The sequence below is a fragment of the Pseudomonas sp. ES3-33 genome (assembly GCF_000952175.1).
GTDB classification, from domain to species: Bacteria; Pseudomonadota; Gammaproteobacteria; order Pseudomonadales; family Pseudomonadaceae; genus Aquipseudomonas; species Aquipseudomonas gregormendelii.
The window spans coordinates 1-57671 of the sequence record NZ_JZRI01000066.1 but is presented as its reverse complement, the minus strand read 5'-3'; the positions used below and the strand labels follow the sequence as shown (position 1 = coordinate 57671).

49 protein-coding genes and 3 pseudogenes are annotated in these 57671 nt (G+C 56.3%); 16 read left to right on the top strand and 36 right to left on the bottom strand.

What is annotated here, in order from left to right:
* Nucleotides 1-253: 253 nt before the first annotated feature.
* Entirely contained in the window at nt 254-1147 is an 894-nt protein-coding gene (locus UB23_RS12105) for a LysR family transcriptional regulator (protein ID WP_045059545.1), read from the bottom strand.
* Between the two features lie 94 nt (nt 1148-1241).
* On the opposite strand from UB23_RS12105, the gene UB23_RS12100 reads away from it, so the two are divergent.
* Nucleotides 1242-2408: an MFS transporter gene (locus UB23_RS12100; RefSeq protein WP_045059544.1), complete on the top strand. Its 1167-nt coding sequence runs from the start codon at nt 1242-1244 to the stop codon at nt 2406-2408.
* 75 nt (nt 2409-2483) lie between these two features.
* Here UB23_RS12100 and UB23_RS30730 read toward each other — a convergent pair.
* Both UB23_RS30730 and UB23_RS12095 read right to left on the bottom strand, forming a co-directional pair.
* Nucleotides 2484-2603, bottom strand: a pseudogene (locus tag UB23_RS30730) (DUF2388 domain-containing protein); the annotation flags it as partial.
* Nucleotides 2604-2749: 146 nt separating this feature from the next.
* Entirely contained in the window at nt 2750-3970 is a 1221-nt protein-coding gene (locus UB23_RS12095; RefSeq protein ID WP_045059543.1) for an HD-GYP domain-containing protein, read from the bottom strand.
* Nucleotides 3971-4062: 92 nt separating this feature from the next.
* On the opposite strand from UB23_RS12095, the gene UB23_RS12090 reads away from it, so the two are divergent.
* Nucleotides 4063-4416 (top strand): hypothetical protein, encoded by a 354-nt coding sequence (locus UB23_RS12090; RefSeq protein ID WP_152644266.1) that lies wholly within the window; start codon nt 4063-4065, stop codon nt 4414-4416.
* Between the two features lie 220 nt (nt 4417-4636).
* On the opposite strand, the gene UB23_RS12085 is transcribed toward UB23_RS12090, so the two are convergent.
* From UB23_RS12085 to UB23_RS30250, 3 genes and pseudogenes are all read right to left on the bottom strand, one after another.
* Nucleotides 4637-6193 (bottom strand): methyl-accepting chemotaxis protein, encoded by a 1557-nt coding sequence (locus UB23_RS12085; protein ID WP_045059541.1) that lies wholly within the window; start codon nt 6191-6193, stop codon nt 4637-4639.
* 310 nt (nt 6194-6503) lie between these two features.
* Nucleotides 6504-6782 (bottom strand): hypothetical protein, encoded by a 279-nt coding sequence (locus tag UB23_RS12080; protein ID WP_045059540.1) that lies wholly within the window; start codon nt 6780-6782, stop codon nt 6504-6506.
* A 177-nt stretch (nt 6783-6959) separates the two neighbouring features.
* Nucleotides 6960-7049 (bottom strand): annotated as a pseudogene (locus UB23_RS30250) (transcriptional regulator); the annotation flags it as partial.
* Nucleotides 7050-8755: 1706 nt separating this feature from the next.
* On the opposite strand from UB23_RS30250, the gene UB23_RS12075 reads away from it, so the two are divergent.
* Entirely contained in the window at nt 8756-10375 is a 1620-nt protein-coding gene (locus tag UB23_RS12075) for a methyl-accepting chemotaxis protein (protein ID WP_045059539.1), read from the top strand.
* An 898-nt stretch (nt 10376-11273) separates the two neighbouring features.
* Here the strand turns inward: UB23_RS12075 and UB23_RS12070 are convergent.
* Nucleotides 11274-11552, bottom strand: a complete 279-nt coding sequence (locus UB23_RS12070) for a hypothetical protein (protein ID WP_045059538.1) — start codon at nt 11550-11552, stop codon at nt 11274-11276.
* On the opposite strand from UB23_RS12070, the gene UB23_RS12065 reads away from it, so the two are divergent.
* Entirely contained in the window at nt 11461-11868 is a 408-nt protein-coding gene (locus tag UB23_RS12065) for a transposase (RefSeq protein WP_330218104.1), read from the top strand. The two genes, UB23_RS12070 and UB23_RS12065, sit on opposite strands and share 92 nt — an antisense overlap.
* A gap of 229 nt (nt 11869-12097) precedes the next feature.
* Here the strand turns inward: UB23_RS12065 and UB23_RS12060 are convergent, their stop codons facing one another.
* Nucleotides 12098-12859 (bottom strand): IclR family transcriptional regulator, encoded by a 762-nt coding sequence (locus UB23_RS12060; RefSeq protein ID WP_045059537.1) that lies wholly within the window; start codon nt 12857-12859, stop codon nt 12098-12100.
* A gap of 167 nt (nt 12860-13026) precedes the next feature.
* Here UB23_RS12060 and UB23_RS12055 point away from each other — a divergent pair, with 167 nt between their 5' ends.
* Nucleotides 13027-13413, top strand: a complete 387-nt coding sequence (locus tag UB23_RS12055) for a nuclear transport factor 2 family protein (RefSeq protein WP_045059536.1) — start codon at nt 13027-13029, stop codon at nt 13411-13413.
* Between the two features lie 139 nt (nt 13414-13552).
* Here UB23_RS12055 and UB23_RS12050 read toward each other — a convergent pair whose 3' ends face one another.
* Nucleotides 13553-14107, bottom strand: coding sequence for a VOC family protein (locus UB23_RS12050; RefSeq protein WP_045059535.1), 555 nt, complete (start codon nt 14105-14107; stop codon nt 13553-13555).
* A gap of 85 nt (nt 14108-14192) precedes the next feature.
* Between UB23_RS12050 and mhpA the strand changes: the two genes are divergently transcribed.
* From mhpA to UB23_RS12025, 5 genes and pseudogenes are all read left to right on the top strand, one after another.
* Complete coding sequence (gene mhpA / locus UB23_RS12045; RefSeq protein ID WP_045059534.1) at nt 14193-15671, top strand: bifunctional 3-(3-hydroxy-phenyl)propionate/3-hydroxycinnamic acid hydroxylase MhpA; 1479 nt, start codon at nt 14193-14195, stop codon at nt 15669-15671.
* Nucleotides 15672-15715: 44 nt separating this feature from the next.
* Nucleotides 15716-16717, top strand: coding sequence for a fumarylacetoacetate hydrolase family protein (locus UB23_RS12040; RefSeq protein WP_045059533.1), 1002 nt, complete (start codon nt 15716-15718; stop codon nt 16715-16717).
* Between the two features lie 197 nt (nt 16718-16914).
* The gene (locus tag UB23_RS12035) at nt 16915-18288 is read left to right on the top strand and encodes an MFS transporter (RefSeq protein WP_045059532.1); all 1374 of its coding nucleotides are present in this window, start codon (nt 16915-16917) and stop codon (nt 18286-18288) included.
* Nucleotides 18289-18463: 175 nt separating this feature from the next.
* Nucleotides 18464-19681, top strand: a complete 1218-nt coding sequence (locus tag UB23_RS12030) for an OprD family porin (RefSeq protein ID WP_442963626.1) — start codon at nt 18464-18466, stop codon at nt 19679-19681.
* Nucleotides 19682-19748: 67 nt separating this feature from the next.
* Nucleotides 19749-20108, top strand: a pseudogene (locus UB23_RS12025) (ExbD/TolR family protein).
* Nucleotides 20109-20464: 356 nt separating this feature from the next.
* Here UB23_RS12025 and UB23_RS12020 read toward each other — a convergent pair.
* The 15 genes from UB23_RS12020 to UB23_RS11950 all read right to left on the bottom strand — a co-directional run bounded on the left by UB23_RS12020 (nt 20465) and on the right by UB23_RS11950 (nt 38646).
* Nucleotides 20465-22147: an EAL domain-containing protein gene (locus tag UB23_RS12020; protein ID WP_052672986.1), complete on the bottom strand. Its 1683-nt coding sequence runs from the start codon at nt 22145-22147 to the stop codon at nt 20465-20467.
* A gap of 353 nt (nt 22148-22500) precedes the next feature.
* Nucleotides 22501-23409 (bottom strand): LysR family transcriptional regulator, encoded by a 909-nt coding sequence (locus tag UB23_RS12015; RefSeq protein ID WP_082069170.1) that lies wholly within the window; start codon nt 23407-23409, stop codon nt 22501-22503.
* 50 nt (nt 23410-23459) lie between these two features.
* Nucleotides 23460-23966, bottom strand: a complete 507-nt coding sequence (locus UB23_RS12010; protein WP_045059529.1) for a RidA family protein — start codon at nt 23964-23966, stop codon at nt 23460-23462.
* Nucleotides 23967-23992: 26 nt separating this feature from the next.
* Nucleotides 23993-24385, bottom strand: coding sequence for a c-type cytochrome (locus UB23_RS12005; protein ID WP_045059528.1), 393 nt, complete (start codon nt 24383-24385; stop codon nt 23993-23995).
* A gap of 10 nt (nt 24386-24395) precedes the next feature.
* Nucleotides 24396-26000, bottom strand: coding sequence for a flavin monoamine oxidase family protein (locus UB23_RS12000; RefSeq protein WP_045059527.1), 1605 nt, complete (start codon nt 25998-26000; stop codon nt 24396-24398).
* Nucleotides 25997-27340 carry an amidohydrolase gene (locus UB23_RS11995; RefSeq protein ID WP_052672985.1) on the bottom strand — a complete coding sequence of 448 codons (1344 nt, stop codon included), beginning with the start codon at nt 27338-27340 and terminating at the stop codon, nt 25997-25999. Before UB23_RS11995 ends, UB23_RS12000 begins: the two co-directional genes overlap by 4 nt.
* Before the next feature lie 113 nt (nt 27341-27453).
* Nucleotides 27454-28728 (bottom strand): MFS transporter, encoded by a 1275-nt coding sequence (locus tag UB23_RS11990; protein ID WP_045059526.1) that lies wholly within the window; start codon nt 28726-28728, stop codon nt 27454-27456.
* A gap of 104 nt (nt 28729-28832) precedes the next feature.
* A complete protein-coding gene (locus tag UB23_RS11985; RefSeq protein ID WP_052672984.1) occupies nt 28833-30176 on the bottom strand; it encodes an OprD family outer membrane porin in 1344 nt (447 codons plus the stop codon).
* A 65-nt stretch (nt 30177-30241) separates the two neighbouring features.
* A complete protein-coding gene (locus UB23_RS11980; RefSeq protein WP_045059525.1) occupies nt 30242-31534 on the bottom strand; it encodes an ArgE/DapE family deacylase in 1293 nt (430 codons plus the stop codon).
* Nucleotides 31535-31705: 171 nt separating this feature from the next.
* A complete protein-coding gene (locus UB23_RS11975; protein WP_045059524.1) occupies nt 31706-33199 on the bottom strand; it encodes an aldehyde dehydrogenase in 1494 nt (497 codons plus the stop codon).
* A gap of 30 nt (nt 33200-33229) precedes the next feature.
* Complete coding sequence (locus tag UB23_RS11970) at nt 33230-34876, bottom strand: thiamine pyrophosphate-dependent enzyme (RefSeq protein WP_045059523.1); 1647 nt, start codon at nt 34874-34876, stop codon at nt 33230-33232.
* A 253-nt stretch (nt 34877-35129) separates the two neighbouring features.
* Nucleotides 35130-35414: a hypothetical protein gene (locus tag UB23_RS11965; RefSeq protein ID WP_045059522.1), complete on the bottom strand. Its 285-nt coding sequence runs from the start codon at nt 35412-35414 to the stop codon at nt 35130-35132.
* Nucleotides 35415-35746: 332 nt separating this feature from the next.
* Entirely contained in the window at nt 35747-37066 is a 1320-nt protein-coding gene (locus UB23_RS11960; protein WP_201777871.1) for an ABC1 kinase family protein, read from the bottom strand.
* The gene (locus UB23_RS11955) at nt 37063-37527 is read right to left on the bottom strand and encodes a DUF3429 domain-containing protein (protein ID WP_045059521.1); all 465 of its coding nucleotides are present in this window, start codon (nt 37525-37527) and stop codon (nt 37063-37065) included. The genes UB23_RS11960 and UB23_RS11955 overlap by 4 nt, the downstream gene beginning before the upstream one ends.
* Nucleotides 37528-37731: 204 nt before the next feature.
* Nucleotides 37732-38646, bottom strand: a complete 915-nt coding sequence (locus tag UB23_RS11950) for a LysR family transcriptional regulator (RefSeq protein WP_045059520.1) — start codon at nt 38644-38646, stop codon at nt 37732-37734.
* 140 nt (nt 38647-38786) lie between these two features.
* On the opposite strand from UB23_RS11950, the gene UB23_RS11945 reads away from it, so the two are divergent.
* A complete protein-coding gene (locus UB23_RS11945) occupies nt 38787-39182 on the top strand; it encodes a RidA family protein (protein ID WP_045059519.1) in 396 nt (131 codons plus the stop codon).
* Nucleotides 39183-39261: 79 nt separating this feature from the next.
* Here the strand turns inward: UB23_RS11945 and UB23_RS11940 are convergent, their stop codons facing one another.
* From UB23_RS11940 to UB23_RS11915, 6 genes are all read right to left on the bottom strand, one after another.
* Nucleotides 39262-40197, bottom strand: a complete 936-nt coding sequence (locus UB23_RS11940) for a diguanylate cyclase (RefSeq protein ID WP_045059518.1) — start codon at nt 40195-40197, stop codon at nt 39262-39264.
* A gap of 11 nt (nt 40198-40208) precedes the next feature.
* Nucleotides 40209-44759, bottom strand: a complete 4551-nt coding sequence (locus tag UB23_RS11935; RefSeq protein ID WP_045059517.1) for a CHASE domain-containing protein — start codon at nt 44757-44759, stop codon at nt 40209-40211.
* 93 nt (nt 44760-44852) lie between these two features.
* Nucleotides 44853-45977: a response regulator gene (locus UB23_RS11930; protein ID WP_045059516.1), complete on the bottom strand. Its 1125-nt coding sequence runs from the start codon at nt 45975-45977 to the stop codon at nt 44853-44855.
* Between the two features lie 310 nt (nt 45978-46287).
* Nucleotides 46288-46602, bottom strand: a complete 315-nt coding sequence (locus UB23_RS29270) for a hypothetical protein (protein ID WP_152644263.1) — start codon at nt 46600-46602, stop codon at nt 46288-46290.
* Nucleotides 46603-46615: 13 nt separating this feature from the next.
* Nucleotides 46616-46852 carry a hypothetical protein gene (locus UB23_RS11920; RefSeq protein ID WP_177328550.1) on the bottom strand — a complete coding sequence of 79 codons (237 nt, stop codon included), beginning with the start codon at nt 46850-46852 and terminating at the stop codon, nt 46616-46618.
* A 52-nt stretch (nt 46853-46904) separates the two neighbouring features.
* Nucleotides 46905-47246, bottom strand: coding sequence for a DUF3703 domain-containing protein (locus tag UB23_RS11915; protein ID WP_045059514.1), 342 nt, complete (start codon nt 47244-47246; stop codon nt 46905-46907).
* Nucleotides 47247-47349: 103 nt separating this feature from the next.
* Between UB23_RS11915 and UB23_RS28485 the strand changes: the two genes are divergently transcribed.
* Both UB23_RS28485 and UB23_RS11910 read left to right on the top strand, forming a co-directional pair.
* Nucleotides 47350-47577, top strand: coding sequence for a MerR family DNA-binding transcriptional regulator (locus UB23_RS28485; protein ID WP_330218103.1), 228 nt, complete (start codon nt 47350-47352; stop codon nt 47575-47577).
* 8 nt (nt 47578-47585) lie between these two features.
* A complete protein-coding gene (locus UB23_RS11910; protein ID WP_045059604.1) occupies nt 47586-48479 on the top strand; it encodes a LysR family transcriptional regulator in 894 nt (297 codons plus the stop codon).
* On the opposite strand, the gene UB23_RS11905 is transcribed toward UB23_RS11910, so the two are convergent.
* The 4 genes from UB23_RS11905 to UB23_RS11890 all read right to left on the bottom strand — a co-directional run bounded on the left by UB23_RS11905 (nt 48469) and on the right by UB23_RS11890 (nt 51325).
* Complete coding sequence (locus tag UB23_RS11905; RefSeq protein ID WP_045059603.1) at nt 48469-48870, bottom strand: RidA family protein; 402 nt, start codon at nt 48868-48870, stop codon at nt 48469-48471. The two genes, UB23_RS11910 and UB23_RS11905, sit on opposite strands and share 11 nt — an antisense overlap.
* A 150-nt stretch (nt 48871-49020) precedes the next feature.
* A complete protein-coding gene (locus UB23_RS11900) occupies nt 49021-49851 on the bottom strand; it encodes an alpha/beta fold hydrolase (protein ID WP_045059513.1) in 831 nt (276 codons plus the stop codon).
* 289 nt (nt 49852-50140) lie between these two features.
* On the bottom strand, nt 50141-50563 hold the full coding sequence (locus UB23_RS11895) for a VOC family protein (RefSeq protein ID WP_045059512.1): 423 nt from the start codon (nt 50561-50563) through the stop codon (nt 50141-50143).
* Nucleotides 50564-50581: 18 nt separating this feature from the next.
* The gene (locus tag UB23_RS11890) at nt 50582-51325 is read right to left on the bottom strand and encodes an SDR family NAD(P)-dependent oxidoreductase (RefSeq protein WP_045059511.1); all 744 of its coding nucleotides are present in this window, start codon (nt 51323-51325) and stop codon (nt 50582-50584) included.
* Nucleotides 51326-51463: 138 nt separating this feature from the next.
* Here UB23_RS11890 and UB23_RS11885 point away from each other — a divergent pair, with 138 nt between their 5' ends.
* From UB23_RS11885 to UB23_RS11875, 3 genes are all read left to right on the top strand, one after another.
* A complete protein-coding gene (locus UB23_RS11885) occupies nt 51464-52351 on the top strand; it encodes an AraC family transcriptional regulator (protein WP_045059510.1) in 888 nt (295 codons plus the stop codon).
* Nucleotides 52352-52692: 341 nt separating this feature from the next.
* Nucleotides 52693-54948 carry a TonB-dependent siderophore receptor gene (locus tag UB23_RS11880; protein ID WP_045059509.1) on the top strand — a complete coding sequence of 752 codons (2256 nt, stop codon included), beginning with the start codon at nt 52693-52695 and terminating at the stop codon, nt 54946-54948.
* A gap of 385 nt (nt 54949-55333) precedes the next feature.
* Nucleotides 55334-56506 carry a DUF1624 domain-containing protein gene (locus UB23_RS11875; RefSeq protein ID WP_045059508.1) on the top strand — a complete coding sequence of 391 codons (1173 nt, stop codon included), beginning with the start codon at nt 55334-55336 and terminating at the stop codon, nt 56504-56506.
* A gap of 76 nt (nt 56507-56582) precedes the next feature.
* Here the strand turns inward: UB23_RS11875 and map are convergent, their stop codons facing one another.
* Together map and UB23_RS11865 are read right to left on the bottom strand one after the other, a co-directional pair.
* Nucleotides 56583-57374 carry a type I methionyl aminopeptidase gene (gene map / locus UB23_RS11870; protein ID WP_045059507.1) on the bottom strand — a complete coding sequence of 264 codons (792 nt, stop codon included), beginning with the start codon at nt 57372-57374 and terminating at the stop codon, nt 56583-56585.
* The gene (locus UB23_RS11865; protein WP_045059602.1) at nt 57371-57637 is read right to left on the bottom strand and encodes a ParD-like family protein; all 267 of its coding nucleotides are present in this window, start codon (nt 57635-57637) and stop codon (nt 57371-57373) included. The genes map and UB23_RS11865 overlap by 4 nt, the downstream gene beginning before the upstream one ends.
* Nucleotides 57638-57671: the final 34 nt, after the last annotated feature.

Sequence of the window (57671 nt, the reverse complement as noted above, 5' to 3'; positions counted from 1 at the left end):
GTGGTCTTGAACAGGGAGAGCCATGCCAGGACGCTACAATACTTGAGCTGCGTGAGACCCGACGTAGATATATCGCTGATATCTGGGCTGGCGAGCGATCGGACAAATGCGTCCAACCCAGCCCCTGTAGGAGCTGTCGAGTGCAACGAGGCTGCGATCTTTCGATCCGACATCAAATTACCGCGGCTCAATCTGTTCCAACATCCGATTCGCCGTAATCCAAGTACCCGGAAATATCAGCTTACCCCTCCGCTTACATCCGGTGATGTTCCAGCAAGAAGTCCACGAACAACCGCACCCGCGCCGGCATTGCCGAGCCACCTACGAACACCGCATGAATCGGTTCCTGGTCGCCGGGGTTCCAGGCTTCCAGCAGCGGTATCAGATCACCGTGCTGCAGATCCTCGCTTACGCTGAACTCGCCGATACGCGCAATGCCGGCACCTACTCGCGCGAGTTGTGCCAACGCTTCACCACTGCTGCATTCGATGTTGCCGCTGACTTTTAGGGAAAACTCTTTCCCATCGCGGATGAACGGCCAGTTGGGTTCGGCACGCCGGAAGTTGAAGCGCAGGCAGTTGTGCTGTAGCAGGTCTTCCGGTTCCTGGGGGATGCCATGGCGCTGCAGATACTCGGGCGATGCCACCACTACCTGGCCGGTGTCGCCGATCCTGCGCGCGGTCAGCGGGCTGTCGGGCAGATGGCCAAAGCGCACCGCGACGTCGGCCTGCCCGCCGAGAATGTCGACCACTTCGTCGCCGAGGGTGAGGTCGACGACGATGTTCGGGTAACGGGCACTGAATGCTGCCACCAAGGGAACGATGGCCAGCCTCCCATGGCCAAGGGCGGCACTGACCCGCAATCGCCCCCTGGGTACGCCCTGATCGGCGATGGCTTCTTCGACCTCGGCCATGTCGGCCAGGATACGTCGGGCGCCGCGCAGGAAAGCCTCGCCCTCGGCGGTGAAGGTGATCGCTCGGGTGGTGCGCAACAGCAGGCGGGTGCCAAGACGTTGCTCGGTACGCGCGATGATCCGACTGACTGCCGAAGGTGTGAGCCCCAAGGCCCGCGCGGCGGCCGATAGGCTGCCTTCCTGCGCCACGGTGGCGAACACGTCCATTTCTCCTGACCTGCCGCTGAAGTCCATTTGTGCTCCTTAAGCAAAGGTTATTGCCAGAAATGACGTCTAGCGCCTTAAAAGCTTGGATCGTAGCATTGGCGGCATAGATAAGGAGCCTTCCATGCGTATCAATCCACCACTTGTCGCACTCGCCATTGGTGCCTTTGGCATTGGCGTTACCGAGTTCGCCCCCATGGGCATGTTGCCGGGCATCGCTGCGGATCTCGGCGTTTCCATTCCCGCCGCAGGTCTGTTGGTCAGTGCTTACGCCTTGGGTGTATTGCTCGGAGCGCCGCTGATGACCCTGACCACCGGCAGAATTCCCCGGCGCTATCTGCTGATCGGACTCATGGCGATTTTCACCCTGGGCAATCTGATGTCAGCCCTGGCCACCGATTACTACAGCCTCATGGTCGCCAGAGTGGTGACCTCACTGAACCACGGTGCGTTCTTTGGCGTTGGTGCCATTGTCGCCGCCAGCGTAGTCGCCCCGGAGAAACGTGCCGGGGCGGTTGCGGCAATGTTCATGGGCCTGACCTTGGCGACCATCGGCGGTGTGCCGCTGGCCGCCTGGTTTGGCGAACTGTTCGGCTGGCGCACCGCATTCTGGGGTATTACCGGTCTCGGCGTGGCGGCCATGGCCGCCTTGTGGTTCGCCTTGCCCAACCTGCAGGCGCCGCGAGGCGTCAGTGTATTGGCCGAGATTCGGGTACTGGGCCGTGGCCCGGTGCTGGGGGCGTTGGCCCTGACCGTAGTCGGCTCGAGTGCAATGTTTACCGTCTTCACCTACATCGCGCCGATCCTCAGCAGCGAGACCCATGCGTCCACCGCCTACATCACCGCCATGCTGGTGCTATTCGGTGTAGGGTTGACGCTGGGCAACATGTGGGGCGGCAAGGCCGCTGACCGCTCGATAGATCGCACCCTGATCGTTTCGCTGAGCGTGCTGATTCTCGTCTTGCTGGCGTTCACCGTACTGATGCGTTGGCCGCTGCCGACCGCCGTTGCCATCCTGATATGGGGTATCGCCAGCTTCGCCCTGGTGCCGCCGCTGCAGATGCGCGTCATGGAGGCTGCCAAGGACGCGCCCAACCTGGCCTCGGCGATGAACATCGGTGCCTTCAATTTCGGCAACGCGATCGGTGCGGCGCTCGGGGGCGCGGTGATCAATGCCGGGCTGGGTTATCCGGCGATTTCCCTGGCCGGAGCGGCAATGGCGGGTCTGGGGCTGCTGATGGTGTTGGCGTTTGCTTGGCGTTCCAAATCGATTGCAGCTGCGGTGGTGTGACGATGATGTGAGGGGGCTGTTCGTCACCCTTGATGAATGACGACTAGCGGCCAAAAGCGGTCGCTCAATGTGCCGTCACTTAAGCGCAGTCACGGCCTCGGCGATCGGCGCATCACTGGCGTGAGCCATGTTTGCACCACCGCGCAAACGCACCAGCGCCTGCTCAAAATACGTTCCACGGACATTGCCATCGGACCCTACGAACGCCTATGCGTCAGGCTTTGCTGCGCTGAGGGCGTTTGGGTTCCTTGTTAGCTACGTAGAGACTCCGGTGGTCGTGAAAAAACGCGTGGAAGATGCACCCAAGCGGTCGCTAACCCTGGAGCAGATAAACGCCCACTTTAGCGCCTGCCTGCCCATAACTCATCGAGGCAGGTAAATCCCCAGGCTTCGGCCGACTCTCGTGCGACGATCTTGTCCACGCCCACTAACTTGGCCAGGTTGACCACCCTAGGCAAAATGGAGGTGCGCCCCTTGGCCAAAAAAAACACCTTCACTTTGGGCGTCAACAACGACTTTTCATGTTGTTCGATCACCACCGCCAGCCCCCCGCTTTGCAGTCGCACCAGAGACCCCACCGGATAAATTCCGACGGTCCTGACAAACGCGTCGAATACTTTTTTATCGAAATGACCGTGCCACTGGGCCATTTTCTGGATCGACTCCGCCGGCCCCCAGCCCTTTTTGTAAGCTCGGTCCGAAGTAATCGCATCGTAGACATCGCAGACTGCCGCCATGCGGGCAAACAGGCTGATCTGTTCACCATTGAGACCAAAGGGGTAACCGCTGCCGTCGACTTTTTCGTGGTGATGCAGGCACACATCCACCGCGAGGGCGCTGACATGCCGGCAGGATACCAGGATCGCCGCACCGGCCTGCGGGTGATGGCAGACCGTTGCGTATTCGCTATCGGTGAGTTTCCCCGGCTTGTTGAGAATAGTGTCGGAGATGGTCACCTTGCCGATGTCATGCAGCAGCCCGGCGATACCGGCTTCGTGCACCTGCGCCTCGTCCAGCCCCAGCTGACGCGCCAGAGCAATCATCAGCGCACACACGGCCACCGAATGCATGTAGGTATATTCGTCGGCATTCTTCAGGCGTGCCAGGCTGATCAAGGCATTGGGATGGCGCAGGATCGAATTGGAGATATCGTCAACCAGAGTGACGATCTGCTCCAGTTCGATCACCGCCCCCATGCGTGCATGATTGAACATCTGCTCCACCGCCGACTTGGAGCGAGCACAGATCCTGAATGCCGCAGCGACCTCCTCTTTCATGCTGGCATGAGCTAACGACTGCTTTTCGCCAATAGCCAGCAGACGAACTTCGACTGTCCGTTCGACCTCTTCGACCGACAGGCTCGCACGCCCCTCAAGTACATCGAGCCCCTTGTCCGTGTCGATCCAGACCTGGGTGATGGACGAGTGCAGGATCTGCTCCAGATCGTGTTCCTTAGTCAGGGTGAATCGATTTCTCCAGAAGGGGTAGTCCATCCAGGAGCCACATAATTCGCTGATATGCATGCCCAGGCAGAGCTCGGTGGTGCTTATACATTTCAGCATGTTGGGAACCTATATTCAGTTGGTATTTCAATGCTCTGCGTTGCTGTCGCTCATCACTGAGCGTACAACCATCCACCGCGTGGGTTGGCGAAGTGATTGGGCAGACGCTTTTAACCAAACGAGGAAATGTCTTATTACCGGCCTTTTCACTGCACTCCACTCAAGAGCTGATGATGGATGTGCTGACCTGGATGAAGTTTGGACTCACCGCGCAAAATCGTGCTGTGATGTTGGACGCTGATCACTCAACCCACCCGCTGAACGCCTGCGTCCAAGCACCTATGGGGCGCTTGGCTACTGGAATTTATGCAAAAAATCTCTGCGCACGCTCATCCATCGGTAAGTTTAAGTACCTCAACAGCGCCTTGTGCGACCGCTTGGACATGAGCGCTGATGCAATCCAGCCCATGCTCACTCAGTTGGTTGATGAGGGCTCGCCAGCATGAGCTCGACCAATTCACCACCTATCAGGTTGTCCGGCGCAAAAAAAGGAAATCGAGGCAAGGCCCACAAAGCAGCTGTCGCCTTGGGGATGAAAGTCGCCTTTGAGGCTGAGTAGGTAGCATCTGTTAAATATTCTGCGACGATCAGGTATCCACCCTGGTGTCCACATTTTCAATCTATCACTATGTCGGCTTTCAGACTGGGGAGCGCTTTAGGCCAGCCCTATAGTCGAAAGCGCTTAACCAAACCGTCAAGTTCATGACCTAAGCGTGCCAACTCTATACTTGAGGCAGCTGTCTCATCACTAGCGCCAGCAGTTTGTTCAGAGATATCACGCACGTTGAGCACGCTCCGGTTGATCTCTTCAGCCACTGCGCTCTGCTGTTCAGCGGCTGAGGCTATCTGCTGATTCATCAACTGGATCGTAGACACCGTGCGGGTGATATTTGCCAAAGAGGTTCCGGCACGACGAGTTAATTCAACACTGCTGTCAGTCAATATACGACTGCTCTCCATAACGGCGGATACCTCTCGAGTGCCGCTTTGCAAGCTGGAGATTAGCTTTTCAATTTCTTCGGTGGATTGCTGGGTACGCTTCGCCAGGCTACGAACTTCATCGGCAACTACCGCAAAACCTCTTCCAGCTTCACCAGCTCGCGCGGCCTCAATGGCGGCATTGAGAGCGAGTAGGTTGGTTTGTTGTGCTACCGCCTTAATAACATCGAGCACACCGCCGATTTTGTTGCTTTCCTCTCTGAGATTACTCATAGCTACGGTGGAGTTACCGACTTCGAAAGCCAGGCGTTCGATTTGAGCCACGGCCTCGCCAACAACTTTGTCACCTTCGCGAGCCTGCTGATCTGCGGCGGCCGCGGCATCAGAGGCTTCTTCAGCATTACGCGCTACCTCTTGCACGGTGGAGGTCATTTCGTTCATGGCAGTAGCAACTTGATCGGTTTCGACTCTCTGGCTGTTCACACCAGCACTGGTCTGCTCGGTGACGGCTGACAACTCTTCGGCAGCGCTAGAAATCTGGATGACGCTAGCGCCGATACCGCCAATCAGTTCGCGCAGGCCGATGGTCATCTGTTGTAGGCTTCTCTGCAATTGCCCTACCTCATCGCGGCGATTGACCTCCTGATGCTGACTCAAATCGCCGGAGGCAATACGATCGACGTTCTTGAGGATATGCTGCAACGGTGTAACGATTTGCCGGGTAATGATCCAGGCCGCGACGGCACCGAGCAGCAATGCCAGCGCAGCGATGATAGCAAGCAAGTTTTTAGCAAAAGACGAATCGGCATCGCGCTTGGCGGATTGCGACGCTACCAACTGCTGGGTGTTACTGAGCAGGATATCTCCTTGCACACCCATTCGGGCGAACACCGGAGTCAGATCGGCTCCCGCCTGGCTTAAGTCGCTCAGGGCATCGCGGTACACCTTGACCGCAGCTATCTGCTGGTCAATCAGCGCCTTATCGCTGGACACAGTCAATTGGACACGAGCAGTATTCAAATACCCAGCCAGTTCGTCGAGGGTCTGGAGGATCATCCGGGCACCGTCCCCCTTAGGGTTGAGCTCCATCTGCAAGCGATGAATTCGCAGGTCCTTGGTCATCTCGCTGACACGAGCGATGTCCTGTACTTTGACGCTGCGCTCAGCAAGAATATTGATTGCTGTCCAGCCGGTTAGTGCAAGGAGAAAAGTCAGCCCTAATACCAAGCCGAATCCAAGACCGAGTTTGGCGCTGACACGGATATTGCTGATCCAACCAAACATTTTATACTCCAAAGCTGCAGACTGCGTTTAACCAGAGGATAGACCACAGATGCCTATCGGCGTCTCTTCGATATGCATTAGCTAGTTTTTCCACACTTCGTCGGAATGTAAGGTAGGGTTGAGAGGAAACTGCCTTGTTCACAGGTCATCTCCCGCCCGCTTGATTACAAGCCGCTCGCTTGAAGTTGTGCTCAGAACACAGCGCACGCTGCAGAGCGGTGCGATGGAATGCGTCCTGGACGTGAAAGCGGATTAACGTTCGGCGTCAAAGTCCACAAAAAACGGGCACCTTCAAGGTGCCCGTTTTGATTTACGCCGACGCCTGCGCCTGCGCCCGTAACCGTTTACCGATCACTTCCAGCAGGTCACAACCATCACGCAGCGGAATGGCCAGCAGTTTGGAAAAGTCCGCCAGCACGACAGTGTCGCAACCAATCTCGGCGCGGAAGGCGATGTTTTCCAGCACCTGCGTGACCGTGCGGATTCGGTAATCGGCCATGGCCAGGAGGGCGTCGAGTGGGGCTTGAGTGTCGATGAGCAGTGCGGCCGGAATCTCGTCGAGTCCGGAAAGGGGGGTGTATCTGTCCATAGGTAAAACTCCGATCAAGCAAAGGTTGACCCGATCGATCAGGTCGCCAAACCTGAGTCGCCATTGTGGGCGACGGTGCGGACTATAAGCTTCATCGGAACAGCGGGCAAGGTCAGGTCCAATCAAGGGCCCCTCAACCAGGCCCTTTTACGCAAAACCACCGCCTGCGCCTCATTAAACGTTTCGGTCAGCGAGGTATTCCGGATGGTCAGTAGACGAGCCAATGGCGAAAAGCGAGGGCGAACCCAGAGCCTGATGAATGTCCAGGGAGACTGAACCATGGTTTAGGTGTTGGAGCACCAGACTTCTGAACACCTGGCCGCTCAAGCAATGGATAAGGTCTGAAGCACTTAAAGCAAATCGACGGAGAATGGGCACACAGTGTGTTCATCAGGATTGGTAACCCACACTGCGTAACGTTGGTATCGGATCGACAAGCGCTGCCCGGTTTCGACTCGCTGAATCGGGAACCCTGAATAATGCATTGAGAAAAATTGCTTTCGCGGCGGGCGAATTTGGCATCGGAGAACCATGCCACGTATCAAATGGGACGCGTTTGAGGGAGCGAGATCGAGCATTTCCGGATAGGGCCGGCCGTCTTTTTTGTGACGATTGGAGCGCTTCGCTACAGGCAGCAATCGGCCGAGGCTGTGTAGACTGGAAATCGCGTTTCTACGCGAAATCCACATCTGCAGACGTGCCGATGAATTTCAGATTTAACGTAGCCGCGGACACTTCAATTTTGGCGAAGCGTTTTTTCACACTCTGAGTCAGAAGCAAATCGGAATGTTGCGACGACCAACTAATTTCGTTTGTTTTGGATTGTCGGAATGACTTGTATTCAACTAACCATAAACTAATCCATTTACATGTATTTCTCTGTAAAAAATAAAAATGCAACAGCGGCTCATCAGAATTCTTAGGTTAGTAGCCTTCTACGTTCTTCCATACCAACAACATATTTCTTCGAAAAAGCTGCCTCTGGATCCACATAACCTCGACAAGACAAGGAAGCTGATTGCTTAAATCTGACTGGGAACTGATTCTAGCGTTATTGAGCGGCTATTTCATGCAGTCGAGACTGGTTTATATTCCAAATTAATCTAATGGCGCCCAGACCGGCGCATGAATTGCTTGGATTGCACTCAGGTATCGCCTCAAACCTCACCCATAGATTAATTAAGGTTTTCACTGATAAAGTGCTCATGCTTCGCTTGCACTGGCCGATAACGAATTGGAAGGTAATTCTGTCATCGGCGAGAATGAGAAATTTTAGGGTATCGGTGCGCAGTACACTCAGCGGTACCCTAATGGCCCTGTGATTGGTTGCACTGGGCGGTGTAAGCCCTGGTAAAGGGGGTAAATCCAAGAGACCTCCAGGGAGTTGGAAAACGACCAATTGGAAAGCATTCTCGTTGCATACGTGATTAATGCGGCTACGATTGGAAAAGCGGCGACTGATATATCAGGCCGACTCGCAAGCAATCCAGCACACTCAAAGCCAAAGCCCACGCATCCTTTGTAGTGAGCGGGATAGCGGCTTGATTGTTCACGGTCATTTCAAGTAATGGTGCAAATTATTTGCAGCGCTTGATCAACTCACAGCACTCGACAACCATTATGCACAGAGGGATGCACAGGATTATGCAAATTCAGACATCAAGCCTATAAGCGGGCTTCTCTCAGATGCGGTAGATAGGCTTGTCCAAAAAAAATCGGCGAGGGTGGTAATGCGGGCAAGCTATTCTAGAACACCAATCAAAGCTGCCTGATGTCTGTAATTATTATCATAATTGGCAGCCACACTGGGGACTTTTGTACTCGCTTTGCTGTTTATCAAAAATATCGTCACCCCGTTGACCGACATATATCGGGTTAATGAAGCCATCGTTAAGGGTGATCTGCGCAGCACCATAACCTTCGAGTCGATGGCCTGTTAAAAAATCAACCACGTTCTAACACTGGAATTTCGTATGCTCTTTAGAAACCTCAATGTGGCTCAACGCGCGGCCCTATTTTTCACGTTAATTATCGCTTTGGTCTTTGCGCTTGGCACATTCGCAGTGATGCAGATGCGGGAGCTGAGGGACGCCGAGAAAGACGTCGAACTCAACTGGATGGCTAGCATCCAACAAGCGGCACTGATGAACGCTACAGTCCTTCGCTTGAGGCTAGAAACACAGCGAGGCCTTGCTGAACCCCAATCCATTCAAAAGACGATTGATAGCTTCCCTGCGTACCGCAAGGCGCTCACCGATGTGGTGGCTAATTACGCCTCCCTCGTATCGAACGAGAAGGAGGCCACGTTATTCACATTGGTGAAAACCAGCGTCGATGAGTACTCCAAACAGTTGGAGCGTCTCGAACCGCTGATGAGGCAGGGTGACATAGCTGCTGCGTCTAGCCTAGTGACTACCAGCATCCGCCCTCTGACAAATAAGATGGAGGGGCAGATCAAAGACTTGATCAATTTTAACAACGAAGGCGCAGCGCAGGCTGGGCAAAACGCAACCGATCTCTATAACAATGGATTTTGGCTGGTTGTCGGCCTAATTTCTGGCGTTGTCGTCCTGACGGTTGGGCTGGCATCGCTGCTGACGAAAAGTATTACGTCTCCTATCAACGATGCCTTGTCGGTTGCGGAGCGTATCGCAGCCAGTGACCTCTCCAAGGAAATATTGGTCAGTGGGACTGATGAAGCTGGGCGACTGTTGAAAGCACTCGCACAAATGCAGGCAAACCTGCGCACTACGATTATGCAAATATCCGATTCGTCTACCCAACTGGCGTCTACGTCAGAAGAGATGACAGCGGTCACCGAGGAGTCTAGTCGGGGTCTTGTCGCACAAAATGACGAGGTCAATCAAGCTGCCACCGCGGTCACTGAAATGAGCGCGGCCGTTGATGAGGTCGCTCGTAACGCGCAGTCAGCTTCTGAAGAATCAACGCGTACCCAGGGCTATGCCGAGATAGGTTTGGCGCGAGTGGCTCAGACATTGAAGTCAATTCAAAAGCTGAGCGGTAACGTTGAAAACACGAGCGAACAGATTCAAGGGTTGTCGGATCGTGCCCAAAGCATCACTAAAGTTGTCGATGTGATTCGGGCGATTGCAGAGCAAACCAACCTGTTGGCTTTAAACGCTGCTATCGAGGCCGCACGCGCAGGCGAGCAAGGCCGTGGGTTTGCGGTAGTTGCTGACGAAGTAAGAGCTTTGGCCCATCGCACTCAGGTCTCGACTCAAGAAATCGAGCAGATGATCGCTGCCATCCAGAACGATTCTGATCTGGCCGTGAAGGCGATGAATACGAGCAGAGACCTTGCGACCGAATCACTTGGTGTCGCCCAGGAGGCCAGTACCTCGCTGGATCAAATATCAACGGCCATTGTTCAGATCAATGAGCGAAATCTCATGATCGCTACTGCATCTGAAGAGCAGTCGCATGTTGCGCGGGAGGTTGACCGTAATCTGGTCAGTATTCGCGAGCTGGCAACACAGAGTGCTGCCGGAGCAAGCCAGACAGCTAGTGCGTGCGGTGAAATGTCAAAACTGGCAGTTAATTTGAATCAGTTGGTTAACCGATTCGTGGTGTGAAAAAAGGCTTTTTTGAGCTTGTGACGAGCTTCTGATCGGCAGGGTGGGTCAGTTTTCAATCAGCGCCGACACCTCGTATTCAAAAATGCTCCAGTTGTCGCATCGCAAGGATAGCCAGAAAAAATGTGATGCGCTGAGCGTAATTGTGCTTACGGCACACCGCGCCTCGATAAATGACTTGCCCAAACGCATGCTGATTTCGGCGCGCCTTTCTCAAAGATGTGCTGATGCAGCGCTTACCAACAAGTCCAGTAAGATCGAGGGTTAGATGCGCTGGATAGCCTCAAGAAGCCGCGAGTGCTTCCGTAGAGAGATCTGTAACTCATTTCGATTGCGGCTGGTTTACGTACTTTTTCCGCGGCAATGCTGTACTTGAGAAACGCAGAAAAGACAAAGTATCGACTGACCGCTATGGGTCGAGGCTGTGTAAAAACGTTTTTGAGCGCGTCAGGTGCTCAAACCGGACTGGACATCGCGTTTCTAGGCGAAATCCACATCTGCAGACGTGCCGATAAATTTCAGATACAACGTAGACGCGGACACTTCAATTTTGGCGAAGCGTTTTTTCAAACTCTGGGTCGATCCCAGCCTGTTCCGACAGACGAAAATCAGCCGTTAGCTACCCGGTGAAAAGCCAGTTCTTGCGCCCGAGAGCCCACGGTTGGATCCGGTCTTCGAGCTAAACGCCCCCTCCCCTCTCGCAAGTTTCCAGAAGGGCTGTTTTGCTCACAGGTTATCTCCCGCCCGCTTGATTACAGGCCGCGCGCTTGAAGTTGTCCTGAGAAAACAGCGCCCGCTGCAGAGCGGTGCGATGGAATGCGTCCTGGACGTGAAAGCGGATTAACGTTCGGCGTCAAAGCCCACAAAAAAACGGGTACCTTCAAGGTGCCCGTTTGATTTACGCCGACGCCGACGCCTGCGCCCGTAACCGTTTACCAACCACTTCCAGCAGGTCACAACCATCACGCAGCGGAATGGCCAGCAGTTTGGAAAAGTCCGCCAGCACGACAGTGTCGCAACCAATTTCGGCGCGGAAGGCGATGTTTTCCAGCACCTGCGTGACCGTGCGGATGCGGTAATCGGCCATGGCCAGGAGGACGTCGAGTGGGGCTTGTGTGTCGATGAGCAGTGCGGCCGGAATCTCGTCGAGTCCGGAAAGGGGGGTGTATCTGTCCATAGGTAGAACTCCGATCAAGCAAAGTTTGACCCGATTCAAACGGGAACGGCGGGTTCGACGCTGGGAGCATGACGCCATACTGGAGAATATGCAGAACAGACTGAGCAACGCGCCGGACATGATGCGAGTCCGCAAGCGGACGGTCGAGCATCCCTTCGGTACACTCAAACAATGGATGGGCGCGACGCACTTCCTGATACGAAAGCTAAACGGAGTAAGTGCGGAGATGAGTTTGAACGTCCTCGCCTACAACTTGAAGCGGGTCATGAAAATTCTCGGCACCAGCGGTTTGTTAATGATGGCGATGTCGGCCTGAAGAGATCTGTAGTTTGGCCACCCGGCAAAGTAGAAGCGGCGCTGGTGGCTCCCAGACCCTCGTGATGATCCGCAGGCCTTGTTGTGAGCAATTACTCAGCTAACAACCGTCAGCGCTGCGCGCCAACAGCGCATCCGCGCGTTTTCACACACTCTGGGTCAAAAGCAGTCATCCGTGGGAACCCATCGAGTCAGCCATCTTGTGACCTGTGTAAATAGGCCCCCAAAGATCAATTTGCAGGTGACACTCGGGTCATTATTTCCTGGGCAGTCCGCTGCAAGAGCTGAATCAATTTCGTCTGGTTAACCAGATTCATACGATCAACCGAGCTAACTAAACTTAGCGCTCCCTGAACCGGCCCCTGAAGTGGCTGGAGCGCCACCGATACGGCTGCCACATCTTCATCCACTTCCCCGACGGAGAGATAGAAGCCAGCTTTGCGAATATCGCTGTAATACTTTCTAAAAGTCGCCCATCCCGTCGGCAAATCAGCCTCTGATATCTCCTTCTGGTTGGAATCAAAGACTTTGTGCAACTGTGATGTGGTGAAGCTTGCCAGAATGATCTTCGGCGCCGCGCCTTTAAACAGTGGTCGGATCCGTCCCCGGCCATAACTAAGATTAGTCGGCGTGGAGCTCAGTTCATGGTGTGTGTCAAGGATCTGGCTACCAAAAAGTCCCGAGACGATACAGTTGAAGCCGGTCTGCGCCACCAACTCCTGCATAAGCGGCAAGGCATGCTGCAACACAGGATCGGCCTTACGTATGTAATGGTCCAGGACCATGACTCTCGGCCCCAGGGTGTACATCGAGTCGGCAGAGCGTTGCAGCAGGCCTGCTTCGGTGAGCATTCTCACGTAGCGGTAGCCGGTTGGTAATGACACCTGCAATGCGTCTGAGATGGCGTCAGCAGACCAACTCAGCTGATTGTCAGTGAACAGATCCAGTACGCTAAGCATGCGGGAAAGGCTTGAATCGGATTTTTCTATCATGGGGATTCTGCAGGATCCTAAAGCGCTAATAACAAAATAACGATGTGCGGCTAGGCAATAACAAGGACGCATCCTAAACGCAAGATTCGTACCGAGAATTATCGCAATATGATAATTTATACCATTATCTATGGTTCAGTATAATCTCTCTCTAAGGAATTTCTGTCGTGTTGAACGCCCACGTACACCTCGCCTCCTGCCTAGAGCGACGCCGATGCGAAGCTCTTTTAAAATCAGATCAAGCCGAGTTAGATTTGCTGCTATCACCCAAGCTGGTCTATATGCACTCCACCGGTGTCAGAGATAACAAGAACAGTTTTTTGACCAAGCTAGCGGATGGGAGCCTGAAATATCTGTCTCTCGAATTTTCCCAGATCGGTGCCCAAGCATCCGATGACAGTCTGATAGTGACAGGGCTGATGACCGCAAAGGTGCTCAAGGCAGGTCAGGAGAAGGCGGTGAGTAGCCTGTTTATGACTGTATGGGCGAACGAAGAGCTGGCCGGTGGACGGCGCTGGAGGCTATTCGCCCACCAAGGCTGTCCCAAGGTTTAAAAGCCGACCACCAATAGCGGTCCGCGACAACCTATCGGCTCTAGGCGCGCTAAATTCCGTCTCTTTTCGGCGAGAAACTTCATTCCGCTACGAGTGCGGGGCGCATAGCTAAGCCCCGCGACCTTATGCCCTGGTGTGATCAATCCACACCCATGAGCCTGGCCATTTCTGTCCGCCATTCACTACGGGGACGGAAGCCTGGAAGCTTTCGTGCATGGACTTCAGCCCAGGCCAGTAACTCGTCTGGCGGTAACTCAATCGGCATTGGCACTCGCATCGGCTGGCTAACGTACCAAGGTGTATCGACATAGATTTCGATACGGTTGCCCTCCGGGTCGCGGAAATACAGTGATAGCGCATTGCCGTGAGTAACTGGCGCCAACTCCGTGACCGGAGCCTCCTTGAGCCGCTGGTGAAACGCCTGAAGCGTTTCTATCGAGTCTGCCGTCATCGAGATTTGATTGACGACATTGAAGTCGAGATGCTCCGGGCGTCCCGAGACCAAAACTATCTGATGGTGCACATCCGGATCGCGACTGGTGAATACCAAGTCGATGCGCCCGTTCGGCCCCTCCAAGCTCCCCCTATCCGTAATGGTGAAACCCAGAACCTCAGAGTAGAAGGCTCCTAGCGCCTCGACATCCCGGGCGAAGATGCCCATGTGGCTGAACTTCAATCCAGTATTTTTGCTCATTGTGATTTCCTCTCAATTTTTTCTTTGACACCGCCACCTATAAATACCATTATTCTCATATTGTGACAAACAAGGCGGAATAAAAATGAAAGACGTCGTTATCATCGGCTGCGGGCCCACCGGCGCCCTCCTCGCCAATCTTCTGGGGGAATTGGGCGTAAGCACGCTGGTGCTTGAGCGAGCAGCTGGAGTGCTGGAGATACCCCGTGCAGTTCATATCGACGGGGAAACCATGCGCATCATCCAAGCGGCTGGTATGGCTAATGAAGTGCTGGCATTAAGCCGCCCTGGGCATGGCATGCACTGGGTGGATGCCGAGGGAGAAACCCTGGTGGTACGGGAGGGCCAACAGGGTCTGGGTGACCAGGGATGGCATAACGACTACTACTTCCATCAACCCGACCTTGAAAAGGCAGTTCGTGCCGGCCTCTCCCGTTTCCCCCATGTAGAGTTGCGTGAAGGCGTACAGGTGACGGATTTTCGTCAAGATGATGTAGGGGTCACTCTGAGTGTACTGAATGGCCAAACAGGTCAGAGTGAGCAAATTGAAGCTCGCTATGTAGTGGGTTGTGACGGAGCCCGCTCGATCGTTCGCCAGTGGATAGGCGAAAGCCACGAGGATCTCGGCCTGCACCAAGCGTGGTTAGTCGTCGATGTGCAGTTGTATCGACCACTGGACCTCCCTGAGCACACCGTGCAGCACTGCAACCCGTCCCGCCCAGCCACTTCGAACTACATCACGCCACTTCGCAGGCGCTGGGAAATCATGCTGCTGGACAGCGACGACCAGACCGAAATCACTCACCCGGAGAAAGTCTGGGAACTATTGGCGCCTTGGGTAAGGCCTTCTCAAGGCAAGCTGGAGCGTGCGGCCACCTATATGTTCCACTCCTTGATCAGTCAGGAATGGCAAAAGGGTCGCCTGTTTATCGCCGGAGACGCGGCCCACCAGACGCCGCCGTTCCTCGGCCAAGGACTGTGCGCCGCTGCGCGTGACGCAGCCAATCTGTCATGGAAACTTGCGCAGGCCATAGCCCATCCTGATAGCGCTGGGATCCTGAACACCTACGAGCCTGAGCGTAAACCACACGCCCGTGAATTCGTCGACCTTGCCGTACAGCTAGGCGGGATCATTCAGGAGACGTGCCCCCAGGCGGCATCCGTGCGCAATACCGAGCTTAAGAGTAAGGGCCTTTGTTTTCCTTTCCCCCGCCCAACTTTAGGCCCCGGCGTGCATATGGGAACAGAAGGAATCGTCGGCAAGATCGGCTTCCAATCCGTGCTGCCCGACGGCCACTGGCTGGATGACCTGGTCGGTCCACACTTCTGCTTAGTGATCGAAGCAACTCAAGCCCATCAGCTGACAGCGGAGACCGGAGGACTGCTGGAAGTCCTCGGCGTCAAGGTTATTCGCGATGGAGGTCTGAGATCTCAGCAATGGTTAAAGGACAACAATCTCGCAGCGGTGCTGCTGCGCCCTGACAGGTATGTCTTCGACGGCCTAGCCAACCTCGCCGATTTACCTCTCACGCTGGAGCATCTGGCCGCTTGGATTAAACCCTGAGGCTCGAAGCAGCTCTCTCCGCAACCCTTAGTAAGGAAAATAATATGAAGTTTGCATCACTAAAAAATGGCCGTCGCGACGGTGCACTAGTTCTAGTTTCGAGTGACCTCAAAAAGGCCGTTCCAGCAGAGGGAATTGCAGCGACGTTGCTCGAAGCACTTGAAGAGTGGCCAAAAGTACAACCACAGCTGAAAGCACTCTCCGATAAGCTCAACGCCGGCCAGGCGCTCGGCGCTTTTGATTTTGAGCAATGCCAGCTGGAGTCGCCTCTGCCACGTACTTTCCAGTGGTGCGATGGCTCTGCATATCTCAATCATGCAGAGTTGGTACGTAAAGCGCGCAACGCGGAGATGCCAGAACAGCTCTATCACGACCCCATGCTTTATCAGGGCGCATCGGATTCCTTTATCGGACCTCGCGACCCAATCCTGGTAGCCAAATCTGAATGGGGAATTGACCTGGAGGGTGAGGTCGCCATCGTGACCGACGACGTACCCATGGGCGTTTCCGTCGAGGAAGCAAGCAAGCACATCAAGCTGGTCATGATTCTGAATGACGTAAGCCTGCGCAATATCATGCCAGCCGAGTTGGCAAAGGGCTTTGGCTTCCTCGTCTCGAAGCCTTCTACCGCATTTTCTCCGGTTGCCATAACCCCTGAAGAGCTGGGTGGAGCCTGGGATGGCGGCAAGGTGCTTCTTCCCTTGATCTGCCACGTCAATGACAGCCTCCTGGGCAAGCCAGATGCAGGTGTTGACTGCTACTTTGACTTCCCTCGCCTGATCGCCCATGCCGCACAAACTCGCGAACTGCGAGCCGGAACCATTATCGGCTCCGGCACAGTATCGAACCGTGACACTTCGGTGGGCACAGCCTGCATTCAGGAAAAGAGGATGCTGGAGAAACTAGCGACCGGTGAGATGCATACCCCTCATCTCCAGTTTGGTGACCGCGTGCGAGTAGAAATGCTGGATGCTGATGGCCAATCCGTGTTCGGTGCGATAGAGCAGACCGTGGTTCAGTACCAAGGGCCAGTTAAGAACCCATAACCCCCCTGCTATGCCAGGCAGCAAGCCGCGACTGGGCATGCCCAGCAGCGGCTTTTTAACGTTTAGATACGCCCTAATAAAAACAATTATCGCTCAGGAGTCGCAGACATGACGCTATGCAGCGTTTCTCAAGTCACGCCCTTAGACCATTCAAATATTTGCCGAACTAACGTTTTTAAAACGGTGGAGGGCAAAGTATGAACTCTACAAGCGCGCCAATTCAAAAAATTGATATTGGCATGTTTCTCGATAGCAGCCCCTTATTGGGCATGCAGAAATTAGTCATTTTCATGGCCGCAATGGCGATAATTCTTGATGGTTTCGACTCACAGCTGATCGGGTTCGCTATCCCCCAATTGATGGAAGAATGGGGTGTTTCCCGCGCCGCGTTTAGCTCGGTATTAGCAGCTGGCCTTATTGGTATGGCTATAGGCATGGCTTGCGGTGGTTGTCTGGCAGACCGCATTGGACGAAGTAGAGTGCTAGCGACCAGCTGTTTGCTATTTGGAACGGCTACTATCCTAATCGGCTTTGCCTCGAACGTTGAGGGCGTCACGATTTTGCGTTTTATAGCAGGTTTGGGCATTGGCGCAGCATTGCCTTGCGCTGCCACTCTCACCGCCGAATACACCCCTGCTCGTCAGCGCACAATGGCTATAACCCTGACCATCGTATGCTTCCCTCTCGGCGGGATGATCGCCGGACTTTTTGCTGCTTGGGTTCTATCTCGCCATGGTTGGCAGTGGTTGTTTTGGGTTGGCGGTTCAATGCCCATATTGTTAAGTTTGCTGCTCTTCGTGTTTCTGCCCGAGTCCCCTCGCTATTTGGCGCGCCACCAACGACGCTGGCCCGAACTTATCCATATTCTAAAACGCATGGGGCACACGATCTCAGAGAGTTCTGAGTTCGCCGACAGTGCAGAACGTCCATCACCTAAGAGGTTAGGCTTTAAAGCTCTGTTTCAGGCGGCTTTCGCGCGGGACACTATCGCCATATGTCTGGCATTTTTCAGCGTCGTGCTATCACTGTATAGCGCTTTCAACTGGCTACCGGCCGTACTATCGGCCGAGGGCCTGTCAATGGCGTTGGCCAGTCAGGCCCTGGCCGCCCATAACTTGGGGGGGGTGCTAGGTTCGCTATTTTGCGCCTATGCCATCACCAGATTTGGGTCACGCGTTCCTTTGTTGATCTGTGGGTCCCTAGCCGCCCTGAGCGCTTTTGCGATGTTGGGCCTCGATATCAGTCATAACGCGGGTTTAGTCATTGCCGGCTTTGGCGTCCACGGTTTCTTTGTTAACGCCGTACAGACCTCGCTCTATGGCTTGTGCGCCCATGTCTATCCGACAGAGGTTCGTGCAACTGGCATGGCTACAGCCCTGGCATTCGGCAGGATTGGGGGCATTTTGAGTGCCTTCATTGGAGCGGCTGTAATTACTTTTGGCGGCCTCTCAGGCTTCCTGGTAATGCTCGGCGCCGGCATGGCCGCCGCCGTCATCGCGTTGTTGCTAGTACGCAGTCACCTACCTGGCAAGAAAAGCTCCGCTCGCTTGGCTACTGCCAATGCGCACTAGAGAATAGAGGTGGCGCCGTTTTTAAATTAATACCCGAAGGGCGACCATTAAAGGTTCGCTCTGAAGAATCGAGGTGAGCCGGAAACTGGCTCACCACCTTCCTGAATGAAAAACAGCCTGCTTCAAGGGAATAAAAATAATGAATCCCGCGTACATTCACGCCCGTAAAAAACTGATGTTGGTCATGATCATAATTAGCGCACCCGCGCTCTCTCCCCCCGCTAAGGCTGACTTTATCGATGACAGTAAGGCCCGAATTGAAATGCGTAACTTCTACCTCAACCGCGATTTCCGTCAGGACAATGCCCCGCAATCCATCGCCGCTGAATGGGCCCAGAGCTTCACGGCGCGAATCGAGTCTGGCTACACCAATGGCAGGTTCGGCTTTGGCCTTGATGCCCTCGGGAAATTGGGGGTCAAGCTCGACTCCAGCCCTGACCGGCGGGGAACCGGTCTGCTGCCATATGGCCCCGACAGTCACGAACCGGCCGACGAGTTCAGCACGCTGGGCTTGACCGGCAAATTACGCGCATCCAAAAGCGTACTGAAAATCGGTACCCTACAACCGCTGCTACCAGTGGCGACCTATAATGACAACCGTATGCTGGCCTCCACTTTCCAGGGCGGCTTGCTGACCAGCCAGGAAATTAGCGGCCTGACGGTCAATACCGGACGTCTGACCAAAACCAATCTGCGCGACTCGTCGAGCAATGACGACATCGGCTACGGCATCTCCAGCAGCGATCACTTCGATTTTGCCGGTGGCAGCTACGCCTTCAACCCGCAACTGAACCTAAGCTACTACTACGGTAAGCTCGATCAGATCTATCGCCAGCATTTCGTCGGTCTGGTGCACACCCAGCCTTTGGGCAATGGCTTCAGCGTGCGCAGCGACCTGCGCTACTTCGACAGCCGCGGCGACGGCGCCGAACGCGCCGGGCGCATTGACAACCGCAACTTCAACAGCATGTTCACGTTGGTTAAGGGCGCGCACAAAGTCAGCGCCACCTGGCAGCAGTTGTCCGGAGCCAGCGCCTTCCCGTTTCTCAACGGTGGCGATCCCTACGTGGTCAACCTGGTGACCTACAACACCTACACCCGAGCAGACGAGGACTCCTGGCAACTACGCTATGACTATGACTTCGCAGCCCAAGGCATTCCCGGCCTAACCTTTATGACCCGTTACACCAACGGCCGTCACGCCAAGACCGCCAGCCTCGATAATGGCATAGAGCGCGAACGCGACACCGATATCGCGTATGTCATCCAGAGCGGCGTATTAAAGGACGTGAGCGTACGGTGGCGCAACGTGACGTTTCGCTCAGGCAATGGCTTGACCACCGCTGTCGATGAGAACCGAATAATCCTCGGTTACACCTTGGCACTATGGTGATCCCTGTCTGGCGCCACCGTTGTTACAGCTCAGGACGGTACGCAGAAAATGAAGCAGGCGGCCTCATATGGTCATCTCTGTGCAAAACAGTGATGAGGTGCTGAGCGAAATCAAGGTGACACCCCTGTGTGGATGTGATGCTGGTGGTGTTTATCGTGACCGCCGCAGTGCTAACCAGCGCCATCCCGATCAACGTGCCCAAGACCGAAACCGTGGCGCCGGTAGAGCAGAAGGATCCGCTGGTGGTAAGCATCAACGGCCCCGGCAAACTGTTTCTCAACAAGATGAAATCCAGCCCGATCTGCTGGAGTTTCAACCTAAAGTCGGCCAAGGCCAAGGACCCGGAAGTACGCGTGCAATTGCCGACGGATGACGGGGGAATTACGGCGAAGTCGCGCGGGGCATAGCATCGATCAAGCGCGCATGAATTACCAAGTTGTCGGTAATTATTCCGCGTTAATAAAACAGGTGGTCAAGTAGAGTGTATCTTCGCATGGTATCCGTTGGGTCTTCTACCTAACCCTCCTGCACGACATCCCGCGCTGGCTATTTCACGACATGCAGCAAACACTCCCAGTGTCGGATTAACATACTGCTTTGGTAATCACCTCGTAAGCCCGCACCAATGACGGCACACTTTTAAATATTGGGGCGTCAGGACAGTTGCTGTTTTGTGGGCCGCTTACTTCAAAACGGCTTTTTTACATTTTACATGGTGCGGGTTTTAGAACATCAGCCTCGCAGGTGATTCTTGGCTTGCGTTTCCCCTCTACGAGTACTGACCTACAGTGGCTCTGGCCGATGCAGCGCGTATCCTTGGCCGTAGTCAACACCGATCTCTAGCAATAGGGGCAGGAACTCGGGAAATTCAACCGACTCGGCGACCGTTAAAATATTCATCGCACGAGCGACCTTCACAACGGCTTCTACGATAGAGGCACCTGCCGAATGGGTCAGAATCCCTTTGATAAATTCGCCGTCTATTTTGACGTACTGGACGGGCAATTGCTGAAGATAAGAAAAGGAAGACATCCCGCTGCCAAAATCATCCAGCGCAAAACTGAACCCTTGATCGACGAGCTGTTGGATAACTGCAGCGGTGTGCGGCAAGCTCCAGATGGCCGCTGTTTCTGTCACTTCGAAGCATACCTGGCACGGTTGCACATCCACGTAGTCAGCTAGCATCCGTGCAATGTATGCAGAAAAACCAGGGGTACTTAAGGTGACGCCCGATACATTAATAAAATAGCGAGTTTTGGCCCGTTGATGTACCGGCAAACTTTGCAGGTTCGAGAACGCTTTGCGAATAATATGGCGATCTAGTTCGTCAATAATGCCAAAGCGTTCGGCTGGGGGTATAAACGATCCCGGGTAAATCAAATTACCTTCAGTATCCAACAAACGGGCCAGTACTTCACGACACTCGACTGAACCGTGGTCCTGCACCAGCATGGCGGTGAAGCGTTGTCCATAAAGTACGACTCGATCGTCCCTAATGCAATCCTTGATATGATTGACCCAGTCCATGTCACGCTGCCGTTCAGTGATTTCCAAATCGTCGGCGTGGCTAACTTGGACTCGGTCTCGACCTTTTTCTTTGGCTAGAAAGCAAGCGATATCGGCTAGACTCAAAGCCTCACTGAATGGAAGGAACTGAAGAGTACCAAATCCCACAAGACCGACGCTGAGGGTCACGCTATAACGCCGTTCGTTCCAAAAAAAAGGAATGTCACGAATTTTACTGCGCAACGTGTGTGCCAGTTCTATGGCATCTGTTTCAGAGCAGTCACGCAAGATCAGGGCAAATTCGTCACCGCCGAGGCGCGCCAGGAGATCGGTATGTCTTACATGCTGTTTTAGAATTGCAGCCACCTTCCGCAACAAAGCATCGCCTGCATCATGGCCACCACGATCATTGATTATTTTGAAATGGTCCAAATCCATGTACAACAAGGCGTGAGTGCCAGAAAACCTGTCGAGTTCGTGACTTTTTTTATCAAACTCTCGACGGTTGTACAGTCCTGTCAAAGAATCGTGAGCGGCCTGGTAAGAAATATCCTGGGCGAGGTTATGCGCTTCTGTGACATCGTGGCCTTGAACAAATATTCCGGATATCTGACCGCTAGAAGCTCGAATTGGTTGGTAAATCAGGTCGATATAGCACTGCGTCAGTGGACCATCTAACACACATTGTAATTTAATCGGCAGAGCGCGCCCTATGAAAGGTTCGCCCGTAGCAAAGACGTGGTCTAGCTTATCCAGATAACCCTGCTCTATTACTTCGGGGAGAGCGTCAGCTAACGCGGAGCCTAGAATCTGACGGTGACCAATCAGCTGATAGTAAGCGTCGTTTGCGAGCTCAAAGATGTGCTGCCGGCCGCGAAGTACACACATGAATCCAGGTGTGTGCTGGAAAAGTAGACGTAGGTGTTCATTCCCATCTTCGCTAATTGTCTGTGCGCTCATAGATTCGCCATCCTGGTTATGTCAAGCATCGAAATTGTTATGACATTGAGGGGTGTCCTTTGGGCGCTTTTCTTAACGAGACCAATTCCGCCAACTGGAAGCGTATGACCAACACATTAAAGCAGAGTGATCACACCGCCAGAGCCCGCGCTTTGCTCTGGTCAAGCTCAACGCCCGGAGTTGCAGGTCTCCATTTAAATTTTGGGCCTTCCTAAAAGCGTGGCCGGTGAAGCTTGGCTTGGTCATACCGGTGAGCAAACAACCAGATCACGAAGCGTCATGCACAGAACCTTCGTCCGAGGGTGCGACGCAATGGTTCTGATGCCGACCACTCGGGAAGAGCCTACAACGAGCTAATGGATGCTGTGCAAGAAAGCCTTAAGGCGCTGCGCCAGGCTTTCCAGCGTCAGAGTGCTGTAATGCTGACGATCCCATGCGGCATGCAGAGTCACCCCAAGATTCACCTCCGGTGTCCGTGCCGATGCCTGGATCAGCACACCATGTAGCCCGTAGCGCGGCAAATCCGTGACAACACCCACTCCCCGTCCATTAGCCGCCAGTGCCTGGATGATGGGTGATTGGTCACACTCTTCGACCGACGAATACCGCAAACCTTCGCGTGTCATGGCCAGATCCAGCTCAATCCGACTGACACTGGAGCTGCTAGGCAACAACAGGGGCTGATCCGCCAATTCAGCAAGCGTAACCCTGCTCATCTTTTTAATGGCCCAAGGATGGTCGCTGTTCACATAGGCTCGAAGCGGCACCAGGCCTAATTGCAAAGTGGCGCAATCTTGCTGCGGAGTGATGGGCGAGACCACCATGTCCATCCCGCTATGCAGCAGTTCGTGCAAACCGAAATGCGACGACTCATGGGTGAGGATCAATGGGTCCTCGGCTTTCAACATGCTGATAAAAGGCGCGATCAGACCGGCGATCGTGGCATAGGTAGCGCCCAGATGCAGGCGCTGGATATGCCCCTTCGACCAGCTCTGTGCCGCAGCTTTTACCGACCGTGCGTTGCTCAACAGTTGTCGCGCCAAAGGCACCAGCTCACGGCCAGCGGGTGTCAGTCGCAGGCGGTTGCGTTGATTATCGAACAGCTTGAAGCCTAGTTCGCCTTCGAAACTCTGTATCTGACGACTTAGGGCCGGCTGGGCCATATGCAATTGCGGGGCGGCAGCGGTAACCGTACCAAAATCGACTACGGCGAGAAAACACTCGACACGGCGTAAGTTCATGGCACCTGTACCATTGTGCATTCGAGAAATGAAGCGCAGCTTGATGACCGCGCTCTCAGCGTATCACTCGTTCAGGGACGAACCGCGGTGACTTCTATTTCAACCAGATACCCCGGGTTGGCAAGACCGGCCACCTGAAACACGGAACGAGTCGGCAGGAGCGGTTGTTGTGCAGTGCCGAAAAAGCCGGTGTAGCCCTTCATAAAACCGGCAAAATCCATTTTGCCTTGCTTCGCCGGATCCCCCACCAGGTACACCTGCATTTTCACGACGTCAGCCATGCCCAGACCAAGGCGCTTCAGCGACGTTTCGATACCCTGCAGTACATTTACCGTTTGCGCCTGGGTATCGCCATAGGCGGCGACGGTGTTTTTATCCTGATCGGCATGGATAATCGCGGGCACCGCGCCACTGAAATTCACCAACGTGGAGTTTGCCGGAATCTCAATTGCCAATGCGACCGGAAAATCGGTATTGGGAATTTTGTGGCGGATCAATTCACCGGCATTGGCCTGAGCGAGCAGCATAAATAGTCCCAGAGTAGCGCCAAGCGCCTGATGGATGGAGTTAATAAGCATCGTTTTCCCTCAATTTTGTGGTCAGTTCAGCGGCCTGTCAGCGCTTTTACCGTTGCCATGTTTACCGGTTCATTGAATGCATTGCCGTTGTGCGTGCGGATGTAGGTCACTACCGCAGCGATCTGTTCGTCGTCGAGGAAGCTCTTGAAGGCAGGCATGCCGCCCTGCCCTTGAGCCACCATGAACACCGGGTAAGCGTCCGCAGACAGCCGCGGATTGTTTGCCAAAGCCGGATAGGCTCCAGCACCCTGCGCACCTTGACCCTTTGCCATGTGACACCCCTGACAGATGGCCTTGAACAGGCCCTCGCCCTCTCGTTGCTCAAAATGTTTGCCGGGAGCGGACACTTGCGGGTCCAGCGCATGCGCGTGCCCACTCGCCAACAAGATCAACAGTAAGGCTGAATAACGTCGTTTCATTTACTGCTCCTCAGACCTTCGCGCTTGCATGGGCGACAATGTGCGCATGCAGACGGGTGATCGCATCCTGTGCTGAAAGGATGGCGCCTTCCTGCCAGGCCGGCAGGTGCGAGACATGCTCCCCGGCCAGTACCAGGCGACCATCGATCTGACACAGATTGTTGTAGTGAGCTTCCCGCGATGCCTCGGTCCACGCTCCATAACACCCGTTGCTCCAAGGCACACGATGCCAGCCGACGGCGATGCCGTTGTCAAACTCGGCTGGGTATTGCGGGTGAACTTGAGCGCCGTATTCGACAGCTTTTCTGATGCGCTCTTCAGGTGTCATGGCAGTAAATTCGAAAGCGTTGTTGTTCTCCCAGAGATAGCCACCCAGCAACACGCCTTTGCCACGACTGCCGTAATCGCAATTGGGGTAACCGATCTGCTGCATGGGTGAGTCCGTGTAACTCACACCGCCATAGATATGTTCGTCCTGTTCCCAGAACCGTCGTTTGAACTGCAAGCCGATTTTCACCGAGGCGTTGTATGGCACCGCGCGAATGGCTGCCTGCATCGGCGCGCCGCAGTCGATCGGGATCTGGCTCAGGATCGACAGCGGCAACGTGCAAACGCACCAATCCGCCTGCTCCTGCAGGGGTTGGCCACCCTCGCTGTTTTCCCAGGTGACGCTCACACCCTGGGCGTTCTGCTGGATGCGGGTAATCTTGGAATTGAACTGGATTACCCCCTGCAGTTGGCGGGCGAACGCCTGGGCAATCATGTCCATCCCTCCTACTGGCTGGAACAGGGTGGTCTGGAATTCATGCAACTGACCGACCATCAGGTACAGCCACATGCCTGACTGCAGCAGCGCCTGGCGCTCGATGATTGGCGAGGGCTGGGCTGCCGGCATCAGGCCGCCACCGGCATCCACGGCAAAGCCGCGACGCAGGCTGCTGGTCGTTGACTGGCGGTACTGATTATCGGCATCAAGGCCAGCCCAGACCCGAAGGCTTTCCAGGAGTTTTTGCCGATCTTCGGCCGTAACTTCCTGATCCAGCGCGCCCTGGTTGACGGCCTTGCTCAGCAGCTCGGCAATATGGCCCTGGTAATCGGCCTGGACTTCGCGGTAGCGCTTGGGCTTTCCAGCGAACGCCTGGCTGTTGTGCACGAGCGCATTGTGGTTCACCTGCACGAAGGGCTCGAGCTTGACCTCGAATTTTTTGCAGTAATCCAGAATGGCGTGGTGATGGTAGGGAATTCGCCAAGGCCCCGGGTTGAAATACAGGCCCGGATCGAAGCGGCACTCCTGGACGGCACCCCCCAATTCGGTGAAGCGATCACCGCCACGCAAGGTCCAGCAACGGCCTCCGGCCTTGGCGTTATATTCCAGGACTTTGACCTTGTAACCGGCCTGGCGCAGCTCATACGCAGCGGTCATGCCCGCGAGACCAGCACCCAGGACCAGCACTGTCGAACCTTTCGGTGCCTGGCTCAGCTTAAAATCCCCCGCGTAGGTCGACTCGCCGGCAAAGCTCAAGGCGCTCATGGCCTGATACATTGCGGCAGCACCGGCCGTATTGCCTATCCACCGCAGCAGCGTGCGGCGTGTCACTTTGGCTTGATCGATCATGACGACTTGCCCCCCAAACCCGCGATCAGCGGATAGTTGAGAATGAACTCGACATGGGCCCGCACACCGGTTTTGAGCGTGGCATCGTCAACGGTAAAAAACGGGCTGTGGTTGACGGGTGCTTTGAGCATGTCCTGGTCCGGAGAAGTTGCTCCGAGGAACACGAACAGCGCAGGGACCTTGCTCGCGTAATGGGCGAAGTCCTCACTCGCGGGAGAGAAGTTCGGGGTGAGTTTAGCGTTGCCATCAGCGGCCTTTTTCATCGAGGCCGCCATCATGCGAGTCAGGCGCTTATCGTTCATCAGCACCGGCGCGTACTCCGCGAGTTCAACTTTGGCGGTAACCCCATTAGCCTGGGCAACATGTTCGATCATCGGCGGCAATTGACTGAGGATGCCGTCGCGGATCTCATTGTTGTTGGTGCGCACCGTGCCCAGCATCGACAAGGTTTCCGGGATGATATTGCCGACCGTCCCGCCGTTGATTGCACCAATAGTAACGACGCCCATGCCTTGACTCAGGTCTGCGCGACGGCTGATGAGCGTCTGCATGGCAGTGATCATTTGCGCACCGGCAACTACCGGATCCGCGCCTTTCCATGGCATAGATCCATGCACCTGGCGTCCGGTTACGGTAATGCGCAGGCCATCGGCACTGTTCAGGGTCGGCCCCGGTTTATAGCGGATGTGTCCGCTCGGCACCCCGGCCATGACGTGCAAACCAAAGATGGCGTCGACTTTCGGATTGACCAGCACGCCCTCGGCGATCATTTTTCGTGCGCCGATTTCGGCGCCCTGGGTGAAGTTGTCGATGTTCGCGCCACCCTCCTCCGCTGGCTGAAACACGAACACCACGGTACCCGCAATCTGCTCCCGGTGATCGGCCAACAGCTTCGCCGCCCCCAGTAACATTGCGGTATGGGCATCGTGCCCACAGGCATGCATCACTGGGACTTCTTTGCCCTGATATTGCGCTCGTGCCGTGCTCGCGAAGGCCAGACCTGCAGGTTCTTGCACTGGCAATGCGTCCATGTCCGCGCGCAAGGCCATTACCGGTCCTGGCTTGCCACCTTTGAGAACACCAATAACTCCGGTGTTAGCGACGCCAGTCCGGACATCAATGCCAAGCGACTGGAGGCGATCAGCGACCAGCTTGGAAGTCTTAAATTCCTGGTTGCCGAGCTCGGGGTGCTGGTGGATTTTGTGCCGCAGTGCGATGACCGCCGGCTCTTCCAGCAAGGCGGCGGCCTTGACCCAGTCATCGGGCACGCTGGCTTGTGCAGCGCTGGTGAGTGCAGCGGCCAGCATTGAAACGAACAGCAGCGGATAGATGGATTTCATTGGAACTCTCTTTAACGAACAGGCACAACTCTCCTGCCCTTGGCGAAACCAGGAGAAGCCATACGTGTTGAAAAAAGGGTGATTGCCGTAAAGCCAATCACCCTGAGGGAAACTCAGTCAGGCTGATGGCGAGTTACGAATAACGTAATGACCGTAGCGCTCAGCGAGATGGCGGCGATCAGGCTGAGGAGCAGCGCAGGCCCCCATGACTTGCCATCCGACAACATCAGGAACCCAGTGGCCAGAGCCGGCATGAACCCTGCGATCAGGCCGGAAAGATTGGCCGACAACCCCAGACCGCTGTAATGCAAGTGCGCGGGAAACAGCCGAGTCAGGACATTGCCGATGGGGGCGTAGGCCACGGTTGACAACCCAAGGCCGAGGATCATTGCAAGGTTTATGTACATGGGTTCACGGGTATCAACCAGCCAGAAGATCGGGAAAGCCAGGGCCAGGGTAATGATGTAGCCGATGATCACCGTTTGCGTCGAGCCAATCCGATCAGCCAGCTTGCCGGACACCACGAGAGTGATCATTTGCATGATCGCTCCACAGGTCAACGCCGTGAGAATGACGTGGCTAGGCAAGTTCAGCGTCTTGGTGACATAGCTGATCATGAACGCGGTGATGATGAAGAAACCGGCATTGCAATACAGATAGGTGGCGATGCCCAGCACGAGCCGTCCAGGAACTTGGCGGAATAGTTCGAGCACCGGCATTTTCTCGGTTTTGTTCTCACTGGCCAGGCGTTGAAAAGCCGGAGTCTCTTCGACTTTCCAGCGCAACCACAGTGCTACGCCAACCAGCACGATGGACACCGCAAATGGCACCCGCCACGCCCATTCCAGGAACGCGTCGCCCGGCAAAGAAGCGGCCAGGGCGACAGCACCCGACGACAGCAAGGTGCCCGTCGGCGAACCCAGCTGCACAATGGCAGCGTACAGGCCGCGCTTTTTCGGTGGCGCATATTCGATCGCCAGCAATGTTGCACCGCCCCATTCACCACCTGCAGCAATACCTTGTACGGCACGCAGGATAGTCAGCAAAATCGGGGCGACGATACCGGCCGTGGCGTAGGTCGGCAAAAAGCCGATCATGGTCGTGGCCAGTCCCATCATCATCACGGTGATGACCAATGCGCTGCGACGCCCATATTTGTCACCGATATGCCCAAAAATCACTGCTCCCAGGGGGCGGGCAGCAAAACCAACACCGAAACTTAAGAATGCTCCCATGATCGAGATAGCCGGGACGTCACCAGGGAAAAACAGCGGCGCGAATACGATCGCCGCCACGGTGCCGAACAGGAAAAAGTCGTACCACTCCAGGGCAGTACCGATATAGGCAGCGATCACGATTTTGCGTGTCTGCGCCGCATCGAGACTCACCGGGACAGATCCCGGCTCGTCAGTCGATCTCACAGGGAGTGTGGTGGATTTCATTCGTACTCCGTTTTTCTTAGCTGTTATAGGTTTTTTCGAGCGGCGTCGCTTCAGAAAATTTTGAATGGTACGTTGACGATCAGGCGAAATTCTTCAAGGTTGCCTTCGATCTGATTTTCACTCGCGCGATGCCAGGCGTATCCGCTGAGTAGGTTGACCCCTTTCAGCTGTCCGGACTGGACGACATAACTGACGAAGGTTCCAACTTCGTAGTGGCTTTCATCACTCTGCTTGAGGACGGAGGAATAGATGCCGTTGCGGCCGCCATCATAGTCAGTGCCATCAATGCCCCACCCCTTGATGTACCAGAGAATGGTCTTGAAGCCCGGGACGCCGTACGCCGTGAAATCGTTGCTGTAGTTGACTTGGAATGAGCGTTCATTTGGCCCGTTGTAATACGAGAGCATTGTGTTCGGCAGATTGATCGCATTGGATTCGGCCACATAGTCGAAATATTCATCCCCCTTGATCTGCTGCAGTCCGACTTTCAACGTATGGTTCTTGTAGGTCGGGGTGATGCTCAGGCCATACGCCTGCTGGTCGATGGTTCCCGCCACTTCCCGGCCGCTGGACTGGGTGTTGTAGAAGTCGAACTGGACATCTGTGGTGATCTCATCCCACTTGAATTTCTGCCCCAGCCCCAGGTATTGCCGATCCCAGATGTCCTCGAAACGCGAGGCATACGCACTGGCGCGCCACCCATTGCTGACCAGATAGTCGGCACCGGCGTAGGCCACCCAGTCGCTGGTGACCAGACGTGAGCCGAAACTGGGAGTCAAGTCCTGGCTGCCTGCACCGGTTCGCGGGGTTGCCTGGTCAAAGTATCCGGATTTGATCGTCAAGCCTTCAATGTCATGACTTTCCAACGAGACCCCGTCGAAGGCCGCAGGCAGAGTTCGGGTATCGGAATAACCCATTACGGGAGTCTTGACCTGATGTCTGCCGACTTTAAGCACCGTGTCGGACACCTTGAACTTCAACGCCGCGACACCGACCTTGCTCCAGTCATCAACTACATTGCCATCCTTGTCGACCAGCAAACGATTGCTGCCACCTGCGGTCGCCAGTTTGCTCCGCTCCAGCGCAATCGCAGAATAGGCCGACAGATCAATGCCAAAACCGAGCATGCCTTGGGTGAACCCGGACACGTAGTCGAGCTTGAAGCCTTCCAGCCAAGCTGTCCGGTCCCTAACGGGCCTGCGTCCTTCAGAGGTCTGCGCGGAAAAGTAGGTGTCCTTTCTGCCGATTTCGTGCGAGTACCACATTCGGGTATTGAGCATCAGCGAACTGTCCTCGACAAAGCCGGTTTCCTTGGCCTGAACCCCCATAGAAGCTAGAAAAAGAGCGGCCGCGAGCGACCCGGCCACCTGAGGTGCCGAACGAACCTTATTCATAACTGAACGCCTTATAATTTTTGTGATGGCAGGCAGAAACTTGGACTTAAGCGTTTTTTGTTTTTTTATTGGGCGGGGTTGAGGCCGCACCAGCGTGCGATGAACACGGCTAGAACCTTTGTGACATCCATCATGCTGTCGATCGAAACCCATTCGTCAATGCCGTGAATGGAGCCGCCGACAGGGCCGTAACACGTTGCGGGAATCCCACCGTACAAGTTGAAAAACCGCGCGTCGGTGGCGCCCTCGAACGTCACCAGGGGTACTGCTTCACCGATCACATCGGCATAGGTTTTTTGTAGCGAGGTGATCACAGGCTGGTTCATATCGATCTCACAACCCTGCGCCTGAAATCCGCCATAAGTGACGTGGTACTGAGCAGAGAGATGAGCCGGATGCGCCAGGAACAATGCTTCGAGTCGAGCTTCGACCTCAGCCTTGATCTGCTCCACGGTTTTTTCCGGATAAAACCCAATGCGGATATCCAGACGGCACATCGACGGTACTGAAGACGTCCATTCACCACCCTGGATCTTGCCTAAGTTGAAGTTGATCGGTTTAGGATGGTGGTTGTAGCAGTGATGCCGGTTCGCAGGCTCGTTCCACTCGCTTTCAAGTGTTTTGAGGCCGGCGAACATCGCCAATGCAAAATCTACCGCGCTACTGCCCTGCGTCGCTTGGGCCGCATGTGCTGGTTTGCCGCTAATTTCCACGGACAACCAGAGCACGCCCATCTGGCACGTCATCAAACCTGCGGTCGGCTCGGTAATAATGGCAGCGTCGGCAGTGTGTCCGGCGACCAGGCAGGCTAACGCGCCGTTTCCCGTGCATTCTTCTTCAATCACCGACTGCAGAATGACCTTGGCTGCAGGCTCGTAGCCCAGTCGTTTTAAGGCCTTGAACGCCATGATGTAGCTGACGATGCCGGCTTTCATGTCCGAAGCGCCGCGGCCAATCAGCTTGTCGCCGTCGACCCATGGCTGGAAAGGCGGCCGGGTCCATAGTCGCTCATCCCCTACTGGAACCACGTCTATATGGCCATTGAAAATAATCGACTTGCCCTGCACCACTGATGGCCGATGCGTGCCGATCACGTTGACTCGACCATCGTAGGAAACCAGCGATGGCGAGTACCCTGGGTGATCCTTGATTTGGCTTTCGTCGATCGTCAGCGCCTGAACTTCAAGTTTGAGCTCATCGGCAAACACTCTTTCCATTACGCTCTGCGCCGATTGTTCTTCACCCAGCAGAGAGGCGTGGGATACCAGCTCGCTGAGCAAGGCGATCGAATCGTCGCGCAGCGTCTCGACCGCGGCAACGATGTCTTTCTCAAGCGCACTAATGCTTATTTTTTTCATTATTCAGGTCCACAGGTAGCTGGATGTGGGAGGATCGTAAATTCAGCTAACCATGCCGTCCAATGCTGATTTGTTGGACTATATATGCTTAAAAAGCATGGTATTGATCAGCACAAATTGACTTGCAAACCCGCTCGAGCCGGACTGCATCGAGCGGGCCACCACAATCCGCTACAGCTGAATCCAGGTGGCTTTAAGCTCGGTATATTTGTCGAAAGCATGCAGCGACTTGTCGCGACCGTTACCTGACTGCTTGAAACCTCCGAACGGTGCAGTCATGTCACCCCCACTGTACTGGTTGACCCAGACACTACCGGCACGCAGAGCTTTTGCGGCCAGGTGCGCCCTCGACAGATCCCGAGTCCAGACTGCTGCTGCAAGCCCGTAAGGACTGTCGTTGGCGATCTCAATCGCTTGCTCCAAAGAGTCGAAAGAGATAACTGAGAGCACAGGGCCGAACACCTCTTCACGTGCGATATCCATGGCGTTGTCGACCCCATCAAACAGCGTTGGCTCGACATAGGCACCACCACTTTCTGCACGCACTTGCCGACCACCACCACGCAAGATCGCGCCCTGTCTTTGCGCTCTATCGATATGCGCCAAGACACTCTGCAGGTGCTGGTGGTCGACGACGGCACCCGCCATGCTCAACGGGTCTAGCGGATGTCCAGGTACCCATGCCCGCAATGCTTCAATGACCATGGCAACAAAATCTTCTTTGATGCTTCGCTCCACCAGCAGCCTCGAACCCGCCGTGCAGACCTCTCCCTGATTGAACGCAATGGCCGCTGCTGCGGCTTGCGCCGCCACCTGCAGGTCCGGAGCATCAGCACAGACGATGTTGGCGCTCTTGCCACCCGCCTCCAGCCAGACACGTTTCATGTTCGACTCACCGGCATATACCAGCAATTGTTTGGCGATACCTGTGGACCCGGTAAACACCAGCGTGTCGACGTCCATGTGCAGCGCCAATGCCTTGCCCACGGTGTGCCCGTAACCCGGTAAAACGTTGAACACCCCCGCAGGAATGCCCGCGTCCAGCGCCAGTTGAGCCAGACGAATCGCGCTGAGCGGCGAGCGCTCGGAAGGTTTCAGAATCACCGAGTTGCCGGTGGCAAGCGCCGGGCCGAGCTTCCACGCACTCATCATCAGCGGGAAATTCCACGGCACAATCGCCGCGACCACACCTATCGGCTCACGCGTTACCAGGCCTAATTGATCATGGGGCGTGGCAGCCACTTCGTCGTAGATCTTGTCGATTGCCTCGCCGCTCCAGCGAATCGCGTCGACCGTCGCCACCAGGTCCATACCCAGGGCATGGGCAATGGGTTTGCCCATGTCCAGGGTCTCCAGCAACGCCAGTTCTTCACTGTGTTGCTCGATCAGCGCCGCGAAACGCAACATGATTTGCTTGCGGGCAACGGGTGCCTTGCGTGACCAGTGCCCGGATTCAAATGCCTTGCGTGCAACCGCCACGGCAAGTTGCGCGTCATCGGCATCACAACTTGCCACCTGACCCAGTACGCGGCCATCCACCGGACTCACACATTCGAACGTGGCACCCTTCGACGCCGCGGTGTAACGCCCGTCGATAAATGCTCGAGTTTCAATCGACAGCGACAGCGCACGTTGCTGCCATTGAGCATGGGTCAATTGAGCCATGGGAATTCCTTAGCGAGAGAGAGAAGACAATCAGCGGTGCAGATCGCTCATGCGCATATCTGGCCCCAGCAGGTCCTGAGGGATGCGTATTTCGATGATGCTGAAGGTGTCGCTGGACAGAGCACGATCAAGTGCGCTGGCGAATTGTTCAGTCTCGGTCACCGTTTCACCGTGACCACCAAACGCGCGGGCGTAGGCGGCGAAATCCGGGTTGACCAGATCGGTACCACTGATGCGTCGGGGGTGATGAATTTCCTGGTGGGTTCGAATGGTTCCGTACATGCCGTTGTTCAATACGATGATCAACGGCTTCAATCCCAAGCCTCGGGCAACCGCCAACTCCTGGCCGTTCATCATGAAGCAGCCATCGCCAGCCACCGAAACCACTTGCCGCTGCGGATGTGCAAGGGCAGCCGCGATAGCAGCTGGAACGCCGTAGCCCATGGAACCGTTGCGTGGCGACAATTGCGCTGGATAACCGTTGAACCGCAGGTAGCGCCCGGCCCATCCGGCATGGTTACCCGCGCCCCAGGTGCCGATCGCATCTTCTGGCAAGGACTGTTGCAAGTGCTCGAAAATGACATTGAGGTCGATGCGCCCGCCCAGTGGCGGTGGCCGACGATAGCGTTCGCCGTCCTGACGCAACGCTCGAGTACGCTCACCCCAAGGCAGCGGCGAAGCGGGAGTCAAGGTCTCGAGTGCGCGAGCAAATCCAGGCATTTGCGAGATGATCCGCAATGCTTGGGGATGCGCGGCACCCAGGCAGTCCGTATCGGGTAATACCGTCACCAGTGTGGCTGCATTCCATTGCACAGGGAGCAGCGCCCAGCTATCTGTAACGATGTCGCCCAACGGTGAACCAATGCCAATCACCAGGTCCGCGTCACGCAAGGCATCGGCCATGGCGCTTGAACGTCCATAGCCAAGCGACCCGACAAAAGACGGCGAACGATGGTCGATCAGATCCATGCAATTGAAGTCCACGGCAACCGGCAACTCGTAGCGCTCGGCCCACTGCTGGACCTGTCGGGTCGCCAGCGGCGTCCAGCCCCCACCACCCAGTATCACCAAAGGTTTCAGAGCACCGGCCAACAGACTTTCCAGCTCGGCAATGGCATCCGGGCCGGCCACAGCTTGCAGGGAGCGGATGGGCTGGACGGCCTGCGCCTGCACTCGATCACGCAACATGTCTTCCGGCAGCCCGATCACCACCGGCCCGGGCCGACCTGTGCGCGCCAGCGCAAAGGCGCGAGATACGATCTCAGGAATACGTTCGGCGTGCTCAATCTGGAACACACCTTTGCTGGTAGTACCGAACCAGCCATCCAGATCGAACTCCTGGAAGGACTCGCGGTAAGTTTCCGCGCGAGGAATGAGCCCGACAAACAGTACCAAAGGCACGCTGTCCTGCCAGGCGGTGTGCATGGCAACCATGGCGTTCGCCGCACCTGGACCTCGGGTCACCATGAACACGCCAGTGTTCCCGGTGATTCGAGCGTGGGCGTCGGCCATGTAACCCGCGCCACCCTCCTGACGACAAACCACCAGCTTGATCGGTGAATCGTGTAATGCATCCAGCACTTCCAGATAACTTTCACCCGGAACGCAAAACACTGTCTGCACACCTTCGTGAGTTAACTGGTCAACGACAAGCTGACCACCAGTGCGTTTAAACATCGCCCATTCCTCGATTGTTTTGAGATGCCGGGCGCGTTAGGCGCCTCAGGAATGTGGCGAAGACTAAGGATCGCTAACAATGTCGTCTAATGCTGAATGTTTTTAGTTTCAATGCTTTTTGCGCATACCCATAAGCACTGATAAAGAGCTGATGCTTATCCTCTTGGGCTTGAAAATCACCGAACGCCGGCTAAAAAAGGACAGGGTGTCAGTTCCACAAAAAAACGGGCACCTTCAAGATGCCCGTTTTGATTTACGCCGACGCCGACGCCGACGCCTGCGCCCGTAACCGTTTACCGATCACTTCCAGCAGGTCACAACCATCACGCAGCGGAATGGCCAGCAGTCTGGAAAAGTCCGCCAGCACGACAGTGTCGCAACCAATCTCGGCGCGGAAGGCGATGTTTTCCAGCACCTGCGTGACCGTGCGGATGCGGTAATCGGCCATTGTTTGGAGGACGTCGAGTGGGGCTTGAGTGTCGATGAGCAGTGCGGCCGGAATCGCGTCGATTCCGGAAAGGGGGGCGTATCGATTCATTTGAAGATCTCTGTTTGATTGGCTCAATGCCGTCACTCAGTCGTCGCCAAACGATTGGGTGGCAGCTGTACGCAGGTTGGCGAACCGGCACAGAGAACACCGGCAGACCCGAAGGTCTCCCGCGCACAGCCGCCATAAAAAAAGCGGCTTTGCGGGTGCGATGGCCCCTGCGAACAAAGCACATAGGCATCGCATTGTCTGTAATCAAGTCGCCAAACCTGAATAGCCATTGTGGGCGACGCTGCGGACTACAAGCTTCATCGGAACAGCGGGCAAGGTCAGGCCCAATCAAGGGGTGCTCAACCAAGCCCTTTCACTTGTTCGGGAAACGCTCAAATTACGTAAGGCTCGAACAGGCATCGCACATTCACCCTCGCCTTCAGTTTCGCAGCCAGCATATACAACCCACCTACCTTGCGATGCAGAAACAGGACATCCACCGGTGGCGTGTGCCAGAAATCGCGATCGGCACCCAGTTGCCACCCTGCATCGCGCAAGCGTCCTGCGAGGTCGGACATCGCAAAGTCATAGGCACCTTGATGCCGCAGTGGCTCGCAGGCCTGGCAGATGAGGTCAGTCAGCAATAACCGATGCCTGGGCAGGGTTTCAGGCTGAAAGTAGCCGACATCTAGCGCTGCCTCGGTGATGGCGGCGCGGTCCTCACGCAGGCCTGCAACGAGCAGTTTGCGAAATGCCTCGGTGCTGTTGCGGCTATAAAGGCGCGTGGCACCGAAGTCGAGCAACACTAACTGCCCGGTTTCTGGCTGGTAACGGTAGTTGGCAAAGTTGGGGTCGGTCTGGACGCACTGAAACTCAAACACCTCGCGCAGAAGCAGGCCGAACAGCAATGTCATGATGCGGTCGCGCTCTGCCTGTGGCGCGTGTTCAAGGGTCTCCAGTGGGCCGCCGTCGGCGAAGGACATCACCAGAATGTTCGGCGTACTGAACTCGACATACTGGCGAGGAACCAGAAAGTCCGGACTGTCGGCTAACAGTTGGTGAAAGCGCTGTAAGTGCATGGCTTCTTTCAGGTAATCCGCTTCATTTTGCAGTAGAAGCTTGGCCTCCTGGAGCAGCGGAGCGACGTCCATGCCGTGAGGCAGCAGCCCGGACATGCGCAGCAAAGCAGCGACGTTATCCACATCGCTGGAGATACTTTCGCGCACACCTGGATATTGCACTTTGATTGCCAGACGCTGGCCGTCTTTGCCTTGCGCAGCATGAACCTGGCCGATGGATGCTGCCGCAAATGGCGTGAAGGAAAACCGTTCGAAGCGCCCTTCCCAGCCCTTACCCCAGCTTTCGTTAAGGACCTTTACCAACTGGCTCATGGGCATCGGATGCGCGTCGGAACGCAGGCGAGAAAGAATGTCGCTAAGCTCGCTCGGTAACAAATCCCCCGCATCCATGGATAACAACTGTCCGACTTTCATGGCCGCACCACGCAATTGCGACAGTTGCTCGGCCACCCGTTGCGCATTACCCGGCGTCAACAGCAGGTCACTGAACGCCGGACGTTTACCTTGAGCCAACTGCCGCGCACCTTCGGCCAGCATGCCGCCCACCACGCCCGAGGCCAAACTGCCAAAACGCATCAGCCGCGACAAGCGACTGCCCGGCACTGCAGACGATTCGGGCAGGCGCGGTTTCACGAATAAACAACTAAAGCGATTGCGCCAATAAGCAGGCAAACGCTAGCCACAGCAGTCAGGCGCAATCGCAATGGCAGGTACCAGGCTTGCAGGCTCACCACCCGAACCAACTGTCTGTCTTGCCAGAAGTGGACGACAAATCCGACGATCAACAGCAAGCAACCCAATGGCACCGGCAGCAACGTGCTGAGCCAACCGATAAGAGCCGGGATGACGCTCCATATAAGCCGGTCGCGGCGCCGTTCGGCACTCATGTTTTGCACTGACATACCGAAGCCCCAGTGCAAGGCGCCGATGAAGCTCAGGATGACAGCGCCATAGTTGACCAGCGCCTCAGCCCAAAACGGTCGATATTCTTGAGAAGTGAGGATGAGTAGCGCGAGACCCAAAAACGGTAGCAAACCGCCATAGCCCAGCAGGACGATATGCCTTGGCGGCGAGATCGAAGACGACAGGTTCATTTCAGTTTCTTCCAGTGCCGGATATACAAGACTGTAGACCCAAAAGCTGCGGACTGATGCCAATGCTTTGCGCTGGTACAGTGGTTTAATGCTTTCCTTGATTGACCGGCTGCTTTGGATCGATTGCAGTGCTTTGCGCCAGGCAGCGAACTGAAAAAAGCAGACGTCTAGAATGCCTATCCCCTGAAATGGCTTGCACCTGTTTCACCGTACCACCGGCGCATGCTCGGCCATCAATTCCATCACCCAGTCGATAAATGCCCGCACCTTGGCGCTGACATGGCGATTCGGCGGGAATGCCAGATACATCGGCATTGGCGGCATGTGCCAGTCCTCAAACAGCGGCAGCAACTCGCCGCTGGCCAGGTGCGGTTTGGCCATGTACTGCGGTAGCCAGATCATGCCCAGCCCAGCCAGGCCAGCGGCGAGGTAGGCATTGCCGTCGTCGACCGTCAATTGCGGGCGGCCTCGGGCCTCAATGCGCTCCTCACCCCTCTGCATCGCGTAAGGCAAGGTTTTGCCAGTACGAAACCAGAGGAAGCCGACGGTACTGTGCTTGCCCTCGTCCAGCTCACGGGGATGCTCCGGCGTACCGAAGCGCTGCAGATAGTCGGGCGCGGCGTAGATGCCCAGTTTCAAATCGCCCACATGCCTTGCCACGAGGAACTGATCGGTGATCTCACCGCCACGTAACACGCAGTCGACGTTTTCGCCAATGATGTCGACGATGCGATCGCTCACGCCCAGGGTCAGCTGGATTTCCGGGTAGCGAGCAAAGAACCCCGGCAAGGCGGGTATCAGCAGCATTCTCGCCAGTGGACTGGGTACATCCACACGCAGCCGCCCGCGCGGTGTCATCGATGCGCTGGACAGGCTGGTCTCGGCGTCGTCCATATCGACCAGTAGGCGGACGACGCGCTCATAGTAGGCCGCGCCGTCGGCGGTGACATTGACCTTGCGTGTGGTGCGGTTGAGCAGGCGCACGCGTAGCCTCGCTTCCAGTTGCTGAACGAGCTGCGTCACAGTGGTCTTGCTCATGTGCAGGGTGGCTGCTGCCTTGGTGAAGCTGCCGGTTTCCACTACTCGGGCAAAGGCCTGCATTGCATCGAAACGGTCCATTTCACGCCTCTCTCGGGTCTGGATAATTTGGATTCTACAAACAGTCATGACCAGAGTTGCCCGTTTATCCAGGTCTGCCTTCTTTCTACAGTGGCTCCATCGTAAACAGCGGGCCGCGATGGCCCCGAAGGAGCTATGCAATGATCAGCAAACGTGATGTCGTTTTCCCGCCTGACCGCCATGCACTGTACGAACTGCACCGCTACTCGCCGGCGATTCGCTCCAACGGCTTTCTGTTCGTATCCGGTCAGGTCGGCAGCCGCAAGGATGGCTCGGCCGAGTCGGACCTCGCGGCACAGGTTCGCCTGGCCTTCACCCATCTCAATGCGATCCTGGCCGAGGCCGGCAGTCGTTTCGAGGATGTGGTCGACACGACCATTTTCATCGTAGACCCCGACTCGAAATTCGAAACTATCTGGGAAGTTGCGGCCGAGTACTGGGGCGACGCGCCCTACCCCACGGCGACCGTTATAGGCGTGACCTGGTTGTCCGGCTTTGACTTCGAGATCAAGGTGATCGCCAAACTACCGCAATAGTGCCGGCCAGGGTCTTTTACCGGGTCGCTGTAAAAAGTAAGCCTCCAACCGAACATGCCGTCAGCAATTGGAAAAACGCTTAACTGGACGACGTCGCAGATGAACTCACCCGCGCCCTGCCTGCCTTCTTCGCTTCGTAGAGTTGCTTGTCCGCAACTTCTATCAAAGCCTGGAATTCAAGTTCTCTAGTAGGAGTCAATGTTGCAACGCCTAGGGAAACAGTCACAACACGATCTACATCAGAAGCAGAATGTTCGATGCCCAATGCCCGAACTCGCTCCTGCATTCTTTCTGCAATCTCGACCGCCCCCGAAAGCACGGTATTGGGCAGAATGCAGGCGAACTCTTCGCCACCATATCGAGCCACCAGGTCATAGGGCCGTCTAACTGTTTCAGATAACGTTTGGGCAACGGATTTCAAGCAATCATCGCCAGCCTGGTGTCCGTACCGGTCGTTGTAGAGTTTGAAATAGTCGACATCCACCAAAATGAGCGATAGCGGCTTTTGCTCTCTAAAGCACAGACGCCAACCCGCCATTATGTCCTCATTAAATTTACGTCGATTGGCCACTCCAGTAAGCCCATCCATCAACGCCATGGAACGCAGCAGATCGCTCTGTAGTTTCAGGGTCAGATGTGTTCTGACCCGTGCTCTGACAATGGTGGCATTGATGGGTTTGGTGATGAAGTCGACCGCGCCAAGCGCCAGCCCCTGCATCTCATCTGACTCCTGCTGCTGTGCGGTAATGAAGATGATGGGTATGCCTTGGGTCATAGGATCAACCTTGAGTCGACGGCAGACTTCATGCCCGTCCATACCCTCCATGACCACGTCCAGCAGAATCAAATCGGGCAGTTGGTTCTGGCATACGCCGATTGTCTGCTCACCGCTGGTGGCCATGAACACATCACAGTCCTCACGAAATAGCTCATGAAGTACCCGGATATTAGTCGGTTGATCGTCAACAATAAGGAGTTTTGGACGTTTAAAGGAATGGGGTAACCAGGTTTCCATCGATTGTTCCATCAGGCAGATCTCAGCAGATCACGACCAATCGGCATCGCAGCGCGAAAGTCTAGCGACTGCACCCTGACAACCAGTTCGTCGAACTGTGGGCGCAGGGAGTGCGGCATTTTTGGCGCCAATGCGTCTGCCAGTTCTATGGCTTGCAGGTTTCCCGTTTCCAGCAATAGCAAAATCTCCTCCAGGGAGTCTCTCCATTGCGCCGACGCCATGGAGTCCTCGTCAGCATTGCTTTCAACACGCAGGTCCTGGGCAAAATCGGCATTCATTTGCTCAAGGCTCTGTTGCAGTAACCTGCCCAACCCGTCAAACCATATCGGGTCGGCCAAAAGACTGGCTACAGACTCAGAATCGGCAGATTTTAGTTTGTGCTCCAGGTCGCCTGCCAGCAGCGACAATGCCTTGGCGCCCATAGTGCCGCTGCTACCTTTAATGGTATGGAGTACAAACGCAGCTCCCGATGCATCTTGCCGCTGGATCTGATCACGCAACTGCACAAGCTGTTTTTCCATCTCAGGGCCAAAGGTACGCAGCACGTTACGGATCAAATCAAGGTCTCCACCAAAGCGGTCAATAGTTGATGCACGAGACTCTATAACGCCGTCTCCTGAATTGACTTGTCCCAAGGTCAATGTTGCCTGGCTATCTTCACTGCCCGCCTGAGAGAGCAGCGTTACGACGAGTTGCTCCAGGTCTATAGGTTTACCGATATGATCATTCATCCCCGCAGCAAGGCAGGCTTCACGATCGGTATTGGAGACATTTGCGGTCATCGCCACAATCGGCAGTGTTGCAAAGCGTGGGATCGATCTAATGCGACGAGTCGCCTCCAAGCCATCAATGTCTGGCATCTGGATATCCATTAGTACGACGTCGAAGGACACACGCTCATTCATCACCTTGCTCACACCTTCCAGCCCGCCTTCAGCCAGTGTCACCAGCGCGCCTTCCCTTTTCAGTAACTCATTGGCTACCTGTCGATTGAGCATGTTGTCTTCCACCACCAATAGCCGTAGCCCGGCCAGACGTGGTGGTCTCTCAAGCGTTGAGCGGGGAACGGGGGACTGCAGAAGGTCTTTGCCCTTGAATGCTCTCTGGACAGCGTCGGCCAGCTGTTTGGGAGTGACAGGTTTGGTGAGGAACCCCACGAAGGGAGCGTCTCCCGCCTGGTGGACGTCGGCCAATACCTCGCGGCCGTATGCCGTGATCATAATGACCATCGGAGGTGGTACGCCGTTAACCCGCTGCTGGATCAATTGCGCAGCGCGCAGCCCATCCATATCGGACATCCGCCAGTCCATCAGCACCACGTCGTAGGCCTCACCTCGCGTTTGGGCTTTCTTCACCCATTCCACCGCTTGTGTGCCACTGCTGACGCGGTCAGCCTTCCATCCCAATCCATGAACGGTTCGCAATAGCAATTCACCTGCCATGGCGTTGTCGTCGACGACCAGAATCCGTAAGGACACATGGATTCCAGTGCCGGCGGTTCCCGGCAGTGACGTCGGCGCTACATCCAGAGTGATATCGAACCAGAAACGACTCCCGACACCTTGCTGGCTCTCCACGTGAAGTTCACCACCCATCAGGGTGACCAACCGCTTGCAGATCACTAATCCCAGGCCTGTGCCGCCAAAGCGCCGGGAAGTCGAGGCCTCGGCCTGAGTGAAACCTTCAAAAATGCGCTCAAGCTGTTCCGGGCTGATACCAATGCCGGTATCAGAAACGGCGATGCGCAAGCTCACAGCATTCTCCGTGCGCATCAGTTGTTCAATGCTGACCACGATCTGGCCTTCCAGGGTGAACTTGAGGGCATTGCCCGCCAGATTGATCAGTACCTGCTGCAGTCGCAGGCTATCGCCGATCAGGTCGTTCGGTAAATTGGAGTCCAGGTCGAACATGACCTCAACCTGCTTCTCGCCCTGGTTACCTGCCAGCACTACCGCGAGGTCACACAAGAGCGGTTCGAGCTCGAACGGGTGCACATCAAGTTGCAGTTTGCCCGCCTCAATCTTGGAGTAATCGAGGATGTCATTGAGTAAACCCAGCAGTGATTTTGCAGCGGTCTGCGCTTTGATCACATAATCGAGTTGGCGGCCATTGAGGTCAGTGTTCTGTACCAACTGCAACATACCCAACACCGCGTTCATCGGTGTGCGTATTTCATGACTCATGTTGGCCAGGAAGGCAGACTTGGCCGCACTCCCTGCATCGGCCCGTTCCTTGGCGTAAAGCAGATGAGACTCCAGCTCGCGCTGGACGGTGATGTCCCGATTGATACCGGTCACCCGCGAAGCTGCACCGTTTCGATCGCGTTCGACCTGCGCGCCTGCATGTATGAAGCGGATCTGACCGTCCGGGCGAACGACACGAAAAATAGTGTCATACACATCAGTCCCCTCGACGGCAGCATTCAGCTTTGCAGCCGCTGCCACGACATCCTCAGGGTGAACACGTGAATACCAGTGCATATAGTTCACACCGGTATGCCGCAACGTCAGTGGCTGCCCGTAGAACTCGAACATACGGTCATTCCACTGCAGGTTATTGTCGGCCAACGTCCAGGACCAGACGCCCAATTCTGCCACTTCAGCAGCCATCAGCAGTTGATCGTGCACAGCCATCAGTTCGCTGCGTTGTTCCAGTGTCGTCTTCAGGCTCGCCGCCAGTTCCTTTTCTGCCGCTTTACGTTCGGTGATGTCTACCGCAATCCCCAGGTAACCGCTCAATACCCCATCGGCATCGCGCATGGAGGTGACCACTAGCGTGACAGGAAACCGCGAGCCATCCTTGCGTGTGTAAGTCCACTCCCGGGTTTCTGCGCCTTCAAGCTCAGGTTTATGGGTAAGGACACGGAAACCGTCGATAGGCTGAGCGTACTCCTCGCTCAGCTCAACGCCACGTGCAGCGACTTCCTCTGTGACATGGAAGAGCGCCGGGGTGCCTTTGCCTGCCAACTCAACGGCGTCATAACCCAGCAAATGCTCGGCGCCTTTGTTGAACACACGGATAACCCCATCGAGATCCGTCGCAATGATCGATACCTCAGTAGCAGAGCGTAGTACCGTGTCCAACAACAGATTGAGATGCCGCAACTCGGATGTTCGTTGCGCAACCTGCTCTTCGAGGTTGGAGTTGAGTTCAAGGATTCGGGCCTCTGCCACTTTTTTCGCCGAGATATCCCTTAATGTCTTGGACGCCCCAATGACGCCACCACCCTCGCCATAAATGGGTGAGATGCTGACGGAGACATCGATCAGTCGCCTGTCTTTGTGATGGCGTTGCGTATCAAAGCTGTCGATGCGCTCACCCGCCCTGATGCGCGCAAGGATATGAGCTTCCTCTGTGACAAGCGCTAGCGGAACTATCAAATTGGCCAGTGTCTGGCCCACGGCTTCCTCGGTGGTATAACCAAAAAGGTGCTCGGCCCCTTGGTTCCAGTTGGTGACGACGCCATCGAGGTTTTTTCCAATAATGCCGTCGCCCGAGCTTTCGACGATGGAAGCCAGGCTTGCCTGCTCGACAAGTATCTGCCGCCGACGTTGACGGCTGACACTCACGACACTCGCCAGGGTCGCAAGAAGAAGCGTGAGAAAGCCACCGAAAAACAGCACGACTTTTGGTGAGACCTGATGCAGGCGCTGGATAAACAGCGAGTTTGCGCCGAGTTCGACTTGCCACCGCCTCCCGTATACCTCGCGCTCCAGCTGATGGGTCATCAGCGTTTCACGGTGACCCGAGTCGGCGGTGCTTTCATAAAACAGTTTCTCTTGTCCTGGGACGGTGATGTCCCTTAATCGTAAATGTACCGTCTCATCTTCTATGCGCAGCCCTCTGAGTACCTCCCCTGTCCGCAACACGACATAGCTCCAGCCAAAAGCTGCGGCCTCGCGATCAGCAACACTCACCGGAGTCACTCCGTCGCGAAAGATAGGCATCAACACCAGGAAAGACTGCTGCGGTTTCCCCATGGCCTGTATTAACGTGATTGGCCCAGTGATCCGTGCAGCACCGCTTTGTATCGAAGATTGTGCCGCCTCTCGCCGCGATGTCTCTGACGCTATGTCCAAGCCAATGGCAGCCTGGTTAGCTTCAGCCGGTTCGACATACTGAATAACGTAGCGCTCGCCTGAATGGGCTGAGAATTGATGAATGGAAAAATCCGCTGGGCCGTCAGATCGAGCGGACTTGAGAAACTCGTTTTCATCGCGCTCTGGTACACGCCTGATAAAACCAAAGGCACTGGCGCCGGGGAACTCGAAAGCGAGGTCACGGGTTCTGTGATATCGGCGAAATACTTCACGGCTAATATCATATTCGCCTGCTGTCAGCACCGCTCCACGAACACCTCGCAAACCGTACTGGTAAAGATTGAGACGCATTAAAACCAACTCTGCGGCCTCTTCGGTCGCAGCTCTAATCGCTTGTTGGGCCTGCTGTTCGTTGCTGCGTTCGAGGATCCAACCTCCCAGAATGCTTGCCCCTAACCCCACGACCAGAGTGATAGCTACCAGCCAGTTCCATGCAAAAAACTTATGCCTTCTCACCCGCATTGCCCCACTGCAGAAGGCCTTCAGCCTTCAAGATTAAAGTTCAAACCCTGTTGGGGCGCCGCAAGATGTCCAACCTGCAAACCACGAATACGCTCATGTCAGGCCAGCTAATCGTTGAAGTCTGTCTATGTCTGGTCCGGGTTCGCCGTTGTTCATGGCGGCAGCAAGGCGCATCACCACTTGTTCACGGCGAACTTGCATGTGGGGCAACGCGTAAATTGCGCCTATCAGCTCGCGTAGAGCCATAGGCAGCCCCCAGCGCGCTTTCAAGCGAATGGCAAAAGGTGCTGAGAAATCACGGACAGCGTGGGTAAGCGTTTCTTCGGCCACGCTATTGCCCTGGTTCTCCCATTTCCGAGTCTGGTACAACACACAGAGTTCGCCCATGCGGTGCAGCAGGGCCGCACTTTGCAGCGGGGCGGGATCCAGGCCACATCGTTGAGCCAGGAGCACCACTCGTTCAGCTAAACGCTCGGCATCATCCAGATGAGCCTGGATAAAAGTCACCAGCATGCCGTCAGGTTGAGTATTGGCCTGTCGCAGGGCCTGGCTAATCGCCAGATTCACGCTGGTAAGCCCTCCTAACCGTGCCAGAGCAGCGTTCAAATTCGTGCATGGCTGGCCGAGCCCGAGATACGCGGCACCGTTGGCGGCGGCAATCAAGTGGGCGCATAGCCCCGGGTCATACTGCCAATCATTGGCGAGTGCTCGTAAATCCATTGGCACCCCGCCATAGCCGAGCTGAAGTTTGTCTTTTACCGAGGCGAGTAAAGGCAAGTCCAACTCATCCGCAGACAAACCACCGAGATAGCTGACCAGGTCTTCAGTGTTGACAGGCATCGCCCGGGGGAGCTCATCAAGCGGAAGGAGCGCGTCCAGGCATTTTACGACGCGCGAAACCTGGAATGGCTTGGTGAAAAAGGCACTGATCCTCAGCGACTTTACCGCCAGTACACTGTCTCGATCAGCGCGCCCGGTGATCATGATCAGCGGCGTGCTTTGATCTTTTTCACGAATTTTCTGCAACAGCTTGACGCCGGGGGCATCCGGTAGATTCCAGTCAGCCATCACCAATTGATAGGTGCCTGGCTCCCAGGCGTCTAACGCGCTAGCGACATCGGTAAAGCAATCGACCTGAGCAACCGGACGGATGCTCAACACGAGCTGTTTTAAAAGATCGGATATCCAGGGATCATCATCCAGGATCATCACACGCATTCGGTAATCCTCAATGGATTGATACCCAACCTCGCAACGTCTTAGCGGCTGGCTATCAGCCAACAGCAAACATGGACGTCGTGGAGATCAGAGGGTGAGGTTGTTACCGAGCGATTTTGAGTAAATCCCGGCAATTTCCCTTTGATTTGCAGCTTGATAGGATCCTTGAAGGATCGAATCTATTCCTGACCCGCGAACTATACAAGCGAGCAAACAGCTCACAGGTAGTTAGGCTGGGGGGTTAGTGGCGAGAGCAGCAAAGCCAGCTGAACTGGACTATCTGATACAGCAGTGCCCATTGGGCCGAAAGCTATTCATTCACACGGTGCTTGCGCATGGCTTTGGCAAGCAGCCAATAAAAGACCATCACCAAAGGAATCGGCAGCATTAGCAGCAACAATGCGCGGACGCCGTTCGACAGATCTCCGGTATCGAGGCTGGCCAGAGCCATCAAAATAATCAGAGACGCGAACAAGTTGCACACGCAAATGGTCATGACCCGGTAGAAAATTCGCCACGGCCTGGAGGGGTGGTCGATGTTCCTGGTGGATGGTGGAATAACGCCAGGGCGCGGTAGCACGATGCAAATACCGATGCACCCGGTAATGGATTGAACGAAGAACACGAAAACGTCGGAGTCATGAGGTGCCCAGCGCGGCATCTATCATGTAACGCACGCCCCGCAGTGCCTGGGCCGACACCTCCGGCCTGGCCTTCGCGGTGGCACGTGCGATCGAGAGGCCACCCACCAGTGCAGCAACGATGCCCATGGCGGTCGCAAGTGCGTCGGCGCTTGGTTTGTTGGCCGCAACCCTGCGCTCGAACGCGCGTACCAGCACCAGATAGCCTTCGGTGAACCTTGCGCTGGTCGCCATATCCTGGCGTCCAATTTCGCTCGCTGAAGGTCTTGCAGGCGTTCGATGTGCACTAGTCTTCGCGCAACAGATCTTCCAGTTCGGTGCTGAGTGGCATGGCAGAAAATGCGCTGATGCGCGCTCTTCCCGTGTTGCCGACTGGGACCCAGATCGTGGACAACAACAGGGCTGCAACAATGCGCGGGAGCTGGCCCGCAACCTCCCGCCAATCCTTCGTGAGCCACCCCAGTTTCAGCATGAGCCAATGAGATTTCGCGTGAGCCAGCGGCATGCGTTGGGTGAGGATATGCGCCCGCTCCAACCAGCCGTAGGCCGCCTGAAAGTCCCTGTGCCTCACAGCCAGGCCAGCCTCGCGGAAGGCTTCAGTTATGGCGCTGCGCAACGTTTCTTTCATGCCGACCTCGCTCTATTTCTTTAGCAGGCGTAATCCATTGAGCCCTTGCTTGTAGAGGACGCACATACACGGGCGCATAGGCCAATCGCCGGAAGTGAGTAGAATGAAGGCTCTAGCGGCTATAAGGTCAAGGGAAATGAATAAGGCCACTTACACGGTCGGTGCCTTGGCGAAAGCGACCCAAACCAAAGCGGTCACCATCCGTTACTACGGAACTGTGGGGCTAATGCCCTCTGCTGGTAGATCGCCATCGGGCTACCGCTGCTACACCGATCAGGAGCGTGAGCGCCTGCTGTGCAACCGTGTGAACCCCTGTGGTTCACCGAGGTAGAGATCAGCATGAACCAACTCCTGGCGCTGCGCGCCTTTGTCCGGGTCATCGAAACCGGCTCTTTCAGTCGGGCATCCGAACAGCTGGCGCTCCCACGCTCCACGGTCAGCAAACTGATTACAGACCTGGAAAAACACCTGGGCATCAGGCTGATTCAACGCACCACACGGGCGCTTACACCCACGCTCGAAGGTCTGGATTACCACCTGCATGCCGTGCGCCTGGTGGCCGAACTGGACGAGGTGGACAACGCTGTGCGCGGGCGAAAGCTCAAGGCCCACGGTCACTTGCGAGTGGACGCGCCGGCATCGTTCGCCAATGGCCTGTTGATCCCGGCGCTGGTGGATTTTCACCGTGAGTACCCGGACATCACCATCGCCTTGGGGATCAGTGATCGGGCGATCAACATCGTGGGTGAAGGGGTGGACTGCGTGATTCGAGCGGGCAGGCCCGAGGACATGGCCATGATCAGTCGCAAAATCGCCGACCTCGAATACGTCACCTGCGCAGCCCCCAGCTACCTGGCGCGCATGGGCACGCCACAGTCCCCTGATGACCTGGAGAACAACCATCTGAGGGTGGGTTATTTTTTTCCATCTAACACCGCAGAGCCGTTGATTTTCGAGCGAGGGACGACTCGGCATGAAGTGGGCAATTGCGCGTTTACGACTAACGAAGGCAATGGCCTCAAGGAAATGCTGCTCGCGGGCTTTGGCGTCGGGCAGCACTTTCGCTCGATTGTTCAGCATTACTTCGATACGGGCCAGTTAGTGCCGGTACTGGAAAGCTGGTCGCGACCGGCCATGCCGTTCCAGGTCATATACCCACCCAATCGTCATCAGAATGCTCGCCTCAAAGTGTTTATCGATTGGGTGATTGAAAGGTTCGGTGTCAGGGAATGATTGCCGTGACACGGATTTCGATGCGCATGGTCGGCAACCCGAGGGACTCGACCCCGACCTGCGTCCAGATCGGCGCATGGTTGGGCATGTAGTGGCGGTACCACTTGACCATCGCCTCGTTCACTTCGGGAGGAAAACCACCTACATGGTAGGAATTGACGTGAACTACGTGCTCCCAGCCAGCCCCCGCTGCGGTCAAGGTTCTTGTCAGGTTGGCAAACGCCTGGCCGATCTCGTCAGCGAGCGATGGGGGAATGTTGAACTCATCATCCCAGCCGCCCTGGCCTGATGTTTCAATGCGATTGCCAACTTTGACGGCCTGGGAGTAATGCAGGTTCTCGCGCAGGTAGTCGCCATAACCTGGGGTGACGAAAAATTCGGGCTTGCTCATGGTGTTCTCCGGGTCCAGTTGATTGCCAACGATGCTAGTGGACTGCTCGAAGAAAAATAATCCCTGGTTTTTGACATCACTGTTCACGCACATGGACAGTGAAAATGGGTGCAGGGGCTGCGAGCATTCACGCAACCCCTGCCCCTTTGCCTAACCTCGCAGGAAAGCGAGCAAGTCGGCGTTGATGGTGTCGGCGTTGGTCGTCGGCATTCCGTGGGGGAAGCCCGAATAGGTTTTCAGTGTGCTGTTTTGCAGGAGCTTTGCCGATAAAGGTCCAGAGTCTTCGTACGGCACGATCTGGTCATCATCACCGTGCATCACCAGCACTGGAATGGTGATGCGCTTCAGATCTTCGGTGAAGTCGGTCTGGGAAAAGGCCACGATCCCGTCATAGTGCGCCTTGGCACAGCCCATCATGCCTTGCCGCCACCAATTCAGGATGATCCCCTCGGACGGTTTTGCCCCAGGGCGGTTGTACCCGTAGAAAGGTCCCGCCGGAACGTCATGGTAGAACTGTGCGCGGTTGGCCTTGAGCTGTGCCTGCAGGTCATCGAAAACCGATTTTGGCAAGCCGCCGGGATTGCTCGGGGTCTGCACCATCAAGGGCGGCACGGCGCTGATGATGGCGGCCTTCGACACTCGGTCTTCGCCATGGCGAGCAATGTAATGGATTACCTCGCCGCCTCCGGTGGAATGCCCCACATGGGCTGCGCCTTGTACGCCCAGATGGTCGACTACAGCCGCGACGTCATCGGCATAGTGATCCATGTCGTGCCCGTCCCAGACCTGGCTGGATCGCCCGTGGCCACGCCGGTCGTGCGCAATCACCCGATAACCGTTCGCCAGAAAAAACAGCATCTGCGCATCCCAGTCGTCCGCGCTGAGAGGCCATCCGTGATGAAAGCAGATCACCGGGGCATCGCGTGGCCCCCAGTCTTTGTAAAAGATCTCAACACCGTCCTGCGTAGTGACGTAGCCCATGCTCGCATCTCCAGAATGAAATGACGGGCCTCTGCGCGCTGCCTGGCCACCCGGCCTCTTCAGGTTTGCAGTCACTTCAAGGCCAATGGTTTTCCCGGGTGGACCATGAGAATAGGCGAACTGACGACAATCAGCGGACCGCGGTTCTGACTACCAATCGAGCGGCCTGATCACGGCCACGGGCTCGAAGGCACGACAACCCTAACGATCGGTGATTAGCGTGCCGTCAATGCTCTCGGCAAATCCACCACCGAAGACCTGCGCCGGGGTGGCAAAGCCCGACCGGCGGTCACCTTTGAGCACTCGACGTGCTACGGCCGTGCTGCCAGTTTTTGTAGACGAATTCCAGGCTGTACCCGTCGGGGTCCAGCACATTGGCGGCGTAGTAGTTCGGGTCATAGTGCAAGCGTGCGCCAGGCGCGCCGTTATCGACCGCTCCACTGTCAATGGCAGCCGCATAGGCGGCTTTAACCTCAGCCTTGCTGTTGGCCACAAAACCCACGTGCACCGCTGCGCCCTCGACTACCCCTTCGCGCAACCAGAAAAATATCCGGCCATTGACGCCGAAGCCTTTGAGATCGGGATGACCCGGCGGCCCGTCTTGCCCGTCGTAGTCCAGGCGCACGGTGATACCCAGCGGTGCCAACGTCGCTTCGTAGAAACCGATGGAGCGCTTGATGTCGCTCACTGAAAGAAAAATGTGATCCAGCATGCTGCAGCCCTCGCGTGTTCAGATGTTGTAGCCGCCGGCGACTTCGATGGTCTGGGCATTGATCCAGGCGCCGTCCTCGGACAACAACATGGCAATGACCCGTGCCACATCCTCTGGCTCGCCGACCCTGCCGAGCGCTGTTTGCGCTGCCAGCATGGCTTCGAACTCATCATTGAGCCCGCCGCCCAGTTCGGTACGAATAGCGCCGGGCGATACGGCGTTGGCACGGATGCCGCGCTCGCCAAACTCCTTGGCCATGTACCGGGTGAGCACTTCCAGCCCCCCCTTGAAGGCCGCGTAGGGCGCCACGCCAGAGGTGGCCACACGGGTCGTGGCGCTGGTCAGGTTGACGATACTGGCGTTGTCCGCCAGTAATGGCAGCAGCGCCTGGGTGAGGAAAAACGGGCCTTTGAGGTGGACATTGCACAGGCCATCGAACTGCGCTTCGCTGACGCTGGCCAGGGGATTGAACAGGCCGTACCCGGCGTTGTTGACCAAGCCCGCCAGGGTGGTCGCCTGCCAGGATTCGCGCAAGGCCAGTACCACCGACTCGCGAAACGCCGGGAAGCTGGCTACGTCAGCGACATCCAGCTTTAGCGCGACGGCCTTGCCACCGGCTTTCTCGATGCGCCCTGTAACTGCAGCCGCAGCCTGGGGGTTGGTGTTGTAGGTGAGGATCACCCCCAGGCCTGACCGGGAAATGTGTTCGGCGGCACTTGCGCCGATCCCGCGGCTGCCGCCAGTGATTACGATTACGCTCATGTCATGTTCCTCTGTGGTTCAAACGTGCCTCCACAGTATTGATCGCAGCCACCGGGGTCGCACCCGTTCCTGCTCGAAACCTGCCTGTTTCTGCTTTTCGCTTGCACGCCAACCTGCTCTGCCCTCAGCATGCCCGGCATGGATAATCAATTGAATGAGCTGCGATTGCTCGCGGCCGGCGCTGAAAATCGCCGTACCGAGACGGGCATTCCGCGCGTGGCCATGGTGCAGGGTAAAATTCCCGAGCACCTGCTGGCGGCGGTCTACGACCCGATGATCAACCTGATCCTGCAGGGCAGCAAAAGCATGACCGTGGGGGACCGCACGCTGCGGTATGACCCGGCGACCTATTTCGTCATGTCCATAGACTTGCCGGCAGTAGGCTCGGTGCATCCGGCCGAGTCCGGAGAGCCTTATCTGGCCGTGAGCCTGACACTGGACCCCGGCGTACTGTCCGCACTCTTCGCCGACCTGCCCAAACCTGCCGCACGCTACGAATACAACGCCGGCTTTTGTGTGGCGTCAGTGACCACCGAATTGATGGATGCCTGGGTGCGCATGCTGCGACTGATGGGCGACCCCCAGGCTATCGCCGCCCTGGCCCCGGTGTATGAGCGTGAGATTCTGTTCCGTGTGCTGCAGGGCCCCCACGGCTGGATGCTGCGCGAGATCGCCGCCCCCGATACGGCCATGGCCCGCGTCAGCATGGCTATCCAATGGATTCGCCGTGACTTTGCCCAGCCGATCAGGGTGGAAAGCCTGGCAAACCGTGCGTCAATGAGCGTCTCGGCGTTTCATCGGCACTTCAAGGCGGTGACCAATTTTAGCCCTTTGCAGTATCAAAAACGCGTACGCCTGCTCCAGGCGCGAACGCTGATGGTGGCCAATTCCAGGAGCGTGATGGCCGCCGCCTTTGAAGTCGGATACGAGAGCGCAACGCAATTCAGCCGGGATTATGCGCGGGTGTTTGGCTTACCTCCCGCGCAGGACGCCGCGAGGATTCTGGGCGAGACGAGAGCTCGATAGGCGCGCGTCTCGCCCCAAGTATCATCCAGACGCGCGCGCCATAAAAGCGCTTTCAGTTCAATGGCGCCACAATCAAGCAGCGGTCGAAGTCAGCCTGGATCTGTTGCCGGCATACCCCCGCTCCAGCCCGGCGCGGCAATGTCCTCGTAATGGATCTCAACCAACTGGGTCAGGGTGAGGCGTTCAGGTAAGGCCGTAAATCAGCAAACGGTCCAAGTCAGGCGTTAAGACGCTATCACAACTGATAATTGTTCCCAAATAAGTAAAAACCTCATTTCACATATAATTACATTTGCGTATGATAAGGATTCTCAATAACAGCAAACCGAATGAGAATTCGCATGATCGCCCCCATTTCCTCGCGTTCAAAAAACTCCGCCACGCAGCGCTCGCCATCCCAGCTGCGCCCTCTGGCCCTAGCAGTGCACGTTCTTGCTGCCGGTATCGCCCTGACTGCACCCTCGGTGCAGGCGGCGGAACAGACTGAACAAAAAGAGAATGGAAACTCTTTGAACCTGGCCCCTATCGCAATCACCGAGACTGCCGCCCGCGAACGCAGTGCCGTAACCGAAGACACGAACTCCTACACGACAGATGCGGCTCGCACTGCAACGCCTTTGAGCATGTCGCTGCGCGAGACCCCGCAGTCGGTCAGCGTGGTTACCCAGCAGCGCATCCAGGATCAGGATTTGAAGACCATCGTCGACGTGGTCAACAACACCACGGGTGTGTCGGTGAACCGCTACGAGACCAGCCGCGCGCAGTTCAACGCCCGCGGGTTCGAGCTCAACTCGTTGATGATCGATGGCGTGCCCACCATCTACGAGCAGCCGTGGAGTTCGGGGGAGATTTTCAGCAGCCTGGCCATGTATGACCGCGTTGAAGTGGTGCGCGGCGCCAACGGTTTGATGACCGGTGCGGGCGACCCTTCGGCGTCGATCAACATGGTGCGCAAGCGCGCCAACAGCACCGCCCTCAAAGGCTCGGTGGAACTGAGCGCCGGTACCTGGGACACCTATGGCGTCGAGGGTGATGTGTCCACTGCGCTGAACGAGGAAGGCACGATTCGCGCGCGTCTGGTTGGCGAGACCAACGAGGGCGACACCTGGATCGACATGAACTCCGACAAGCGCCAGACCCTCTACGGCACCATGGACATCGACCTGACGCCAGACACGACGCTCTGGTTTGGTTTGAGCCACCAGGAAAACAAGACAGACTCGCCGATGTGGGGCGGCCTGCCGGTCTGGTACGCGGACGGCAGCCGGACCAACTGGAGCCGCTCCAAGACTACCTCGGCCAAATGGAGCAAGTGGGACACCACTTACGACACCTACTTCGTCAATCTCGATCACAAATTTGCCAACGACTGGCAGATGAACCTCAGCTACAACCGTGGCGAGCGCACCGGCGACTCTTCCCTGCTCTACCTCTCGGGCAATCCAGGCCGCAACGGCAGCGCGCCCATGTCTTCATTCCCGGCAACCTACAAGACCGAGACCACTCAGGACGACTATGCCATTCGCTTCAATGGGCCGTTCTCGCTGCTGGGCCGCGAGCATGAGCTGGCCTTCGGTTACGTGGATAGCAAGCAGAAATTCGACGCCGACTCACTGGATGCGCAAACCGGCTTTGAGGGCGTGGCCGACTTTGATGCCTACGACGGCAACTTTGCCGAGCCGGTCTGGGGGCCGCGCACCGATTATGGCTACAGCGAGACTCGCCAGAAGGGTCTTTATGCCGCCACCCGCCTGAACGTGACCGACGACTTGAAAGTGATTCTGGGCGCGCGCGAGAGCTGGTACGAAAAGACCAGTGACGACGTGTTCTCGGAAGTCAGCAAGGTGGATGTTGACCATGAATTGACCCCCTATGCCGGCGTGGTCTATGACCTCACCGACAACATCTCGGCCTATGCCAGCTACACCGAAATCTTCCTGCCACAATCGGTGCGCGACAGCAGTGGCCAGACACTGGAGCCCATCGTCGGCGAGAGCACCGAAATGGGTCTGAAGGGCGAGTTCTTCGGCGGCCGCTTGAACACCTCCGCAGCGATCTTCCAGATCAAACAGGACAACCTTGGCCAAAGCACCGGCGTGCTGATCGATCCTTCGAACCCGGTCGGCGGTTTTGCATACGAAGCCAGCGAAGGTGCAACCAGCAAGGGCTTCGAGCTGGAAGTGTCCGGCGAACTCGCCACCGACTGGAATGCCTCGGTGGGCTACACCCAGTTCACCGCTGAAGATGCCAACGGCGACGACGTGAACACGCTGTACCCAACCAAGTTGCTGCGTACCTTCACCACCTACCGCCTGCCCGGCGCGTTCAACAAGTTGACTATCGGCGGCGGCGTCAATTGGCAGGACTCGATCTATACCTACGCCACCAACCCGGCCGGCAACTCCGAGAAAATCCAGCAGGACGCCTATGCATTGGTCAACCTGATGGCGCGCTACGAGATCACCGACAACCTCTCGGCACAGGTCAACGCGAACAATGTCACCGACGAGAAGTACTTCGACATCTTCGATGCCTACGGTGCCCTGACCTACGGCGCCCCGCGCAGCATTACGGCTTCGGCGAAGTACCGCTTCTAACGATCGCGGCGATGCCGGTGTTGTATGCACGACCTCTGTGGGAGCAAAGCTTGCTCGCAATGGCGGTGTGACTGGCACACCGCGGTGCTCCGATCGCCGGCAAGCCGGCTCCCACAGTCCAGTGTTGTATGCACGACCTCTGTGGGAGCAAAGCTTGCTCGCGATGGCGGTGTGACTGGCACACCGCGCTCCGATCGCCGGCAGGCCGGCTCCCACAGTCCAGTGCTGTATGCACGACCGTTATGGGAGCAAAGCTTGCTCGCGATGGCGGTGTGACTGGCACACTGCGGTGCTCCGATCGCCGGCAAGCCGGCTCCCACAAGACAGTCGCAAGATTAATGTTATAGAATAACATTGCCTTCCAATCACTGCCTGCGATTTCCTCATGACAATCCCTGTCCACATCCCTCCCGCCACACGCCTGAACCAGCGCCTGCTATCCATCGATGCCCTCAGGGGATTAGTCATCCTGTTCATGCTGCTCGACCACGTGCGCGAAACGTTTTTCCTGCACCGCCAGGTAGCTGACCCCATGGGCATCGACACCACTGAACCGGCCCTGTTCTTCAGCCGCACCCTCGCCCACCTGTGTGCCCCGGTATTTGTCCTGTTAACCGGTTTGTCCGCCTACCTCTACGGCGAAAAGCATCAGGGCAAAAGCGACGTCTGCACCTTCCTGTTCAAGCGCGGCCTGTTCCTGGTGGTGCTGGAATTCACCCTGGTGAATTTCGCCTGGACCTTCCAGCTCACACCCAGCGTGATCTACATGCAAGTGATCTGGGCCATCGGCGTCAGCATGATTGCGCTTGCCATCCTGGTGTGGCTGCCTAGGCCCGTCCTGTTCGTTGTGGCCGCGATCATCGTCGCCGGGCACAACCTGCTCGACGGCCTGCACTTCCCGGTCGGCTCAAGCCTGCACGTACCTTGGGCGATTCTGCATGATCGCAGCTGGATCGAGGTGTCCGAGCAGCTGAGGTTGCGCACGTCCTATCCGGTCCTGCCTTGGATAGGTGTGATCGCTCTCGGCTACTGCATCGGCCCCTGGTTTGGCGGCTCAGCAAGCGTCAATTCACGCCAACGCAAACTGCTGATGGCAGGTTCAGGGGCGTTGTTTGGGTACTTTGCATTGCGCCTTGTGAATGGCTACGGCGAAGCGCAATGGCTCGCCTATGAAGGCACCACTCAAACGTTGATGAGCTTCTTCAACATCACCAAATACCCGCCTTCCCTGCTGTTCCTTGCCCTGACAATCGGGGCGGGCCTGCTGTTGCTACTGGGCTTCGAGCGCGCCCAGCAACGCAAGTGGATCAGTACCCTGGCGGTGTTTGGTGCCGCGCCGATGTTCTTCTACTTGCTGCACCTTTATGTGCTCAAGGTGCTGTACCTGATCAGCGTTGCGGTGTCTGGCTTGAACCAGGGCAACTACTTCGGTTTCGACAGCATTTGGGCGGTGTGGTTGACGGCGCTAATACTGGCCGCATCGCTATATTTGCCAGTGCGCTGGTTTGCGGCATTGAAGGCGCGGCGTCGGGATATTGGCTGGCTGAAGTATTTCTGAGTGACGGCGATTCAGGTCGGCTTGCCGACCTGAATCATGCGTGATTGAACCGGTCACCACGATGACCCAATAGCCACTAAACAATCGCAGGATAAACATCATTGCTATCCGGCCAAACCGACAACACTTCAAAGCCATCGTCAGTCACCGCCACCATGTGCTCCCACTGTGCCGAAAGAGACTCATCCTTGGTCACAACGGTCCAGCCATCCGCCAGGGTCTTCACGTGCCGCTTACCGGCATTGAGCATCGGCTCAATGGTGAAAATCATCCCAGCTTTCAACTTCAGGCCCTGCCCCGGATAGCCGTAATGCAGGATCTGCGGCTCATCGTGATAGACCTTGCCGATGCCGTGCCCGCAGTATTCGCGCACCACACTGAAGCCCTCGCGCTCGGCGACGGTTTGAATGGCATAACCGATGTCGCCCAGGGTTGCACCAGGCCGCACAGCCCGAATGCCGGCGCACATGGCGTCATAGGTGGTCTTGACCAGGCGTCGCGCCTCGGGGGCCGGCTCGCCGACAAAGTACATGCGGCTGGTGTCGCCGTACCAGCCGTCCTTGATCACGGCGATGTCGATATTGAGGATGTCGCCGTCTTTCAAAGACTCATCCGTTGGAATGCCATGGCAGACCACTTGGTTGACGGAAGTGCACACGGTTTTCGGAAAGCCGTGATAGCCGATATTACCAGCTATGGCTTTCTGCACGTTGACGATGTGGTCGTGGCAGAGTCGATCAAGTTCGTTGGTGGTGACCCCCGCTTTCACATGGGGGGTAATCATGGCCAGCACTTCGGCCGCCAGTTGTGCAGCTGTGCGCGACTGGGCTATTTGCGCCGCCGTGTTGATCGGAACGATGGCCTTCATTTGCCGGCTCCGCTGCCTGCTGCAAGCTGCAGGCCTTGGGCGTTTTGCGCCAGATCACACAGTTGATTCAGGTCCAGGCCTCCCGCCAGTTCGGCACGCACCAGCAAGCGGCAGATGTCGCTGTGGTCCAGGTTCGGGTGCAGCTCGGCGAGCATGCCAATGCGCATCCAGTGCTCGGCCTGCGCGTTGATCGAGCGACTCAGCGCGTCGCTGGCGACGCGCAGGTTTTCGTGCATGCCTTCGGAGATCTTCACAATACCCATGACTTCAACCATACGAAATCGGAAGAGCACACGT

Coding starts and splice junctions, on each gene's coding strand:
- UB23_RS12105 (WP_045059545.1), bottom strand. CDS start 1,147: ATGGACTTCAGCGGCAGGTCAGGAGAAATGGACGTGTTCGCCACCGTG.
- UB23_RS12100 (WP_045059544.1), top strand. CDS start 1,242: ATGCGTATCAATCCACCACTTGTCGCACTCGCCATTGGTGCCTTTGGC.
- UB23_RS12095 (WP_045059543.1), bottom strand. CDS start 3,970: ATGCTGAAATGTATAAGCACCACCGAGCTCTGCCTGGGCATGCATATC.
- UB23_RS12085 (WP_045059541.1), bottom strand. CDS start 6,193: ATGTTTGGTTGGATCAGCAATATCCGTGTCAGCGCCAAACTCGGTCTT.
- UB23_RS12080 (WP_045059540.1), bottom strand. CDS start 6,782: ATGGACAGATACACCCCCCTTTCCGGACTCGACGAGATTCCGGCCGCA.
- UB23_RS12075 (WP_045059539.1), top strand. CDS start 8,756: ATGCTCTTTAGAAACCTCAATGTGGCTCAACGCGCGGCCCTATTTTTC.
- UB23_RS12065 (WP_330218104.1), top strand. CDS start 11,461: ATGGCCAGGAGGACGTCGAGTGGGGCTTGTGTGTCGATGAGCAGTGCG.
- UB23_RS12070 (WP_045059538.1), bottom strand. CDS start 11,552: ATGGACAGATACACCCCCCTTTCCGGACTCGACGAGATTCCGGCCGCA.
- UB23_RS12060 (WP_045059537.1), bottom strand. CDS start 12,859: ATGATAGAAAAATCCGATTCAAGCCTTTCCCGCATGCTTAGCGTACTG.
- UB23_RS12050 (WP_045059535.1), bottom strand. CDS start 14,107: ATGAGCAAAAATACTGGATTGAAGTTCAGCCACATGGGCATCTTCGCC.
- mhpA (WP_045059534.1), top strand. CDS start 14,193: ATGAAAGACGTCGTTATCATCGGCTGCGGGCCCACCGGCGCCCTCCTC.
- UB23_RS12040 (WP_045059533.1), top strand. CDS start 15,716: ATGAAGTTTGCATCACTAAAAAATGGCCGTCGCGACGGTGCACTAGTT.
- UB23_RS12035 (WP_045059532.1), top strand. CDS start 16,915: ATGAACTCTACAAGCGCGCCAATTCAAAAAATTGATATTGGCATGTTT.
- UB23_RS12030 (WP_442963626.1), top strand. CDS start 18,464: ATGTTGGTCATGATCATAATTAGCGCACCCGCGCTCTCTCCCCCCGCT.
- UB23_RS12020 (WP_052672986.1), bottom strand. CDS start 22,147: ATGAGCGCACAGACAATTAGCGAAGATGGGAATGAACACCTACGTCTA.
- UB23_RS12015 (WP_082069170.1), bottom strand. CDS start 23,409: ATGCACAATGGTACAGGTGCCATGAACTTACGCCGTGTCGAGTGTTTT.
- UB23_RS12010 (WP_045059529.1), bottom strand. CDS start 23,966: ATGCTTATTAACTCCATCCATCAGGCGCTTGGCGCTACTCTGGGACTA.
- UB23_RS12005 (WP_045059528.1), bottom strand. CDS start 24,385: ATGAAACGACGTTATTCAGCCTTACTGTTGATCTTGTTGGCGAGTGGG.
- UB23_RS12000 (WP_045059527.1), bottom strand. CDS start 26,000: ATGATCGATCAAGCCAAAGTGACACGCCGCACGCTGCTGCGGTGGATA.
- UB23_RS11995 (WP_052672985.1), bottom strand. CDS start 27,340: ATGAAATCCATCTATCCGCTGCTGTTCGTTTCAATGCTGGCCGCTGCA.
- UB23_RS11985 (WP_052672984.1), bottom strand. CDS start 30,176: ATGAATAAGGTTCGTTCGGCACCTCAGGTGGCCGGGTCGCTCGCGGCC.
- UB23_RS11980 (WP_045059525.1), bottom strand. CDS start 31,534: ATGAAAAAAATAAGCATTAGTGCGCTTGAGAAAGACATCGTTGCCGCG.
- UB23_RS11975 (WP_045059524.1), bottom strand. CDS start 33,199: ATGGCTCAATTGACCCATGCTCAATGGCAGCAACGTGCGCTGTCGCTG.
- UB23_RS11970 (WP_045059523.1), bottom strand. CDS start 34,876: ATGTTTAAACGCACTGGTGGTCAGCTTGTCGTTGACCAGTTAACTCAC.
- UB23_RS11965 (WP_045059522.1), bottom strand. CDS start 35,414: ATGAATCGATACGCCCCCCTTTCCGGAATCGACGCGATTCCGGCCGCA.
- UB23_RS11955 (WP_045059521.1), bottom strand. CDS start 37,527: ATGAACCTGTCGTCTTCGATCTCGCCGCCAAGGCATATCGTCCTGCTG.
- UB23_RS11950 (WP_045059520.1), bottom strand. CDS start 38,646: ATGGACCGTTTCGATGCAATGCAGGCCTTTGCCCGAGTAGTGGAAACC.
- UB23_RS11945 (WP_045059519.1), top strand. CDS start 38,787: ATGATCAGCAAACGTGATGTCGTTTTCCCGCCTGACCGCCATGCACTG.
- UB23_RS11940 (WP_045059518.1), bottom strand. CDS start 40,197: ATGGAAACCTGGTTACCCCATTCCTTTAAACGTCCAAAACTCCTTATT.
- UB23_RS11935 (WP_045059517.1), bottom strand. CDS start 44,759: ATGCGGGTGAGAAGGCATAAGTTTTTTGCATGGAACTGGCTGGTAGCT.
- UB23_RS11930 (WP_045059516.1), bottom strand. CDS start 45,977: ATGCGTGTGATGATCCTGGATGATGATCCCTGGATATCCGATCTTTTA.
- UB23_RS11920 (WP_177328550.1), bottom strand. CDS start 46,852: ATGGCGACCAGCGCAAGGTTCACCGAAGGCTATCTGGTGCTGGTACGC.
- UB23_RS11915 (WP_045059514.1), bottom strand. CDS start 47,246: ATGAAAGAAACGTTGCGCAGCGCCATAACTGAAGCCTTCCGCGAGGCT.
- UB23_RS28485 (WP_330218103.1), top strand. CDS start 47,350: ATGAAGGCTCTAGCGGCTATAAGGTCAAGGGAAATGAATAAGGCCACT.
- UB23_RS11910 (WP_045059604.1), top strand. CDS start 47,586: ATGAACCAACTCCTGGCGCTGCGCGCCTTTGTCCGGGTCATCGAAACC.
- UB23_RS11905 (WP_045059603.1), bottom strand. CDS start 48,870: ATGAGCAAGCCCGAATTTTTCGTCACCCCAGGTTATGGCGACTACCTG.
- UB23_RS11900 (WP_045059513.1), bottom strand. CDS start 49,851: ATGGGCTACGTCACTACGCAGGACGGTGTTGAGATCTTTTACAAAGAC.
- UB23_RS11895 (WP_045059512.1), bottom strand. CDS start 50,563: ATGCTGGATCACATTTTTCTTTCAGTGAGCGACATCAAGCGCTCCATC.
- UB23_RS11890 (WP_045059511.1), bottom strand. CDS start 51,325: ATGAGCGTAATCGTAATCACTGGCGGCAGCCGCGGGATCGGCGCAAGT.
- UB23_RS11885 (WP_045059510.1), top strand. CDS start 51,464: ATGGATAATCAATTGAATGAGCTGCGATTGCTCGCGGCCGGCGCTGAA.
- UB23_RS11880 (WP_045059509.1), top strand. CDS start 52,693: ATGATCGCCCCCATTTCCTCGCGTTCAAAAAACTCCGCCACGCAGCGC.
- UB23_RS11875 (WP_045059508.1), top strand. CDS start 55,334: ATGACAATCCCTGTCCACATCCCTCCCGCCACACGCCTGAACCAGCGC.
- map (WP_045059507.1), bottom strand. CDS start 57,374: ATGAAGGCCATCGTTCCGATCAACACGGCGGCGCAAATAGCCCAGTCG.
- UB23_RS11865 (WP_045059602.1), bottom strand. CDS start 57,637: ATGGGTATTGTGAAGATCTCCGAAGGCATGCACGAAAACCTGCGCGTC.